General features: G+C 73.3%; 32 protein-coding genes and 5 pseudogenes (1 of these 37 cut by a window edge). 23 read left to right on the forward strand and 14 right to left on the reverse strand.

All coding sequences use genetic code 11. The features are described 5' to 3' along the window. On the forward strand, positions 1 to 379 hold the 3' portion of the coding sequence (locus ACFYR0_RS27170; protein ID WP_389333351.1) for a peptidoglycan-binding domain-containing protein. 35 nt of this gene lie to the left of the window's left edge; the window shows 379 of its 414 coding nt (coding positions 36-414); the start codon falls outside the window, past its left edge; the stop codon is at positions 377 to 379. An 81-nt stretch (positions 380 to 460) separates the two neighbouring features. Here ACFYR0_RS27170 and ACFYR0_RS27175 read toward each other — a convergent pair whose 3' ends face one another. After that, entirely contained in the window at positions 461 to 1,441 is a 981-nt protein-coding gene (locus tag ACFYR0_RS27175) for an ArsR/SmtB family transcription factor (protein WP_389333354.1), read from the reverse strand. 209 nt (positions 1,442 to 1,650) lie between these two features. Between ACFYR0_RS27175 and ACFYR0_RS27180 the strand changes: the two genes are divergently transcribed. Further along, positions 1,651 to 2,469 (forward strand): M23 family metallopeptidase, encoded by an 819-nt coding sequence (locus tag ACFYR0_RS27180; protein ID WP_389333357.1) that lies wholly within the window; start codon positions 1,651 to 1,653, stop codon positions 2,467 to 2,469. A 99-nt stretch (positions 2,470 to 2,568) separates the two neighbouring features. Here the strand turns inward: ACFYR0_RS27180 and ACFYR0_RS27185 are convergent, their stop codons facing one another. The 5 genes and pseudogenes from ACFYR0_RS27185 to ACFYR0_RS27205 form a co-directional block, all read right to left on the reverse strand. Then, the gene (locus ACFYR0_RS27185; protein WP_389333360.1) at positions 2,569 to 3,675 is read right to left on the reverse strand and encodes a hypothetical protein; all 1,107 of its coding nucleotides are present in this window, start codon (positions 3,673 to 3,675) and stop codon (positions 2,569 to 2,571) included. A 119-nt stretch (positions 3,676 to 3,794) separates the two neighbouring features. Then, a complete protein-coding gene (locus ACFYR0_RS27190; RefSeq protein WP_389333363.1) occupies positions 3,795 to 4,616 on the reverse strand; it encodes a dienelactone hydrolase family protein in 822 nt (273 codons plus the stop codon). Between the two features lie 112 nt (positions 4,617 to 4,728). Then, entirely contained in the window at positions 4,729 to 6,075 is a 1,347-nt protein-coding gene (locus tag ACFYR0_RS27195; RefSeq protein ID WP_389333440.1) for a diaminopimelate decarboxylase, read from the reverse strand. 213 nt (positions 6,076 to 6,288) lie between these two features. Next, positions 6,289 to 8,046 carry a PucR family transcriptional regulator gene (locus ACFYR0_RS27200; protein ID WP_389333367.1) on the reverse strand — a complete coding sequence of 586 codons (1,758 nt, stop codon included), beginning with the start codon at positions 8,044 to 8,046 and terminating at the stop codon, positions 6,289 to 6,291. 1,424 nt (positions 8,047 to 9,470) lie between these two features. Next, positions 9,471 to 9,695 (reverse strand): annotated as a pseudogene (locus tag ACFYR0_RS27205) (beta-galactosidase); the annotation flags it as partial. 328 nt (positions 9,696 to 10,023) lie between these two features. On the opposite strand from ACFYR0_RS27205, the gene ACFYR0_RS27210 reads away from it, so the two are divergent. Then, complete coding sequence (locus tag ACFYR0_RS27210; protein ID WP_389333370.1) at positions 10,024 to 10,548, forward strand: SRPBCC family protein; 525 nt, start codon at positions 10,024 to 10,026, stop codon at positions 10,546 to 10,548. Here ACFYR0_RS27210 and ACFYR0_RS27215 read toward each other — a convergent pair. After that, positions 10,499 to 10,887, reverse strand: a pseudogene (locus ACFYR0_RS27215) (hypothetical protein); the annotation flags it as partial. The gene ACFYR0_RS27210 and the pseudogene ACFYR0_RS27215 sit on opposite strands and share 50 nt — an antisense overlap. 305 nt (positions 10,888 to 11,192) lie before the next feature. Between ACFYR0_RS27215 and ACFYR0_RS27220 the strand changes: the two are divergent. Together ACFYR0_RS27220 and ACFYR0_RS27225 are read left to right on the forward strand one after the other, a co-directional pair. Further along, a pseudogene (locus ACFYR0_RS27220) lies at positions 11,193 to 13,487 on the forward strand (AbfB domain-containing protein); the annotation flags it as partial. A gap of 60 nt (positions 13,488 to 13,547) precedes the next feature. Continuing rightward, positions 13,548 to 13,982 (forward strand): annotated as a pseudogene (locus tag ACFYR0_RS27225) (AbfB domain-containing protein); the annotation flags it as partial. Positions 13,983 to 14,076: 94 nt separating this feature from the next. Here ACFYR0_RS27225 and ACFYR0_RS27230 read toward each other — a convergent pair. Both ACFYR0_RS27230 and ACFYR0_RS27235 read right to left on the reverse strand, forming a co-directional pair. Further along, positions 14,077 to 15,231 (reverse strand): S1 family peptidase, encoded by a 1,155-nt coding sequence (locus tag ACFYR0_RS27230; protein ID WP_389333373.1) that lies wholly within the window; start codon positions 15,229 to 15,231, stop codon positions 14,077 to 14,079. Positions 15,232 to 15,464: 233 nt separating this feature from the next. After that, on the reverse strand, positions 15,465 to 18,743 hold the full coding sequence (locus tag ACFYR0_RS27235; protein ID WP_389333376.1) for a LamG-like jellyroll fold domain-containing protein: 3,279 nt from the start codon (positions 18,741 to 18,743) through the stop codon (positions 15,465 to 15,467). 753 nt (positions 18,744 to 19,496) lie between these two features. On the opposite strand from ACFYR0_RS27235, the gene ACFYR0_RS27240 reads away from it, so the two are divergent. From ACFYR0_RS27240 to ACFYR0_RS27295, 12 genes are all read left to right on the forward strand, one after another. Continuing rightward, on the forward strand, positions 19,497 to 20,582 hold the full coding sequence (locus tag ACFYR0_RS27240) for an ABC transporter substrate-binding protein (RefSeq protein ID WP_389333379.1): 1,086 nt from the start codon (positions 19,497 to 19,499) through the stop codon (positions 20,580 to 20,582). A gap of 731 nt (positions 20,583 to 21,313) precedes the next feature. Continuing rightward, positions 21,314 to 22,978 carry a sugar ABC transporter ATP-binding protein gene (locus tag ACFYR0_RS27245; RefSeq protein WP_389333382.1) on the forward strand — a complete coding sequence of 555 codons (1,665 nt, stop codon included), beginning with the start codon at positions 21,314 to 21,316 and terminating at the stop codon, positions 22,976 to 22,978. Beyond that, the gene (locus ACFYR0_RS27250) at positions 22,975 to 23,949 is read left to right on the forward strand and encodes an ABC transporter permease (protein ID WP_389333385.1); all 975 of its coding nucleotides are present in this window, start codon (positions 22,975 to 22,977) and stop codon (positions 23,947 to 23,949) included. Before ACFYR0_RS27245 ends, ACFYR0_RS27250 begins: the two co-directional genes overlap by 4 nt. Then, the gene (locus ACFYR0_RS27255) at positions 23,946 to 25,001 is read left to right on the forward strand and encodes an ABC transporter permease (RefSeq protein ID WP_389333388.1); all 1,056 of its coding nucleotides are present in this window, start codon (positions 23,946 to 23,948) and stop codon (positions 24,999 to 25,001) included. The genes ACFYR0_RS27250 and ACFYR0_RS27255 overlap by 4 nt, the downstream gene beginning before the upstream one ends. Before the next feature lie 105 nt (positions 25,002 to 25,106). Then, positions 25,107 to 26,168, forward strand: coding sequence for a LacI family DNA-binding transcriptional regulator (locus ACFYR0_RS27260; protein WP_389333391.1), 1,062 nt, complete (start codon positions 25,107 to 25,109; stop codon positions 26,166 to 26,168). 91 nt (positions 26,169 to 26,259) lie between these two features. Further along, complete coding sequence (locus ACFYR0_RS27265) at positions 26,260 to 27,399, forward strand: aldose epimerase family protein (protein ID WP_389333394.1); 1,140 nt, start codon at positions 26,260 to 26,262, stop codon at positions 27,397 to 27,399. 11 nt (positions 27,400 to 27,410) lie between these two features. Continuing rightward, entirely contained in the window at positions 27,411 to 27,725 is a 315-nt protein-coding gene (locus ACFYR0_RS27270) for a hypothetical protein (RefSeq protein WP_389333397.1), read from the forward strand. Between the two features lie 107 nt (positions 27,726 to 27,832). After that, on the forward strand, positions 27,833 to 29,029 hold the full coding sequence (locus tag ACFYR0_RS27275; RefSeq protein WP_389333400.1) for a lipid II:glycine glycyltransferase FemX: 1,197 nt from the start codon (positions 27,833 to 27,835) through the stop codon (positions 29,027 to 29,029). Positions 29,030 to 29,166: 137 nt separating this feature from the next. Continuing rightward, positions 29,167 to 30,720: a murein biosynthesis integral membrane protein MurJ gene (murJ, locus tag ACFYR0_RS27280; RefSeq protein WP_389333443.1), complete on the forward strand. Its 1,554-nt coding sequence runs from the start codon at positions 29,167 to 29,169 to the stop codon at positions 30,718 to 30,720. A 23-nt stretch (positions 30,721 to 30,743) separates the two neighbouring features. Continuing rightward, the gene (locus ACFYR0_RS27285) at positions 30,744 to 31,427 is read left to right on the forward strand and encodes a response regulator (RefSeq protein WP_389333402.1); all 684 of its coding nucleotides are present in this window, start codon (positions 30,744 to 30,746) and stop codon (positions 31,425 to 31,427) included. A 74-nt stretch (positions 31,428 to 31,501) separates the two neighbouring features. Then, positions 31,502 to 32,953, forward strand: coding sequence for an ATP-binding protein (locus tag ACFYR0_RS27290; RefSeq protein ID WP_389333446.1), 1,452 nt, complete (start codon positions 31,502 to 31,504; stop codon positions 32,951 to 32,953). Further along, on the forward strand, positions 32,950 to 33,540 hold the full coding sequence (locus ACFYR0_RS27295) for a hypothetical protein (protein WP_389333405.1): 591 nt from the start codon (positions 32,950 to 32,952) through the stop codon (positions 33,538 to 33,540). Before ACFYR0_RS27290 ends, ACFYR0_RS27295 begins: the two co-directional genes overlap by 4 nt. Before the next feature lie 289 nt (positions 33,541 to 33,829). On the opposite strand, the gene ACFYR0_RS27300 is transcribed toward ACFYR0_RS27295, so the two are convergent. Beyond that, complete coding sequence (locus ACFYR0_RS27300; RefSeq protein ID WP_389333408.1) at positions 33,830 to 35,074, reverse strand: MFS transporter; 1,245 nt, start codon at positions 35,072 to 35,074, stop codon at positions 33,830 to 33,832. Positions 35,075 to 35,291: 217 nt separating this feature from the next. Continuing rightward, positions 35,292 to 36,377 carry a DUF5937 family protein gene (locus ACFYR0_RS27305; RefSeq protein WP_389333411.1) on the reverse strand — a complete coding sequence of 362 codons (1,086 nt, stop codon included), beginning with the start codon at positions 36,375 to 36,377 and terminating at the stop codon, positions 35,292 to 35,294. A 100-nt stretch (positions 36,378 to 36,477) separates the two neighbouring features. On the opposite strand from ACFYR0_RS27305, the gene ACFYR0_RS27310 reads away from it, so the two are divergent. After that, positions 36,478 to 37,680 (forward strand): MFS transporter, encoded by a 1,203-nt coding sequence (locus ACFYR0_RS27310; RefSeq protein ID WP_389333414.1) that lies wholly within the window; start codon positions 36,478 to 36,480, stop codon positions 37,678 to 37,680. A gap of 215 nt (positions 37,681 to 37,895) precedes the next feature. Here ACFYR0_RS27310 and ACFYR0_RS27315 read toward each other — a convergent pair whose 3' ends face one another. Further along, positions 37,896 to 38,585 carry a GAF and ANTAR domain-containing protein gene (locus ACFYR0_RS27315; RefSeq protein WP_389333417.1) on the reverse strand — a complete coding sequence of 230 codons (690 nt, stop codon included), beginning with the start codon at positions 38,583 to 38,585 and terminating at the stop codon, positions 37,896 to 37,898. A gap of 357 nt (positions 38,586 to 38,942) precedes the next feature. On the opposite strand from ACFYR0_RS27315, the pseudogene ACFYR0_RS27320 reads away from it, so the two are divergent. Next, positions 38,943 to 39,379: pseudogene (locus ACFYR0_RS27320) on the forward strand (hypothetical protein). A gap of 405 nt (positions 39,380 to 39,784) precedes the next feature. Continuing rightward, positions 39,785 to 40,513: a GNAT family N-acetyltransferase gene (locus tag ACFYR0_RS27325; RefSeq protein ID WP_389333420.1), complete on the forward strand. Its 729-nt coding sequence runs from the start codon at positions 39,785 to 39,787 to the stop codon at positions 40,511 to 40,513. A gap of 156 nt (positions 40,514 to 40,669) precedes the next feature. On the opposite strand, the gene snpA is transcribed toward ACFYR0_RS27325, so the two are convergent. Continuing rightward, positions 40,670 to 41,329 (reverse strand): snapalysin, encoded by a 660-nt coding sequence (snpA, locus tag ACFYR0_RS27330; RefSeq protein ID WP_389333423.1) that lies wholly within the window; start codon positions 41,327 to 41,329, stop codon positions 40,670 to 40,672. A gap of 182 nt (positions 41,330 to 41,511) precedes the next feature. Here snpA and ACFYR0_RS27335 point away from each other — a divergent pair, with 182 nt between their 5' ends. Then, on the forward strand, positions 41,512 to 42,600 hold the full coding sequence (locus ACFYR0_RS27335) for a LysR family transcriptional regulator (RefSeq protein WP_389333426.1): 1,089 nt from the start codon (positions 41,512 to 41,514) through the stop codon (positions 42,598 to 42,600). A 231-nt stretch (positions 42,601 to 42,831) separates the two neighbouring features. Beyond that, entirely contained in the window at positions 42,832 to 43,188 is a 357-nt protein-coding gene (locus ACFYR0_RS27340) for a PRC-barrel domain-containing protein (RefSeq protein ID WP_389333429.1), read from the forward strand. 9 nt (positions 43,189 to 43,197) lie between these two features. Here ACFYR0_RS27340 and ACFYR0_RS27345 read toward each other — a convergent pair whose 3' ends face one another. Next, a complete protein-coding gene (locus ACFYR0_RS27345) occupies positions 43,198 to 44,565 on the reverse strand; it encodes a pyridoxal phosphate-dependent decarboxylase family protein (protein WP_389333432.1) in 1,368 nt (455 codons plus the stop codon). 283 nt (positions 44,566 to 44,848) lie between these two features. Here ACFYR0_RS27345 and ACFYR0_RS27350 point away from each other — a divergent pair, with 283 nt between their 5' ends. After that, complete coding sequence (locus ACFYR0_RS27350; RefSeq protein ID WP_389333435.1) at positions 44,849 to 45,409, forward strand: snapalysin family zinc-dependent metalloprotease; 561 nt, start codon at positions 44,849 to 44,851, stop codon at positions 45,407 to 45,409. Positions 45,410 to 45,534 lie beyond the last annotated feature (125 nt).

Genomic DNA, 45,534 nt, shown 5'->3' on the forward strand with positions numbered 1-45,534 from the left:
CGTGGCCGCGGCGGGTGTCCTGGGGGTTACCGGTCTCGCCGGCACGGCGGAGGCCAACCCCTATGCCCCGAACGTCGGTTACGGGTACGCGAACGTCCCCGCGGCCGTGACCTGTGTGCAGCAGTTCTACAACCACTTCACCCCGAGCCCGCCGATCGCCGTGGACGGCCGCTTCGGCCCGGAGACCTACGCGGCCGTGAAGCGGCTGCAGTCCTGGGTCAACGTGAGCTACGCCGGGCAGTTCCAGCTCCAGGTCGACGGGATCTTCGGGAAGCGGTCGGGGGACGCGCTGATCAGCATCGCCCGGGGCGACTGGAGGCTGGCGGAGCACTACGTCTCGCAGTGCGCGTACGCCCTTCCCACGACGCGGAACCTCTGACCGCCCGGGGAACCTCCCGCGCACGCCCGGTGCTCCGGGAGGCTCCTCGGTTCGCGATCCCGCTGTCGGCCCACGGGCTTTTCACCCCTCCAGCAACAGCCGTCCGCGCGGCGTCAGCCGGTGGATCACATGGAGCCCCGCGCGTTCGCTCGTGAGGAGCCCCGCGTTCCTCAGGACGGTCAGATGGCCGCTGACCGAGGAGGGCGGCAGGGCCAGGCGCGCGGCGACGTCACCGGTGGTGCGGGTGGCCTCGAGGGCCGACAGCACTCGTGCCCGGTTCGCGCCCAGCAGCGCGGCCAGGGCCGCCTCCTGGCGCGGGCCGTGGTCCTGGTCGTGGGGGTGGAGGGGGTAGACCACGACGGGTGGCAGTTCGGGGTCGGCGATGGCCACGGGCGTGGTGTGGCAGAAGAAGGACGGGATCAGCCGCAGGCCGCGGCCCTTCGGATGGATGCTGCGGTCCATGGGGTACGGGGCGCTGAGGACGGGGTCCTGCCACACGAAGGGCGCCAGGGACGCGAGCAGCGCGCCGATTCCGCCTTCCAGCGCCTCCGTCCGTCGCGCGTGATGGCCGGCGACGGTGGCCTCGACCTCGCTCCAGTCGGACACGAGCAGACGGTCGTGGAACTGGCCGAGGGCGTGCGCGACCTCGTCGAGCAGGGCGCGGTCGCCGTCGGCCAGGCGGTGGGTCCATGTCGGCAGCGGCCGGTGCCGGGACGCCTCGCGCAGTTCTCGGGCGAGCCTGGCCCGCGGGGTCTCCCGCAGCACGCGCAGGCCCGCCGACAGCCCCTCTTCGGACTCGACGGGCGTGAGGAAGTCGGGCCAGTACGAGGCGTCGGCCGGGGCGAGGGCGGTGAGCAGACGGCAGGTTCCGCGCAGGTCCTCGTCCTGAAGTCGCCTGCGCGCGCCGCGACGCCACAGGCGCAGGCGGGCGGGCAGCCGGTGGGGCGGCGTGGTCAGTACGTGCAGGCCGAGGATCGCCTCCCACATCGGGTCCGGGGAGCGCGCGAACCGCAGATGGCGGAAGTCGGCGTCACTGAGGTGGATGCGCAGGGTCCCGGGCATGCCCGCGATGAAACAACGTCCCCGCGTGGCACGGAAGTCCCCCGTCCGGGGTTTCGCGCCCGTCCGGTGGCCTGGGGTTTTCGGCGGAGCCGGAAAGCCGTCCCCGTAGGGTCATGAACATGCCCATACGATCCGTCCGACGCGTTCGTCCCGCGCGTGCGCCCCCATCACCGGTGCCGACCGCACCTCCTGCCGAAGGAGTCCGCGCCATGTTCCTCAGACGCCTCCTGTCCGTTCTCGTCGCCGGCGTCCTCGGCGCGACCGGGCTGATCGGCCTGGCCGCCGCCCCCGCCCAGGCCGCACCGACGTTCAAGGCCCCCTACCCCTGCGGGCAGCAGTGGACGTACAGCCACCATTCCGCGGAGGTCCGCCAGGCCCTGGACTTCGTGCGCTCGGACGGCGGTGCCACCGCGGGCACGCCCGTACTGGCCTCCGCCTCCGGGACCGCGTACCGCTACTACGAGGCGGGCGGCGCCGGGAACTACGTGGTCGTCGACCACGGCGGCGGCTGGAAGACCTACTACTTCCATCTGTCGGCCTTCTCCGTCAGCCACGGCCAGGGCGTCTCCCAGGGCCAGCGGATCGGCACCACCGGCTCCACCGGCAACAGCTCCGGCGCCCACATCCACTACGAGCAGCTCTACAACGGCGTGGGCCAGACCATCCGCATCAACGGCGTCTCCCTGGCGCCCTATCCCGGCTCCTACCACCAGAAGTACCTGACGAGCGACAACGGTTGCTCCGGCGGCGCGGGCAAGTACTGGGTCGACACGTTCGCCAACGCCCCCGGCTACGCCTCCGCGACCGGCACCACGCAGACGGGCACGCTCTACGCGGGCACCAACTATGTCTTCTGCAAGGTCTGGGGACGTGAGATCCGGGACGCCTCCGGCAACTACAACCACTGGTGGCTGCGCACCGACCTCGACGTCGGCCCGGCGAACCAGTACGTCTCCGCGTACTACCTCTCCCGCTGGGGCAACGACGAGGCCCGTGACAACGGCGGGACCGTCATCCCCGACTGCTGACGCCACGGCGGCCGGTACACCCGGGATCGCGTCCGGCGGCCCGGGGACCGGCCCCGACGGCCGTGCCCTCGCACACGCCCGTCAGGGCACCCCGCGCCGTCAGTCGCCGCCTCCGCCGCCTCCGCCGTCGCCTCCGCCTCCGTCGCCTCCACCGCCGTCGCCCCCGCCGGAGTCACCGCCGTCCCCGCCGTCGGAACCCCAGCCGTCCCCGCCTCCGGACTCGTTGTCCTCGCTGCCGCTGCCGAGGTTGCTGAACCAGGGCCGGTCCCACCAGATGTCGACCGCGACCGGCTCACCCGACCGCGACCGGCGCCGTGCCGCGCGGAAGCGGGCCGCGCCCGTGGTGTCGCCGAGCCCGAAGGCGACCGAGAACACCTGCGCCATCACGGCGTCCAGCGGGTCGGAACCGGCGTACTGCACCGGGGCCAGTGGCAGCAGGACCGTGCCCGGCGCGACCTGCTGTCCGCGCGGCGGACGGGACAGCAGGGCGACGGGCCGGCCGTCGCGCAGCAGCCATGAACTCCTCGCGTTCTCCCGGCGCAGCAGCCAGTGCTGTCCCGGCAGCCGGATCTCCGCGCTGCTGCGCGACTTGCGCAGCTTCTTCGTCAGGGTCAGCCGGGCCTCCTGGCCCCCGACGGTCACCCGCAGTCCCTTGGTCGGGTCGTAGGCGGCCGCGTGGAAGCCGTAGGGCGCCCTGATCCGTACGACGGGCGCCTGCGGTCCCCATACGTCGACGCGCACCAGGTTCCGGTCCACCGCGACGGCCACCGCCCCGGCGGGGCCGGGCGCGTACCGCCGCGCGATCCACAGCGGTACGCCCTCGGCGCCGGCGCGGGCCGCCTGGGCGGCGACCTGTTCCGGACCGCCGCACAACCGCACGGCCAACTCGCCCAGTTCGCGGGCGAACGCGGCGGCCTGCCGCACCCGTACCGGCCTGGAGGTGCCGGTGGCACGGGTCACCGGGACGACGCCCGGGCCCTCCGGCAGCCGCTCCAGGGGCCGTTCGGTCCCGCCTCCGCCCAGCCAGTGGCCGCGCAGGTACGCGTCGGCCATGGCCATCAGGTTGAGTTCGCTCAGCGGTGTGGTCCTGAACCCTCTGCGCAGTCCGCCGTCGGTCAGCTCCACGGTCCGCGCCAGCGGGTTCCACGACCGCTCGCCGTACAGCACCTCGCTCACATCTGCCCCCGTTTCCTGTGGCTCGCTCATGTTCTCGGCCATGGTGCCTGTGAACGGCCCGTCGGGGCACGGCGGAAACGCGGGACCGGGCGGCCGTCAGTCCGCCGACGTGCCCTGCGGGACGCCCTCGCGAGGGGTGCGCTCCGGGACTACCCGGACACCAGCAGTCGGGTCCGGAAGTGCTCCAGCACCTGGTCGAGGGCCTTGCGGGTGGGCTGGCCGGGCTCGTCGACGAGATGCTCGGTCAGCACGGAGTGCGGGGGCATCAGTCCGTCGGGGTTCGCGGCGCTGTCGTCGAGTTCGACCCCGACGAAGGCCTCGCCGAGCTTCTCCCGCAGCATCGCGAAACGCTCGCCGGGGGCCAGCCGGTCGCCCCGGAAACGCAGCCCGAGCACGGTCAGACCCGCCTCGCAGCGCTGCTGGACCGTGCGCAGGTCGGCGTCCGAGATGTCGAGGGAACGGCGGTTGCGGTCCGTCACGGCGAGCGGCAGGGACGGCTGGCAGAGCACCGGCGCGAGCAGGCGTTCGTCGGTGGCCATGGCGAGGGCGTAGCCGCCGGTGAAGCACATGCCGACGGCGCCGACGCCTGGCCCGCCGCAGCGCTCGTGCTCCCGCACCGCGAGGGCGCGCAGCCAGGTGACGACGGGTGAGGTGCGGCCGGCCGCGAGGACGGTGAACTCCCGGCTGACACAGACCCGGGCGAGGGCCCGCGCTCCCGTCACGGCGGCGCCGGTCCGTCCGTGGGCCGCCGGATCGGGGTCCCGTCCGGCCACGCCGAACAGGTCGGGCAGGACCACCGTGCAGCCCAGTGCGCGCACCTCGCGGGCGAACCGGGCCACCTTCGGGGTGATGCCGGGTATCTCGGCCATGACGATCACGGCCGGGCCCTCCCCGGAACGCAGCACTCTGTGCGAGCGGCCCCCGTGCGTGAAGCGTTCCCACGTGAAGTCGGCCAGCGCGTCGTCGGCCACGCGTCCCCCTGAAGTCGGCACCGCTCCCTGACAGCGGGCCGCATCCTACTGGCAAGTAGCCTGGCGCGCACCGCCTTCTGGCCAGGCCGTCTGCGGGTGGTCGGAGCAGCGCTCAGCGGCCGGGCCGGGCGAGGGCGAGCAGCCGGTCCGCGTGCCGGGCACCGCTCTCGGCGGCGATCTCGTCGAGCGTCTGCGCGTCCCGCACGGGAGCCAGGCGTACGGCGTCCTCGTCCAGGGTGTAGCCGTGCACGGCCGGGCGGGGCAGACTGTTGTACGCCCAGGGCGTGGAGAAGTAGTAGGCGCCCGTGTCGTACAGGACGACCCAGTCGCCCTCGGTGAGCAGGGGCAGTTCGCGGCCCTCGGCCACCATGTCGCCGGCGAAGCAGCAGGGTCCGGCGATGTCCTGGGGCTCGGCCGGTCCTGTCCGGGGCCGCCCCTGCGGGTCGAAGGCGCCGACGCGCAGCGGCCAGGCGCCCGGCATCAGGACGGTGCGGGTCGCGGTCTGCGCTCCCGCGTGGGTCACGGCGATACGCCGTCCTCCGGCCTGCTTGGCGTACTCGACGCGGGCCGCGATGAAGCCGTTCTTGGCCAGCAGCGACCGGCCGAACTCGGTCACCAGCGCGTAGCGCCCCGCGAACAGGCCGGGCGCCGCGGCCCGCAGGGCGCGTACGTGGTCGTCGAAGGTGGGGCGCACCTCGTCGTCGTCGAAGTTGACGGGCAGTCCGCCGCCGATGTCGAGGCTGGTGATCTGCCGCCTGCCGACCACGGCGTTGATCTCCTCCGCGAGGCGGTACGTCTCCGCGATGCCCTCGGCGATGAGTCCGAGCGGGCAGCCCTGGGAGCCGACGTGGGCGTGCAGCCGGGTCAGCCAGGGCCGCCGGACGAAGGCGTCGACGACCCGCTCACGGCCGCCCGGGTCGCGCAGCGCCACGCCGAACTTGGAGGTCGCGGTGGCGGTGCTCATCGCGCCGATGCTGCCGCCGCCGACCTGCGGGTTGACGCGCAGTCCGACGACGGACGCGCAGCCGGCGGGCCGCAGCGCGTCGATACGGGTGAGTTCGTCGAGGTTGTCGGCGTTGAGGGCGACTCCCAGGTCGAGTGCCTCGGCGATCTCCTCGTGGGTCTTGGCGGGTGAGTCGAGGACGATGCGGGACGGCGGGAATCCGGCGTCCCGGGCGAGCCGCAGCTCGCCGGGGCTGGCCACCTCGCAGCCCATGCCCAGCCCGGCGAGGAGCCGCAGCACCGGGACGAGGGAGGCGGCCTTGGCGGCGAAGGTGTGCAGCACCTCGGGGACGGTGTCGAAGGCGGCGTGCAGGGAGGCCACCGAGGTCTCGATCCCGTCGGTGTCGAGGAAACCGGCGACGGGCTGCCCCGGGCCGAGCAGGCCGTGCTCGAGGGCGTGACGCAGCACGCTGCCGGCGCGCCCCGCGCTGCGGGCGGCGGACCGCGGGCCGAGGATCGCGGAGGTGTCGGGAGGCGGGCTGAGCTGCGCGGGGGCGTCGGAACGCGTGGTCACGGATGGCCCTTCGTCGGTGTCGAGGGAGTGACACGAGCGTCGTCCGCGGGCCCGCGCCCGTCTTCGTGAGGCAGGACAAAGAAACGGGGATTCCTTGTCCCCCGCTCCGAATAACGCCACAAGAAGGGCGAAAACGACCAGAGAGTCACCGACCCCTCAGGGTCGCTCCAGCCCCTCACGGGCCGGCGGGTCCGTCTCCGCCAGCCGGAGGGCGAGCGTGACGACGAGCCGTGTGTCGGGGTCGTCGAGGTCGATGCCGAAGCGTTCACGGACCCGGCGCAGCCGGTAGCGCAGGGTGTTGGGGTGCAGGACGAGTCGCCGCGCGGCACGGGACATGTCGCCCGCGGCGTCGAGGTACGCGGTGAGCGAGCGCACCAGCTCGCCTCCGGCGGCGAGGTCGGTGGCGATCATGTCGTGGACCGGGCCGCCGTGGCGATCCCAGAGCGGCCGGATCGCGTCGAGCACCCGCAGGACGGCCACGGTGGACGACAGGTCTCCCGGACCGGCGTGCCGGACGGGCCCCTGCCGGTCGTCGGGCCCTCGAAGGTCCACGGACCCGCTCCGGTCCGCCGGCGCCCCCGGGTGGCCCGGCCCGGTTGCGCGGGCCTCCCGTTCCCGCAGGGCCCGCACGACGAGCAGGGCCTCCTCGTAGGAGTCGGCGGCGCCGGACGGCGTGGCGGCCGGTGACCCGGCACCGGCCCACACGGCCGGGGCGTCGGGCATGTCGGCGGCGAGGGAGGCTAGCTCGCGTGCGAGGTTCGGCGCGTCCCGCTCGTCGCCGTCCGGGACCGGCAGCAGTACGGTCAGCCGGTCGCTCTCGCGCCAGACCCGCGCGGTGGCGCGGTACGCGGAGGCCTGGAGCGCGAGGGCCCGGAGGCCGCGTTCGGCGGTGGATCCCGAGGCGCGGTCCCGTTCGGCCACGACGACGGCACAGGGCACGTCCGGGGCCAGCTCGAGCGACCACATGTGGGAGTGGTGGTCGCCCTCGCCGAGCAGCAGGCCCCGCAGGGCGTGGGCCTGGCGCCGTCGTCCGGTGCTGCCGCGCAGCCGGTGCTGGAGCAGATAGGGCACCGCGACCTCCGCCGCCCGCCGCAGCGCCTGCGCCGCGTCCGGGGACAGCCGGTCGCCGTCCGCCGCGGCCCAGATGGACCCGAGGACCTCGCCGCCGCTGCGGATGGCGACGACCAGCCGCTCGGGATCGTCCCCGTCGGCGGCGCGGTGGATGACGTCGTGGGAGGTCCACAGGGTGCGCAGCAGTCCGCTGCGGCGCAGTTCGGCGACCCGCCACTCGGGAACCCGGCCGCCCAGGATCGTCGACAGCCGCAGCCCGTCGGCGTCGGCGCTGGTCGCGGAGTGCGCCAGTACGCGGAACTGGGTGTCCTCCACGGTGATCGACGCCCGGCAGGCGCGGGCGGCCATCGAGGCGAGCATGCCGAGGCCGCCGCCCGCGGCGCCCTGTGCCAGGCTGTCCCGGCTGCCGACCGCGCCGAGCGCGAGCGCGAACCGCACCAGTTCCAGGGTGTCGCCCCACTCGGCCCACCGGGCGCGCGACAGCAGGGCGATCCCGGCCCGCCGCGCGGCGTCGAGGACCGGGGCGGGGGCGCCGCCGTCGCCGCCTTCGCCGTCGCCACTCAGGACGACCGCGACGGCACCCCGTCGCGCCGCCTCCCGCACGACGTCCGCGGCGCGCACGTCGTCCAACCGCGCCCCCACGGCGAGCACCATGTGGCCGTCGTACGGCCCCGCCGAGTCCTCCACCCCGATGATCACGCCCTGAACGACGACGTCGTCCTGTCCGGCCGGGGCCAGCAGGAGCCGCAGCACGCCGTCCTCGTCCTGGGCCAGGACCTCACGCAGGGTCGTACCGGACGGCACCTCGCCGCCGAGCTCCTCCCCGGGTCGTCCGGCGGTCACGGCCGGTGGGTGCGGGCGGGGGCGAGTGGATGCATCGGGCCAGGATACGAGGGGATGCGACGAGGGCGGTGCCGACCGCGGAGGGGTGGAGCACGACCCGCGTCGGGTGTGGAACCGGGCTCGGCCCGCGTCGCTGTGAGGGGCAGGGCACGGTCCGGGGACGAGATGGACGCGGGGGACGGCGTTCGCGGGGTGTGAGCAGGCACGGTCCGCGCCGCCGTGGGCCCGGGGACGGCGTTCGCGGGGTGTGAGCAGGCACGGTCCGGGGACGAGATGGACGCCGGGTACGGTCCGCGCGCCCGGCCGGGGCAGTGTCGGCGCCGCCCCACTTCCGCGGGCGGGCCGCCCTACTTCCGCGAGCGCGACGCTTTGGACGGCGGCCGGGCTTCGGCCAGTCGGCCCAGCTCTCCGTCGGCCTCCTCGGCGCGCCCCCGGGCCTTGCGGATCCGGGGCGCCAGGGCCCTCGCGTGCTCGCGCGCCCGCCGCTCGGCCTTCCGCGCCCGGCTCTGCTCCTCCTCGACCCGCCGCAGCTCGTCCGTCAGCTCACGCCCGCGGTGCCCGAGCAGCTCGGCGCGGCGGCCGGCCTCGCGGGCCTCGTCGGCGGCCCGGGACGCCTCCTCCTCCAGGGCCCGCAGGGCCTCCGCGGCGGCCTCGGCCTCCCGGCGCGCGCGAGCCAGGTTCCGGCGGCGCTCCGCGTCGGCCTTCCTGGCCTGGTCGGCCGACTGGCCCGGACCGGATCCCGGGCCGGCTCCCGGGCCGACTCCGGGCTTCGGGCCCCGTCCGGCCGTCGGGCCCTTGCGCGGGGCCGCCTGCGCGGGGCGCGCGGTGGCCGGGGTGCGGGCGGCGCCGGGTGCCGGGGTGGGGAGGTGACCGGTGGGGAGGAGCGGCCGGGCCAGGTTGCCGGAGGCCCACTGCTGGGCGGCCTCCGGGTCGGAGAGGACCGCGCGCAGGGTGTTCTCGATCTCCCGCTGGGCGTCCTCGCTGATCGGGTGCCCGGCCTGGGCGGCCAGCCTGCGCGCCTGCCCCGCCAGCACCCCGATCAGGGCGTACTGGCGGCGGCCGAGCTCACGCAGCCGGCGGCCGTCGAGCGAGCGGTGGGCCTCGCGCAGCCCCTCCCCCAGCCGCAGCAGCGGTTCCACCTGCTCTGGCTCCTGGCGGACGAGGAGATTGCTCGCCCAGGCGGAGAGGCTCGGGCGGCGCAGTTGGCCGATCCGCTGGGCCAGGGGCCGGTCACCCGCGCGCCGGGCGTCTCCCGCGTGGGCGTCGCGGGCGGCGGTGAATTCCTCCGGCCGCAGCCCGTACAGCTCACGGACGACGGTGTCGTAGTCCATGCGGATTCCCGCCTTTCCCGCCGGACGGCTGGATCCCATTGTCCTCCGCACGACCGCGGGCGGCTCGCGCGGAGGACTCCCGGTGCCGGCACTCCCCCCGGCCCGCGCCTCGACCGCCGCCGGCCGCCGCCGCGCGGCGCGGATGCGCTCGATGCCGAGCTTGACGCAGCGGTCGAAGCGGTAGACGCCGTTCTGTTCCTGGAAGGCGTCCGTCAGCCGGGTGTACCAGTAGCCGAACATGTTCGGGTCGTCCAGCAGGACCGCCGTGAATCCGGCGAACCGCGCGTGGAACTCGTCCTCGTCACGGACCCGCTCCCCGGGCGGCCTTGCGGGGCCTCGTCGCGCAGAGCCGCGCAGCCGCCCCGGCGCGGGCATGCGTGCCGCCCGGGGCGGCACGGGTGGGCGCGGCGGCACCTCGCTGACGCCGAGCCGCGTAACTGCCCACGCCTCGACCCATGGGGTACGGGTGGTGTCTGGGCGCGCGGTCCCCCGCGCCCCTTCAGGGCGGCATCGCCAGGCCCCGTGGCGACGAGCCGACAGCCGCCCCCGCCTCGGGGCGTCGAGGACCCCCTGTTAGGCGTGTAGGGGCGCGTGGCATTATCGCTACTCGACAGTAGCTTGGGGTTTCCGGTCGGGAGGCAACACCGTGGCCCGTGTGTTCAGCGTGAGTGACAGCATCGTCATCGACGTCGCGCCCGCGGTCGCTTACCGCGCGGTGAGCCGCCCTTCCGACATGGGCCGCTGGAGTCCGGAGAACCTGGGGACGGCTCCCGGAACCGCGCCGGGGCCCGTCGCGGCGGGGGAGACGTTCGTCGGCCGGAACAAGCGCGGGAAGTTCCGCTGGGTGACGCGGTGCACGGTCACCGCGGCGGACCCGGAGCGGACCTTCGCCTTCCGGGTGCACGAGATCGGGCTGACCCGGCCGCGCCTACGGGCTCCGATCGCCACCTGGGAGTACCGCTTCGAGCCCGCCGGTGACGGCACCCGCGTGACCGAGACCTGGACGGACGACCGCCGGCGGTGGCCGACGTTCGCGGCGAACCTCTTCGACCGGATCGCCACCGCGGGCAGCACCTTCGCCGACTTCCAGGCCCGCAACATCGCCAGGACCCTGCGCAATCTCAAGCGAGAGCTGGAGCAGGAGCAGGAGAGCGCCGGGAAGAGCGTCTAGGAGTAGCCTTCGTACCGCTCTCCGCCTCCTGGGCGGCCGGGCCGGTGGCGCAGGCAGGCGGAGGTGCGATCGCCCGCACGTCCGCCCCTTCGCCGACCCGCAGCCCGACGAACAGCGCGGCGGCCTCCAGGAGTCCCGCCCGCCCGAGGCCGCCGCCGGACACCGGTCGGCGGCCCACGTCCCGCACCAGCCGCCGTACCCGCGCGAGAGCCGACGCGTCGTCCCCGCCACCGGCACGGCCGGCGGACGCCCGTCGAAGTCCGGTGGCCGCGTCCGCCACACGTCCTCGTGGCAGAGGTTGAACGCCTTGACGACGTGAACTCCCGGTGCCGTCGAGGCAGTTGCCGCACACGGCCGAGGGGCCCGCCCCCCGGGAGCGGGCAGTCGGGATTGTTCGATCGCTTTGGTTCCTGAGTGATTCCGTTGATGAATGTTTCATGTTAGGTTCCCCAGCACCCGGCCCCCACCGGGCCCACGGGGCGCCCCCACGCCCGCTTTCGCACCGCTCGCTCGCCAACTCCGCACGGATTCCCGCTCGTCGACCGGCCGCAGGGCCGCGAAAACGGGCGGGACTCCGGTGCGCCATCCTGCCCAGGAGGAGTTCGATGCGACGCATCGTCGCCTGCCTGGCGGCCCTGTTGGCGATGGCCGGAGGCCTCTTCTTCACCGGAACCACCCCCGCCTCCGCCGCCATCGCGCCCAAGGCGCCGCCGCTGACCACCCCGTGGACCGACCAGGTGTCCACCACCAACCCCCTGCCCGAGTACCCGAGACCGCAGATGACGCGGCCCGACTGGCAGTCGCTGAACGGAGAGTGGGAGTTCCTCAACCCGCCGGCCGACGGCGCCGGCAACGTCAACCGCAACGCGGCCCCACCGCTGGGCCGGACCCTCCCCGAACGCGTCCTCGTGCCCTACCCGGTGGAATCCGCGCTGTCCGGCATCATGCGCAACGACAACCGCGACCTGATGTTCTACCGCCGCACCTTCACCGTCCCCCAGCACTGGTCCGGTCGGCGCGTCCAGCTGCACTTCGGCGCCGTCGACCACGAGGCCACCGTATGGGTCAACGGCACCCAGGTCACCACCCACCGGGGCGGCTACGACCGCTTCGAGGTCGACATCACTCCCCAACTCCGCGGTGGCGGAAACGAGTTGGTCGTACGTGTCTACGACCCGACCGACGGCCGGGGCGAGAAGCAGCCGATGGGCAAGCAGACCGACAAGCCCGGCGGCATCTTCTACACACCCACCTCCGGCATCTGGCAGACCGTCTGGCTGGAGCCCACCCCCGTGTCCTCGGTCTACTCCGTCGACATCAGGCCCGACCTGGCCACCAACACCGCGCGGGTCAGGGTCTTCACCCGGGGTGACGTCGGCGGTCACACCGTCCTGGCCGAGGCGATGAACGGCTCCCAGGTGGTCGGCCGCGCCACCGGCGGATTCACCGAGTTCGCCGTCCCGGTGCCCGACGCCCGGCGCTGGTCGCCCGACGATCCGTTCCTCTACGACCTGCGCGTCACCCTGCGCAACGCCTCCGGGGCCGCCGTCGACGCCGTCACCAGCTACTTCGGCATGCGCGAGATCGGGACCAAACTGGTCAACGGTGTGCTGCGGCCCACCCTGAACGGTGAGTTCGTCTTCCAGGTCGGCACCCTGGACCAGGGCTTCTGGCCCGACGGCCTCTACACCGCGCCCACCGACGCCGCCCTCGCCTTCGACCTCCAGAAGCACAAGGACCTGGGCTTCAACATGGTGCGCAAGCACATCAAGGTCGAGCCCGCGCGCTGGTACTACCACGCCGACCGGCTGGGGCTGCTGGTCTGGCAGGACATCCCCTCCACGCTGCCCTTCGACGCGAACCGCACCCCGGCGCAGACCTCCCAGTTCGAGACCGAGGCCCGCGAGATCATCGACGAGCACCGCTTCTCCCCCGCCGTCGTCACCTATGTGCCCTTCAACGAGGGCTGGGGCGAGTGGAACCTGGCCGACACCCGGCGGGTCACCACCGAGCTGGAGAACTACGACCCGGGCCGGCTGATGAATCCGCACAGCGGCTACAACTGCTGTGCCTCCAAGGGCGATCCGGGCACCGGAGACATGATCGACTGGCATGTCTACACCGGCCCCGACGGGCCGCGTCCGTCGGCGAACCGGATCTCGGTGCTGGGCGAGTTCGGCGGCATCGGGCTGCGCACCCCCGGCCACGAGTACAGCCCCGACGGGCAGTTCTTCGCCTACGAGCAGGTGTCCAGCGCGGCCCAGCTCAACGACCGCTACACCGGCATGGTCCGGGACGTGCAGCAGCTCATGACGACCAAGGGGCTGTCCGCATACGTCTACACCGAGATCACGGACGTCGAGGGCGAGTACAACGGACTGCTGACCTACGACCGCCGGGTGCAGAAGGTCGACACCGCCCGGCTGCGGGCGGCGCACGGCGCGCTCGTCGCCGCCTCCCGCAACCTCAACGCGGCACCGCCGCTCACCCTGGGGCATGTCCGGTCCTTCCGGGTCACCACCCCGGGTTACACCGACCGCTATCTGCGGCACGCCGACTCGGCCGCCCGTACCGACGTCCTGACCGGTTCCTCCGCCGACGGTCCCCGTCAGGACGCCTCGTTCCGGACCGTCGCCGGGCTCGGGGACGCGCGCTGCTACTCCTTCGAGGCGGTGAACCAGCCGGGCCGGTACCTGCGGCACGCCTCGGGCCGGGTCCGGATCGACGCCGACACGGGCGGTTCGTTCGCCGCCGACGCGACCTGGTGCTCCCGAGGCGGCCTCGTGGCCGGCGGTATTTCCTTCGAGTCGCTGAACTTCCCCGGCTCCTATCTGCGGCACTACGCGGACCAGGTGTACCTCGCCCGCAGCGGCGGGCCCAACCCGTGGGACACGGCGTCGTCGTTCGCCGCCGACGCCACCTGGAACACGGCCGACCCGGCCCTGTGGCGCAGTTCGGTGACCCTGCCGACGGACGTACGGCGTTCGCTGCGGGTGACGACCTGGGGTCACACCGACCGCTATCTGCGCCACGCCGACAGCCTGGGCTGGACCGAGATCGTGAACTCCGGCAGCAGCGCGCTGCTGAAGCAGGACGCCACGTTCACCGTCCGGCGCGGTCTCGCCGATTCGTCCTGCTACTCCTTCGAGTCGGTGAACCACCCCGGCCGCTATCTGCGGCACTCGGCGAGCAGGGTGCGCACCGACGTGGACGACGGCACGGCGCTCCTGCGTCAGGACGCCACGTTCTGCGCCCGGCCGGGTGCCGGCGGGACGGGGGTCACCTTCGAGTCGCTGAACTACCCGGGCTCGTATCTGCGGCACTTCGAGTCGGCGGTGTACACCGCCTCGGGGAACGGGTCGGGCGGGTTCGACCGGCCGCAGACCCTGACCGCCGACAGCAGCTGGTCGCTGGAGGCGCCCTGGGCCCCCTGACCGGGTCCCGCCCTCACCGAGAGACGGCACAGGCCTGCCGGGAACGGTGTCACCGTTCCCGGCAGGCCTTCTTCGTGTGGGGGCGGGTCGTGTGTCAGGCGGTGTGCAGGGTCAGGCCGTAGCGGCCGAGGATCTCGTTGACCGGCTGGAACCAGGTCTCGCCGCCGCTGGAGCAGTTGCCCCAGCCGCCGGAGGTGACGCCCTGCGCCTGGTCCCCGCTGATGAACGACCCGCCGGAGTCACCGCCCTCCGCGCAGACGCTGGTCTTGGTCATCTGGTACACCGCGCCCTGGCTGTAGTTGACCGTCTGGTTCTTCCCCAGGACGGTGCCGCAGCGCCAGTGGGTCGTGGAGCCCGAGCGGCAGATCGAGGTGCCCACCGGGGCCTCCGCGGAGCCGCGGACCAGACGGTCGGGGATCGTTCCCCAGCCGAGCACCACCGGCACGGTCCACCAGCCGCTGTGGATGCTGACGTAGGCGTAGTCGTCGCCGGGGAACGAGGAGCCCTGGAAGGTGCCCATCGCCGACCCATCCCAGCCGCGTACGGCCGCTCCGGCCCGCCCGCAGTGGCCGGCCGTGACGAAGCCGCCGTGCACGGAGAAGCCGATCGAGCAGCGGACGTTGCCGGTGTAGTAGGGGTCGCCGCCGACCGTGCCCGCCGCGTAGGTGCGCGGCGCCGCGGCCGTCGTCGCGACGGTGACCGGGCCGGTGGCGCGGGCCCGCTCGACGAAGGCACGCACGGCGGGCGCGGTCCGCTCGGCGCGCACGACGTCGACGACGACGCTGTTGGTGCGCGCGTCGACGTGCCAGCCCGCGACCCCGGCCGGGGCGGTGAGGGAGTCCAGCCGTGACTTGGCCCGATCCAGGGCGGCGGCGCTGTGCCGCACGAGCCGGGTGTCCGCGCCGAGGGCGCGGATCTCCGGGGCCCTGGCGGAGTCGGTGACGGCGACGACGAGCCGGCCCGTCGCCGCGTCGAACCACGATCCGCCGTACGCGCCCGCGGCAGCCGAACGGGCGGCCTGCTCGATGCCCATGGCGGCCCGCTCGGCGCGCAGGCGCTCGGTCGCCTCCCGTGTCGAGAGCCCGAGGTCGCGGCGCATGGCGTCGAGCAGACCGGGCGAGACGGAGAAGGCGTCCTCGGCCGGGGCGGCGGTGGGGGCGGCGCTGGCCGCGCCCGCGTGGGCGGTGCCGAGCCCGGCCGCGAGCAGCAGGGCCGCGACGACGGCGCGCAGGGTGACGGTGCGTTTCACGAGGCCTCCTGGTGGGGGGAGTTGGCGGGGAGCCACCTGAGAGCGCTCTCAGAGCGCCTGCCGGAACGCTAGACCCTTCACCCTTGTCAGGTCCATACCAAGTTTTGGCCGTAATGCGACCACCGGCCCGGCCGGTCGTCGGGCATGCCGATGCCCCGGTCCGCCACAGGGTGTGCGCGGACCGGGGCGGCCCTGGGGTGCGCGGCCCCCACCGCTCGCCCCAGGAGTCGTGGCTACCGCTTCTCGGCGGTGTACAGGGCACTCACCTCCTCGGTGGAAAGTGCCTTGTCATAGGCGTGGACCTGGTCGACCGAGCCGTTCCAGAAGTCGACGTTCCCGCCACCCCACTTGGCCCGGCCGACCGCGAGCGGGCCGGTGCCGACGTCGGCCGGCCCGGGCGCGGCCGTGGCCACGAGGGTGCCGTCGACATACAGCCGGATCTCGTTGTTCTCGGTGTCCCGCACGCCCACCAGGTGGTACCAGCGGCCGAGTTCGGGGGTCGTGACGAACCGGGCGCGGTTGGCGCCGGGGGTGCTGAAGGCGAACGCGCCCTGTCCGTACTGGAGGTAGAAGGGGTTCTCCTGGCGGCGGCCGTCCTGGCTGACCACGGTCGCGTAGTTGCCGGGCAGGGAGTCGAGGGTGGCCCAGGCGGAGACCGTGTAGCTGGTGGTGGTGTCGAGGACGGGGCCCTCGGTCTGGGCGAAGTGGCCCTGGCCGTCGAACTTCAGGGCACCTCCCCGCACTCCGTCGGTCCAGGTCGTGCCCGGGTTCAGCCTGAGGGGAAGGGAGTTGGGGCCGGAGTCGGCGGCGGTGGTGCCGCTGCCCTCGTCGAGGGACCAGGAACCGCCGCCCTTCAGCGGGGCACGGTCGCCGGCCGCGGCGCCCGCCGCGATGACCTTGAGGTTGATCTCCCTGACCCGGACCGGGTCGACCTTGATCTCCCGCCGGTCGTAGGTGTAGAGCCCGTTCAGCTCGTTCTCCAGGTCCGAGATCTGGGTGTAGACCGAGCCGGAGAGTTCGGCGCCGGCCGCCTCCAGGTAGTACCGCCCGGTGTTCTCCACGTACTTGCGGGTCAGCGCCTCCTTGTCCGCGACGCCGCTGTAGATCACGGTCGGGGCACCCGGCCACATGTGGCCCGGGGTGCGCAGGGTGAAGCCGCCGTGCTCGCCGTCCATGGCCGCCCGCCGGGCGTCGGGGTAGGCCGGGTCGGTGTTGTTGTAGTCGTGGTGGTCGATGATGCCGCCCTTGCCCGAGTCACCCTTGGAGTTGCAGCAGTTGACCCCGCTGTGGGCGTTCACGACACGGGACGGGTCGGCCGCCTCGACCTGCTCGGTGATGCGCCCGGTCTCCTCGCGGTCCCACTCGCCCCAGCCCTCGTTGAAGACGATCCAGCCGATGACGGACGGGGAGTTGTGGTGCTGGCGCATCATCTCGCGCCCCTGGTCGACGAACGCCTTCTGTCCGGTGGCGTCGGTGATGTTCCCGGAGACGAAGTCCTGCCAGACGAGCAGACCCAGCCGGTCGGCGTGGTGGAACCAGCGCGGCGACTCCACCTTGATGTGCTTGCGCACGGCGTTGAAGCCGAGCTTCTTGTGCGCCTCGAGGTCGAAGGCGAGGGCCTGGTCGCTGGGCTGGGTGTACAGCCCGTCGGGCCAGAAGCCCTGGTCGAGGGTGGCCAGGGAGAACACCGGCTTGCCGTTGAGCACGAGCTTCTGGAAGCCGCCGACCTTCTCGACGCCGATCTTCCGCATGCCGAAGTAGCCGTCGACCCGGTCGGCCGACCTCCCGTCGGTCAGGCGTACTTCGAGGTCGTAGAGGTAGGGGTCGTCCGGGCTCCAGAGGTGCTGCTTGGCCACCGGCAGTCGCAGCTCCGCGTTGGCGGGACCGGTGACCCGGCCGACGACGCGGCCGCCGGTGTCACGGGCCACGGCCTCCACCCGCGCGCGGTCCGAGGCCGTGCCGGACTCGACGGTCAGCGCCAGGCTGCTCGAATCGATGTCGGGGGTCGTGACAAGGTTGTCGACCGACACGGGAGCGACCGGCTCCATCCACACCGTCTGCCAGATACCGGAGGACTGGGTGTAGAAGATGCCGCCCGGGTTGGTGGACTGCTTGCCCGTCGGCTGGTTCGCGCCGCCGGTGTCGGTGACCGCGACGACGACCTCCTGCTTGCCGGTGCCCTTCAGCGCGTCGGTGACGTCGGCGCTGAACGCGTTGTAGCCGCCGGTGTGTTCCGCCACCTTCCTGCCGTTCACCCAGACGGTGGCCCGGTAGTCGACCGCGCCGAAGTTCAGCTTCAGGCGGTTGCCGGCGGCGCCCGGGGCGACCTTCCAGTCCTTGGGCACCTCGATCAGACGGCGGTAGAACATGTGGTCCTCGTGCCGCTCGAGGCCCGAGAGCTGCGACTCCACCGGGTAGGGCACGACGATCTTCTCGTCCAGGTCCTTGCCGAAGACCGGCTGTTCACCCGCCTCGGCGCCGGTGAACTGCCAGGGCCCGTTCAGATTGCGCCACTTGCCGCGCACCTGCTGGGGGCGCGGGTACTCCGGCAGCGGGTGCCGCTTGTCCACCTTGTCGCCCCACGCGGTGGTGAGCCGGTGGGTGGAGGAGTTCTGGGCGAAGCGCAGGATGCGCGGGACGGTCTCGTCGCCGTTCTTCAGGCCGCCCTGTCCGTCGTAGTCCATCCGGACCTGCTGTCCGCGCTGGATCGGCTCGGAGAGTTCCACCAATGCGGTGGTGGGGTCTCCGGACACGGCCCGGACCGAGCTGATGGGCATCGGCGTGGTGTCGGCCTCCACCGTGAGGTGCTCCTTCACGGTGGACAGCCCGCTCACCGGATGCTCGAACCGCAGCCGCAGCTGCCGTCCGTCCGCCGGGACCGTCGGCTCCACCGGGTAGACCTCGAAGCCGTCCGGCGGGGTGAACGCCGAGTCCGGCACCAGTTGCTTGGGCAGGTTCGGCGTCGACCAGCGCAGGAACATGTTCGCGCCGCCGACGTCCTGGAACATCTCGAGACGGAACTCGTGCTTCTCACCGGCCGTCAGCCGCACCGGGGCGCTGGTCTGCTCCCGGTCCCAGTCGGGCACCCAGTGGTCGATGACCGGCTCGCCGTCGATGAACAGACGGAAGCCGTTGTCCCCGATCGCGTGGAACGTGTAGTCGCCGGTCTCGGGGGCCTCGATCCGGCCGGTCCAGCGCGCCGTGGTGTGCTCGGTGCGCCCCGTGAGGGACTGGAACGTGCCGGTGAGACCGGAGAAGTTGATCTGCGGGTCGAGGGTGGTGCCGCCGAGGGTGGCGAAGTCCCGTGCGCCGGGCGCCGACATGCTGAAGTACTCGCCCTTCAGGCCGTGCACCTCGATGTCCGCGGCGGCGGCGCTCTCGGAGGCGGCTGTGCCGGCGGGCTCGGCGGCGGAAGCGGCGGCGGGGACCAGGGCGGCGGAGGACAGCAGCAGGGCCAGCGCGGCGGGCAGCGCCCATCTTCCGTACCGGGGACGGGTGTTACGTCGTGTCATCGGGTCCTTCCTCGTGGAGAAGGGGATCGGAGCCGGAACCCCGAGGAGCTGAGGCGTGCTGAACCGCGCACTGGCAGGCACCACGTCCGCCTCCGGGTGGCAGGCACCATGTCCGCCTCCGGGTGGCAGGCACCATGTCCGCCTCCGGGTGGCAGGCACCATGTCCGCCTCCGGGTGGCGCGGGCGTCCGGCGGGTGCCGACGGTGCCTTCGGCGTACCGGCCGACGGCACCTTCGGTGTACCGGCGTACCAGCCGACGGCGCCTTCGGTGTAACCGCCGCACCGGCCGACGGCGTCGGCTCACGGCCCGTACACCCTCACCGGCGGCTACCGACGGGCGACGGGCGACGGGCGACGGGCGACCAAGATTCCAACGTTGGAAATCTGTCCGCAGCGGAATGACAGCATGCCGCCGGGAGGCTGTCCAGACCCCGTGCTCCCACTGCGCTGAGTGACCGTCACACGGCGGGCGGGGCTTGCCGATCGTTCACGGCCAAAGGTTCGGGAAACGTGGCGCCAGCGTCTTGCCGAGCTCCCCACGGCGTGGTTATAACGTTGTAAAGCCGGAGTCGCCGACCGCCAGGAAAGCGGCTGGTGTCCTTCGTCCTCCCAGGTCAGCGACCGGTCCTGGCCGGTCCGGCCTGCTCGCAGCCGGTTCTCCCCGGCCTTTTCGCACCAGACCGGCTCCGTCTTCCCACCCAGCGCGACCGCACGCCGCTCGGCGGTGCTGTCCCCCGCCAAGGAGTGTCCTCGATGACCCTTCCGCTCGGATCCCGCACGTTCTCCGTCGCCTGCGTCGTCGCCGCCACCGCCGCCCTGGCCCTGACCGGCTGCTCCAAGTCGGAGACCACGGACAACGCGAGCGGTGACAGCAGCCAGGGCGCGCAGAGCGTCAAGACGCCGTCCGCGCCGGCCGGCGAAGGCTGCACCCTGAGCACCTACGGCGCCCCGAAGCTCGACCTCGAGAACGCCGTCGTCGGCTTCTCCCAGTCGGAGAAGGAGGCCAACCCCTTCCGTATCGCGGAGACCCAGTCCATCAAGGACGAGGCCGCGAAGATCGGCGTCAGGAAGCTGCTGACGACCAACGCGCAGTCCCAGCTGTCCAAGCAGATCAGCGACATCCAGGACATGCTGGCGCAGGGGGCGCAGTTCCTGATCGTGGCGCCGCTCAACTCCGACGGTCTGGAGCCCGCGTTCCAGGCCGCCGCGGCCAAGAAGGTGCCCGTCCTCACCATCGACCGCAAGGTCAACGCGGCCGCCTGTAAGGACTATCTGGCCTTCCTGGGCTCGGACTTCGTCGAGCAGGGCAAGCGCGCCGCCGACGCGATGATCAAGGCGACGGGCGGCAAGGGCAAGGTGGCGATCCTGCTCGGCTCCTCGGGCAACAGTGTCACCACCGACCGGACCAAGGGCTTCGTGGACCAGGTCGGGGCCGAGGCGCCCGGACTGGAGATCGTGGCCCAGCAGACCGGCGAGTTCGCCCGCGACAAGGGCCAGCAGGTCATGGAGCAGCTCATCCAGTCGAAGCCCGACATCACCGCCGTCTACGCGGAGAACGACGAGATGGCCCTCGGCGCCGTCACCGCCCTCAAGGCAGCGGGCAGGACCCCGGGCAAGGACGTCAAGATCGTCTCCATCGACGGCACCCGCAACGCCGTACAGGCCCTGGCCAACGGCGAGTTGAACGCGGTCATCGAGTCCAACCCGCGCTTCGGACCGCTCGCCTTCGCCACCGCCCAGAAGTTCTACTCCGGCGAGGGCGTCCCCGAGGACGTCATCATCTCGGACCGCGAGTACGACCCGTCCAACGCCAAGGACTCGCTCGGCGGGGCGTACTGAGCGAGCACCGGGCGGACGTGAGCGACGCGGTGCCCGGTGTCCGGCTCCCCGGGGCACCCCGTCACGGCACTGTCGGCAGGCCGGGGCAGGCCGACGTGGCGGTACGGGCGGTCCGCGCGGGACGAAGCCGCCCCGGCGGGACCTTCCGGCCGGGCTCCGGGACCGGCTCGACATACCTCCGGCCGGGCTGGACCGGCTCGGCCACGTCCGAGGTCCGTCCCGGGAGCCCTGCCGGGGTCTCACCTTCGCGGCCCCGGCACCTGTTCCGCGCAACTCCCCCGCCCGGCAAGGCACTTCGCCGGACCGTTCCGGACGGGTGCGCGCGCCGGCCGAGGTGTCGACTTGCAGGGCGCGGCGACCGAGCGGACGGTGCCGGCGGAAGTCGGCGACGGCCGACGGGACGGGCCTGGCGGAAGTCGGCGCCGACCGAGCGGGCGACCCGGCGGAGGTCGGGCGTCGGCCGAACGGAGTGGTCCGGTGAAGTGCCGGCCCAGCGGACGGCCCCGGGAGAAGTCGACGGCGACCGAGCGGCTCCCGGCCGGCGGTGGTCACCGCCCCTCGGCGGGGGCTGACCCAGCGGAAGTCGGCGACGGCCGAGCGGACGAACCCGGCCGAAGCCGGCCTGGGCGGGAGTCGGCGGGGGCCGGCCGTCAGCCCGGCCCCGCCCGCCCGGAACCCCTCATCCCTCCCACCCACCCCTCCCCCAAACCCCTCTCCGGAAGGCCCATTTCATGGCATCCCCCGAAGCGGCAGCGGCAGCCGCAGCGGCCGCGGCGCGCGGCGACGATCCGTCGGTCGCCCCGACGGTGCTGGAGGCCCGCGGTGTCGGGAAACGCTTCCCCGGCGTGATCGCCCTCGACGACGTCTCGTTCACCCTGCGCGCCGGGGAGACCCACGCGCTCGTCGGGGAGAACGGCGCCGGGAAGTCCACCCTGATCAAGGTGCTCACCGGTGTGCACCGGCCCGACAGCGGTGAACTGCTGCTGTCCGGGCGCCCGGTGCGGTTCACGCACCCGGCCGAGGCACAGACGGCCGGCATCTCCACGATCTACCAGGAGGTGAACCTCGTACCGCTGATGAGCGTGGCCCGCAACATCTTCCTCGGGCGCGAGCCCAAGAACCGCTTCGGGCTGATCGACTTCCCGCGGATGCACGCCGAGGCCGCCGAACTGCTGGGCGGGTTCGGCGTCGGGGTCGACCCGCGCCTGCCGCTGCACACGCTCGGCATTGGAACGCAGCAGATGGTCGCGCTCGCCCGCGCGGTGTCGGTCGAGGCACAGGTGGTCGTCATGGACGAACCCACCTCGTCGCTCGAACCCCGCGAGGTGGATACGCTGTTCCGGGTCATCGGCGACCTGCGCCGCCGGGACATCGCGGTCGTGTACGTCAGTCACCGCATGGACGAGCTGTACCGGATCTGCGACCGCGCCACCGTCCTGCGCGACGGCAGGCACATCCACACCGGCGACCTGGCCGAACTGGACCGTGTGCGGCTGGTGTCCATGATGCTGGGCCGGGAGATCTCCGAGGTGCGCCGGCACGGCGTGACGAGCTTCGGCGACGAGGGCCACGACATCGCCCGCGACCCCGTCCTCACCGCCACCGGACTGACCCGCCGGCACCAACTCGACGGTGTGTCACTGGAACTGCGCCCCGGCGAGGTCCTCGGTCTGGGCGGGCTGCTCGGTTCCGGCCGCAGCGAGACCGCGAAGGCCCTGGCGGGCGCCCTGCCGCTGGACTCCGGGGAGGTCCGGGTCGCCGGGACCGCCGGGGCCGGCCGGTTCACCTCGGCGAGCGCCATCCGGGCGGGCATCAGCCTGCTGCCGGAGGACCGCAAGGCCGAGGGCATCGTGCCGGGTCTCTCGGTCCGGGAGAACATCGTGCTCGCCGCCCTGCCCCGGCTCTCCCGTGCCGGGATCGTCTCACGAGCTCAACAGGACCGGGTCGTCGACATCTTCATGAAGCGGCTGCGGATCAAGGCGTCCAGTCCCGAGCAGAAGGTCGGCGAACTCTCCGGCGGCAACCAGCAGAAGGTGCTCCTGGCCCGCTGGCTCTGTCTGGAACCGAAGGTGCTGCTGCTCGACGAACCGACCCGAGGCATCGACGTGGGCGCGAAGGCCGAGGTCCAGGCCCTGGTCGACGAACTCGCGCAGGAGGGTCTCGCCGTGCTGCTGATCTCCTCCGACATCGAGGAGCTCGTCGAGGGCGCCGACCGGATCGTGGTCCTCAGGAACGGCGCCACCGTGGGCGAACTCGTCGGCGAGCAGGTGTCCGAGGACGCGCTGCTCGCCGCCCTCGCCGACCACGGGCCGCCCGCCGACGCGTCCCCGAACACCTCTCTCACCACGTCCCGGGACAAGGCCCCGCGACCGGGCGCCGAGGAGAACCCCCGATGACCACCCAGGCCCCCGCGGCACCGGCCCGCGGACCCGTCATGCGGCCGACCACCGCCGCGTGGTTCCAGGCGTACGGCGTGTACGCGGCCGTGGCCGCGCTGCTGCTGTTCAACGCGTTCTTCACCGAGCACTTCCTCACCGTCGACAACCTCCGCACCCAGCTCGTCCAGGTCGCCCCGATCGTCATCGTCGCCCTCGGCATGGCGCTGGTGATCGGCACCGAGGGCGTCGACCTGTCGGTGGGCTCCGCGATGGCCCTGGCGGCCGCGCTGCTGCCGCTCTACCTCGGCTACGGCCTGGTGCCCGCCCTGGTCGTGGCGCTGCTGGCGGGCGCGGTGGTCGGCGCGGTCAACGGCACGCTGGTGTCGGTGGTGGGGCTGCAACCCATCGTGGCGACACTCGCGCTGTTCGTCGGCGGCCGGGGCCTGGCCCTGGTGCTCGCGGACGGGCAGCTGAAGCAGATCTCCAACCCCGACCTGCTGGCCCTCGGCACGAACAGTGTGCTCGGCATCCCGCTGGTCGTCGTGATCGCGGGCCTGCTCGCGCTCGCCGTCGCGTTCCTGGTGCACCGGACCACGTTCGGCCGCCAGGTCGTCGCGATCGGCGGCAACCGCAAGGCCGCCGCCCTCGCCGGACTGCCCGTCAAGCGCGTGCTGACCGGCGTCTACGTCCTGTGCGGGGTGCTCGCCGCCCTGGCCGGTGTGCTCGCCACCGCGCGGCTGACCGCCAGCGACCCCTCCTCGCTCGGCACCCTGATGGAACTCTCCGCCATCACCGCCGTGGTGGTGGGCGGCACCCCGCTCAGCGGCGGTTCCGTCCGGGTGCTGGGCACGGTGGCCGGCGCCCTGCTGATGCAGTTGCTGCGCGCCACGCTGGTCAAGCACGACCTGCCCGACTCCACCGCCCAGATCGCCCAGGCGGCCATCATCGTGGCCGCCGTCTACGTCGCACGGGAGCGCCGATCCCGATGAACCCCATGTCATCCGTCACGGCCCCGGGGCCGGCCTCCTCCCCGGCGCCCGAGGCCGGGGGCAAGCCCGCCAAGGACCGTTCCGGGGCCGAGGGCTCCGGGCGGGGACGCCTCGCGGCCCTGGTCCAGCGGCAGGGTGTGCTCGCCGTCCTGCTCCTCGTCGTCGTGATCGCCTCGTTCACGTATCCGGCCTTCGCCACCCTCGACAACGCCCGGGGCGTGCTCGTCCAGGCCTCGTTCCTGGCGATCGTGGCGCTCGGCATGACCCTGGTCATCGTCACCGGCGGCATCGACCTGTCCGTCGGGTCGGTGTTCGCCCTGGGCGGGGTGCTCGCCGCCTGGGCGTCCCAGTGGGGTCTGCTGCCCGCCCTGCTGCTGCCGCTCGTGGTGTGCGGGGCGATCGGCACGCTGAACGGTCTGCTCATCGCCCGCGCCGGGATGGCGCCCTTCATCGTCACCCTGGCCTCCCTGCTGGGGGCGCGCGGTCTGCTGCTCGCGATCACCGACGAGGGCGCCACGACCTATCTGGTCCCCAAGGGGTCCGCGTTCGCGGAGTTCGGGCAGGGCGGCGTCGGCGGGTTCGGCTATCCGATCCTGGTCGCGCTCGTCCTGTTCGGTGCCGGCGGTCTGCTGCTCCAGCGCACCTCCTTCGGACAGACGCTGTTCGCCGTCGGCGGCAGCAACGACGCCGCGACCCTCATGGGGCTGCCGGTCGCCCGCGCCAAGGTGATGGTCTACGTGCTGAGCGGGCTGCTCGCCGGGTTCGCGGGCGCCGTCAACGCGGCCCGGCTGTCCTCCGGGGTGACCATCATCGGCACCGGCATGGAGCTCGACGCGATCGCCGCGGTCGTCATCGGCGGCACCCTGCTCGTCGGCGGGGCCGGCTCGGTCAGCGGAACCCTGTGGGGCGTGCTGCTGCTGGCCGTCATCCAGAACCTGATCAACCAGATCGGCTCGCTGAACTCCTCCTACCAGTCGGTGGTCAGCGGCGGCTTCCTGATTCTGGTGGTCGTCACACAGCGGTACATTTCACGCAGCAGAAGAACGCTCTGACGCAGGCGGGACCCAGCCGACGCCCGGAACCCGGGCCGGTGCGGCCCCCGCCAAGGGCCAGGGCCGCACCGGCCCGGCCGATCAGAGCCGAACCGGAGGAGTTCCGTGGGGGTCAGCCTCAAGGACGTCGCGCAGCGGGCAGGCGTGTCGGTCAAGACCGTCTCGAACGTGGTGAACAACTATCCCCACGTCACGCCCCAGATGCGCGCCAAGGTGCAGCAGGCCATCGACGAGCTCGGCTACCGTCCGAACCTCACCGCCCGCCACCTGCGCAAGGGCCGTACCGGCATCATCGCCCTCGCGGTGCCGGAGCTCGGCAACCCCTACTTCGCCGAGCTGGCGGGCGCCGTGATCGACGCGGCCGCCCAGCACGACTACACCGTGCTGGTCGACCACACCGCCGGGCTGCGCGAGCGGGAGCTGCTGGTCAGCCAGGAGTTCCGGTCCCATGTCATCGACGGGCTGATCCTCAGCCCCATCCATCTGGAGAACGAGGATCTGCTCGCCCGGCAGGAGACCTCACCGCTGGTGCTGCTGGGCGAGCGCGAGTACGACGCCCCGTACGACCAGATCGCCATCGACAACGTGGCGGCCGCCCGCAGCGCCGTGCGGCATCTGCTGGACCTGGGCCGGCGGCGGATCGCCTTCCTGGGCTCGCGCACCGGCCGCGAGCGCCAGCCCGCGCATCTGCGGCTGCGGGGCTGGCGGGAGGAACTGCTCGCCGCCGGCCTGGAGCCGGACGAGTCGCTGGTCGTCGCGACCGACGGCTACGGCCGCGGCGACGGCGCCTCGGCCATGGCCACGCTCCTGGACCGGGGGGCCCGGCCCGACGCGGTGTTCGCCTACAACGACCTCATCGCCCTGGGGGCCCTGCGCACCCTCATGGAACGCGGCCTCGGGGTCCCCGGGGACGTGGCCGTGGTCGGCTTCGACGACATCGAGGAGAGCCGCTACAACGCGACCAGCCTCACCACCGTCTCCCCCGACAAGCAGGCCATCGCCCGCCACGCGGTCGACCGGCTCGTGGCGCGGCTGGCCGGCGGTCCCGTGTCGGAGCCCCGGCGCATCCGCCCCGGCTACCGGCTCGTCGTCCGGGAGTCCACCGGCGGCGCCCACAGCGTGACCGCCGCGCCGCGGGACGACGCCGCGCCCACCGGCGGCGGCTGACCCGCACCGCACCGCCGCCCCACACCGCGCGCGCAGGACGCACGACCGCCGCGGCCCCCACCACCGCCTGAAGCCGTCCCGAGGACTCACCATGCCCCGACCCAGCCTGCGCCACCGGCCGTTCGGCACCGCCCCCGACGGGGAGGCCGTCGAGCTGTGGCGTCTGGAATCCCCCTCCGGCTCCTACGCCGAGATCCTCACCTACGGAGGTGTCCTGCACGCCCTCGGTGTCCCCGGCGCCGACGGCCGCGCGCGCAACGTGGTCCTCTCGCTGCCCTCGCTCGACCAGTACGCGGAGAAGAGCCCGTACCTCGGGGCGGTGGTCGGCCGTTTCGCCAACCGCATCGCGCACGGCCGTTTCGTGCTCGACGGCACCACGCACCGCGTCCCCGTCAACGACCGCGGCCACGCCCTGCACGGGGGACCGGGCGGCTTCGACACCAAGGTCTGGCGGGCGGACCCCGTCGTGGACGGCGACACGGCCGCGCTGCGGCTGACCCTGCGCAGTCCGGACGGCGACATGGGCTTCCCCGGCACGCTCGACGTCACGGCCACCTACTCCCTCGACGCCGCCGGCACGCTCGCGCTGGAGTTCACCGCGGTCACCGACCGCCCGACCGTCGTCAGTCTGAGCAACCACGCCTACTTCAACCTCGCGGACGACGGGGAGGACGTCCTCGGCCACACCCTCCAGGTGGACGGCACCCGCTTCCTCCCCGTCGACGCCGACGGCATCCCGCTCGGCCCGCTGCGGGACGTCACGGGCACCCCGTTCGACCTGACGAACCCTCAACTGCTATGCAAGCGGCTGGAGTCGGACGACGACCAGCTTCGCGAGGCCGGCGGTTACGACCACTGCTGGGTCCTGGCCGAGGGCGAGGCCGGGCCGCTGCGCCGCGCCGCACGTCTGGCGGCGCCGGGCCGGGCCCGGGTGATGGAGGTGTGGACCACGGCCCCGGGCCTCCAGGTGTACACCGCCAACCTGCTCGACGGCTCGCTCCGCGACGCCGACGGCCGCCCGCTGCGCCGCCACGGCGCGGTCTGCCTGGAGACCCAGCATCTGCCCGACGCCCCCAACCGGCCCGCGTTCCCCAGCGCCGTGCTGCTCCCCGGCACGACGGGCCGTCGCCGCACGGAGTTCCGCTTCCCGCGCGGGCCGGAGCACTGGGGGCCGGGGCCGGCGCAGGGCGCTCCTGTCCCGCCAGCCGGCCCACGACGGTCACGGAGGTGAGCCGGCCGCCCGTGGCTCTGACCGTCACGGGCACGCACGGCGCGGCGTCGCGCCCCTGCGGGGTGACCGTGACTGGGCGGTTGCCGGCGTTCTTCGTGCCCTTCGGGCCCGGGCCGACGGGAGTGCCGCCCGAGGAGCAGGCGGCGAGCGGCGCCGGCAGGGCCGCCGCGACGGCGGCGCGTACCGGGGCGTGGGCGAACGCGGATGTGCGGTGCAACGGAACCTCCATGACGAACGACAACATGCCGAAGCGGAGGATGTTCGTGACCGCAGGCCCGGAAACCACCAGGTCATCCGTTGTGGAGCAGTGTGACGGCCATGGGTGAGGAACGGTCATGCTCCCATCACATTCGCCACGCGGAGCGGTCATGGGCCGCTGTGAGCATCCTCTGCGTCCCCGCTGTGGATCCGGGGAGAAGGAGAGGCTCACACCGTGTCAGCGCTGCTCGTACCGCCCGGCCGTGTCCCCCGGGCGGAAAACGCGGACGTCGTCCTCGGACCTGTCACCACCGAGGTCTACCGCGCCTTCCTCGCGTCCTCGGCCGGTGCCTCGCTCGGCGCCGGTTTCCTCCAGTGCCCGTCCTGGGCCGAGGTAAAGGAGGGCTGGCGGGCGCAGCTCCTCGGCTGGGGTCCGGATCCGGCGTCGGGTCGGCTGACGGGTGTGGCCCTGGTGCTGCTGCGGCAGTTCCCGGGCACCCGCAAGTACTTCGCCTACCTTCCCGAGGGCCCGGTCGCCGACTGGAGCGATCCCCGTATCGACGGCTGGCTGACGCCGTTGCTGGACCATCTGCGCCGTGCGGGCGCCTTCGCCGTCCGCATGGGCCCCTCCCCCGCCTACCGGCGCTGGGACGCCGCACTGCTCAAGTCCCGTACGGGTGCGGGGCGTCGGCTGGCGGACGTCCTCGCGAGCGAGGTCGACCCGCTCGGCACCGCGGTCGCCGAGCGGCTGCGGGCCAGGGACTGGCGGCGCTGCGGCGGTGACGGCACCGGGGACGACGGCGACGCGCAGCCCCGCCATGTCTTCCAGGTGCCGCTCGCCGGACGCTCCACCGAGGACCTGTGGTCCGGACTCAGCCAGGAGTGGCGCCGCAACATCCGCCGCGCGCAGAAGGAGGGCGTGGAGGTGGTGGTGGGCAGCGCCGCCGAACTCCCGGAGTTCTACCGTCTGCTGGGCGTCACCGAGCGGCGCGACGGCTTCCGGCTCGGCCGCTCGCTCGCCTACTACGAGCGTCAGTACGCGGCGCTCAACGCCGAGGAGCCCGGCCGGATGAAGCTCTACCTCGCCCGGCACCACGGCGAGATCCTGGCCGCGCACACGATGATCGGGGTCGGCCGCCGGGTGTGGTACCAGACCGGCGCCTCGGCCGACCACCGCCGTGAGGTGCGGCCCTCCAACGCCCTTCAGTGGCGCATGCTGCTGGACGCCCACGCCCTCGGCGCCGATGTGTACGACATGCGCGGGGTACCCTCCACTCTCGACCCTGACGAACGTGCGTACGGATTGCTGCGGTGGAAGCTCGGCACCGGCGGACAGGTCGTCGAGACGCTGGGGGAATGGGAGAGACCGTTGGGCGGCACCGCCAACCAGGCGCTCTACCGCGCCTTCCAGGCGTACTTGAACCGCCGGTGAAGCCGGTGAAGCCGACCACGGACACCGGCCCGGACGGTTCCCCCGCCGGAACCGCCCCCGCGGACACGGTCGTTCGCCCCCGGGCACGGCACGCCGCCGCGAAGAAGGCGGCCTCCGCGGCACGCGGCAGCGCCGTGATGGCGGCCGGGTCGGTCGTCTCCCGCGCCACCGGATTCGCCCGGTCGGCCGTGGTCGCGGCGGCGCTGGGCACGATCGGACCGACCGCCGACGGCTACGCGGTGGGCAACTCCCTGCCCACCATCGTCTACATGCTGCTTCTGGGCGGCGCGCTGAACGCGGTCTTCGTGCCCGAGCTGGTCAAGGCGGCCAAGGAGCACGCCGACGGGGGTGTCGCCTACACCGACCGGCTCGTCACGGTGTGCGTCGTCGTCCTGCTGGCGATCACCGCGACCGCGGTGTGGGCGGCCCCGCTGATCGTCGACGGGTACACCGACTACACCGGCGAGCAGGCGGCCATGACCACCGCGTTCGCCCGCTACTGCCTGCCGCAGATCTTCTTCCTCGGGCTGTTCACCCTGCTCGGCCAGGTCCTCAACGCGCGCGGACGGTTCGGCGCGATGATGTGGGCGCCCGTCCTCAACAACCTGGTGGTCATCACGGTGTTCGGCCTGTATCTGGCCCTGGCGGCGAGCGGCGGGGACACGCTCGGCGCCGGTGAGACGGCCGTGCTCGGCTGGGGCACCACCGCAGGGATCGCCGTACAGGCACTGGCCCTGCTCCCCGCGCTGCGCGCGGCCCGGTTCCGCTGGCGGCCCCGGTTCGACTGGCGCGGCAGCGGGCTGACCCGCCCGCTGCGGTCGGCCTTCTGGCTGGTGCTGCTGGTCCTCGCCAACCAGGCCGCCTACTGGGTCACCACCCGGCTGGCCACGACCGCGGGCCTGGACGGCGGGCCGGGATACAGCGCCTACAACAACGCGTACGCGCTGTGGGCCGTACCGCACGGCATCATCACCGTCTCGCTGGTGACCGCGCTGATGCCCAGGATGAGCGCGGCCGCCGTCGACGGAGACACCGCGACGCTGCGGCGGGACGTCTCCCAGGCCCTGCGCACCTCGGCGTCCGCGGTCGTGCCCGCCGCCTGCATGCTGTTCGCCCTCGCGCACCCGGTGACGGCCCTGGTCTTCGGCTACGGCAGGACCGGTGACGGCGACACGGCGGCCATGGCCGGCATCCTGATGGCCTTCGCGCCCGGACTCGTCGCCATGTCGGGCCAGTACGTGCTCTCCCGCACCTTCTACGCGCTCTCCGACACCCGTACGCCGTTCCTGCTCAACCTCGTGATCGTCACGCTCAACGCGGGCCTGTCCGTGACGGCCGCCCAACTGCTGCCCGCCCGCTGGGCCGTGACCGGGATGGCGGCGGCGTACTCGCTGGCCCTGTGCGCGGGCTGGGCGGTGACGGCGTGGGTGCTCGGCCGCCGTCTCGCGGTCGCCCGGCCGCTGCGGTCCTCCGCCGCCGGCGCGCACGCCCGGCTGCTCGTCGCCGCCGTACCCGCCACCGCGCTGGGGCACCGGGCGGCGTCGGAGGCGACGGGGGCGGGTTCCGCGGCCGCCGCAACCGCCGGAGGGGTCGTCGTCGTGCTCACCTTCGCCCTGCTCGCCCGTCCGCTGCGCCTGACCGAACTCGACGCACTGATCTCCGGTGTCCGCCGCAGAGCCGCCCGGACCTGACCACCACCTAGGGAGAACCATCCATGCCCCGCGTGCTCCTCGTCGAGGACGACCCTTCGGTACGCGAAGGGGTCGAGCTCGGTCTGCGCCGCCGTGGCCACGAGGTACGGACGGCCGCGACCGGCGAGGCGGGACTCGCCGCGCTGGTCGAGTTCCGCCCCGACCTGCTGCTGCTGGACCTGATGCTGCCCGGCATGAACGGCGTCCAGGTCTGCCGGCGGGTCCGTGAGCAGAGCCAGCTGCCGATCATCATGCTCACCGCGCGCGGAGACGACTTCGACGTGGTGATCGGCCTGGAGGCCGGTGCCGACGACTACATCGTCAAACCCGCCCGCACCGAGGTGATCGAGGCCCGTATCCGCGCCGTGCTGCGCCGCATCGAGGACACCGACCCGGGCCGGCCGGCCGTCGAGTTCCACGGCGAACTCGCCATCGACCGCGTCGGGCTGACCGTGACCAAGTCGGGCAGGCGGCTCACGCTCGCGCCGTCCGAGCTCAAGCTCCTGCTGCACCTCTCCTCGGCCCCTGAACAGGTGTTCAGCAGGCAGCAGTTGCTGGAGCACGTGTGGGACCACAGCTACCACGCGGACGCGCGCCTGGTCGACGCGTGCGTGGCACGGCTGCGCGGCAAGATAGAGGACGAGGCGGGCAGCCCCCGTTACGTCCAGACTCTGCGGGGCTTCGGCTACCGCTTCGGACCGCTGTGATCCTCGGCCCCGCCCGGAAACGGCCCCGCCGCCGCGCGCGCGGTCCGGCCGACGGCTCCCGTGGACCGGTGCGGATGCGGGCCCGGGCGTTCGGGCTGCGCACCCGGCTGGTGCTCGCCTTCCTGGTGGTCGCCGCCGTCAGCGCGGGCACCACGGCCGCCCTGACCTACCGCGAGGCCCGTAACGCGCTGCTGGAGACGGCCCAGGACACCGCGGTCTCCTCGTTCCGCGAGCAGGTCCAGCAGACGGGCTGGCGCCTGCCGGTGGGCGAGGAGGGCATGGAGCTGGTCCTCCGCGACATCGCCCGCAGGGGAAAGCCGCACCCCTGGGTGGTGTTCGCCGAGTACGGCTCGATGCGCGTCTCCTCCGGCGAGAACCCCGTCTCGACCGTCATCACGCCCGGACTGCGACGTGCCGCGCGGGCCAACCCCAACGGTTCCTTCGAGCGGGTCGTCAAGGACGGTGTGCCCTACCTGACGATCGCCATGCCCACCGTCTTCAGGACCGGCCCCGACACCCTGCTGCCCAGCGGACTCGTCGTCTACGCCGTCATGCGGATGACCGACGAGCAGATCAACATCGACGCGATGCTCACGGCCGCCCGTGACGGCGCCCTGCCCGGCCTCGTCATCGCGCTGGTCCCCGGGCTGTTCGCGGCGCGCAGTGTGCTGCGTCCGGTCCGGGAACTGCGCCGCGCCGCCCAGAGCATGGGCAGCGGACAGCTCGACACCCGCATCCCCGTCCGGGGCGGCGACGAACTGGCCGAACTGGCCCGCACCTTCAACGAGACCGCCGGCAAACTGGAGCTGTCGGTGGCGGAGTTGCGGGAGGCGGAGGCCCGGGCCCGCCGCTTCGCGTCCGACGTCTCGCACGAACTGCGCACCCCGCTCGCTGGCATGCTCGCCGTCACCGAGGTCCTCGACGAGGACGCCGACCGGCTGGACGCCGACACCGCCCGGGCGGTCCGGCTGGTCAGCGCCGAGACCGGCAAGCTCGCCGTGCTCGTCGAGGACCTGATGGAGATCTCCCGCTTCGACGCCCGGGCGGCCGAACTCAACGCCGACGAGGTCGATGTCGCGGAGACCATCGCCAAGAGCCTGGCCAACCGCCACTGGACCGACGGCCGGGTCCGCGCCGAGCTGCCCGACGGCATCCGCGCCCGGCTCGACCCGCGCCGCTTCGACCTCGTGATCGCCAACCTCGTCGGCAACGCCCTGCGGCACGGCGGCGCGCCGGTCACCGTGCGTCTGCGCGTGGAGGCCCGCTCCCCCGGCGCGCCCGTGCTGGTCACCGAGGTCGTCGACAGCGGCCCCGGTATCCGGCCCGACGTGCTGCCGCACATCTTCGACCGCTTCTACAAGGCCGACGCGGCGCGTACCCGGTCGGCGGGCAGCGGCCTGGGCCTGGCGATCACCCTGGAGAACGTGCGGCTGCACGGCGGCACGATCCGCGCCGGGAACCTGCCGGAGGGTGGGGCCGTCTTCACCGTCGAGATACCGCTGTACGCGGAGGAGGCGGGGGAATGAGGCGTGCGCGCACGCGCCGGCGCGGGGGCGTGGTCGCCGTCGTGGCGGCTGTGCTGCCGCTCGGCGGCTGCGGCATCCCGGAGACCGATGTCATCGAGGCGGGCGCTCCGGCGAGCGTCCAGGCCTTCGTCGACCGGGACTACGACGTGCTGCTGTTCTTCCGCTCTCCCGACGGCGGCCTCAATCCGGTGGTCCGGTCCACCTTCTCCTCGGGCGGGATCGGCCCGGACGGCGGCACCTGGGCGGGCTCCGTGGGCCAGGACCCCGACGGGACGCCGGTCGCGGCCGAGAAGGTGGTCACCCTGCTGCTGCTCGGTCCCGACGAGAGGGACCGGGCCGCGGGTCTCGACACCGCGCTGCCCACCGCCCAGGTCAAGGATCGCGTCCAGGTGGAGGTCGCGCGGACCGGGGCGATCAGGGCCGAGCTGCCGATCGCGCTGGAGGGGCTGGACAGCACGGCCCTACGCCAGCTGATCTGCACGATCGCCTACAGCGAGCGCGGCAGCGGACTGGCCACGGTGCGGCTCAGCGGTACGGACGGGGTGTCGAGGTCGGGCACGTGCGGCCTCGACCCGACCGGGGGCTGAGGGCGGCGAGCGGCCCCGTCCCGGCACCCGGCCCGGTCCCGTGGAGCGGCGGCCACCGAGTCGCCCGGGAAAGCCCCGGCGTGCGGTGCGGAGGGCCATGTGGCGGAGCCACCCGTCTCTCCGCACCGTACGGCTTGGGGGTACCTCCCACGCCCTTGAGGCGGTGGGGGAGGGCGTGCCGGGCGTCGCGAGGCCGCGGAGATCCATCAGAAGGGCCCGGCCGCCGCTCGTGGTGCCGGAGCGCCCCACGCCGTGTTCGGGCGGCGGGGCGCCGCGGCGGGCCGTGGGCTCAGTCCTCGGACGGCAGATGGTCGCGCATGCCGAGGTGGGCGCAGAGCGCGGCGACGGCGCCCACGGCACCGCACAGCAGCCAGACGGTGTTGCCGAGCGTGGCCCAGGCGAGGACGCCGAGGGTGGGTCCCAGTGCCATGCCGAGGCCGAACGTGGCCTGGTGGGCGGCGATGTAGCGGGCCTTGAACGGGTCCGGGTAGGTGGAAGGGTGGGCGAACATGGTCGGCCCGCTGACCATCACGCCGGCGACGAACACGGCCGTGCTGAGGATGAGCAGGACGGCGGGTTCCAGGATGTACCCGGTCACCCCGAGCGCCATCAGCGCGGTGCCGACGCCACCGGCCACGTGGGGCTGCCAGCGCTTGACGTAGCTGGTGATCTTCAGTTCGCAGAGGATGAGGATCACGGAGGAGGCGGTGAGCACCGCGCTGTACATTCCGGCGGACCCGCCGTCGGCGGTGATCTTCAGGGGCAGGGCGACCGTGTACTGGACGTAGATCAGCGAGCCGAGCAGGACCGAGGCCAGGAAGAGAAGGTACTTGGTGTCGCGCAGCAGCACGGCGTACACGGAACGCCGGTGCGCGGCGGGTTCCGCGTCGCCCGCGGCAGCCGCCGGGGGTCTGTCGGAGAGCAGGTTCGGCAGCAGGGTGTAGGAGACGACCGCGCAGGCGAGCGCGGTGAGGGCGTCGAGCCAGAACAGCAGGTTCCAGTCGATCAGGATCAGGCCGGCCGCGATGAGGGGGCTGACGGCCGCACCGGCGTTCATCGCGATCCGCATCATGGAGAAGGCCATCACGCGGTGCTCGGCGGGCATCAGTTCGCTGAGCATCAGCGCCGCGGCGGGGCGGTAGGACTGGGTGACCAGGCCCGCCGCGGTGACCGCGACCAGCAGATAGGCGAAGTGCGAGGGTCTGCTCAGCCAGGGCACGAGGGCCAGGACCGACGCCGAGGACGCCATCGCCGTGACGATGGTGGCGCGGGCCCCGACGCGGTGGATCAGCTCACCGCCGACCAGCGTGCCGAGTACGGCGCCCGCGCTGTACGCGGTCAGGGCGAGGCCCGCGTGGCCCAGGGTCATCCCGCGTGCCGTCAGATACAGCACCAGGAAGGTCTGGACGAAGGCGCCCATCTGGTTGACGAGCACTCCGCCCAGCAGATACCGCACGGAGACCGGTGTCGCGCGGACCACGGCGAAGACGCCCGGCGCGCGTTCTGTTTTCTGTACCGCCTGCGTGACACTCACTGTCCTCGTCCTCGATTCGGTGTTCTGCCGGACCCGCCGCGCGGTCCGGAGGGCTGGTGATGAGACAGCGCGGGGCGCCTGCAAGGCGCCCCGCACAGCTGTGTCGTCACATTTCAGCCAAACACCGGATTGATCGACACCGATGGGCTCCACTGACAATCAATCAGCTGAGGCCGGTGCACGCCCGGTTGGGATGGCGGTGGCCGGGCACGGCGGTTCAGCGCAGTACGGCCGCCAGCAGGTCGGTGCCCAGGGCCGTCAGATCGGGCACGTTGAGGGTGTGACGGATGTAGCGCCCGTGGCGTCGGGCGGTGAGCAGGCCCGCGCGGCGCAGCACGGCGAGGTGGCGGGAGACCTCCGGCGGCGAGAGCTCCCAGGCGTGGGCGAGTTCGCCGGTGGTGTGCGGGCCGCGGGCCAGGGTGCGCAGCAGCCGCAGCCGTACCGGATGGGCGAGGGCCTCGAGCCGCAGGGTGACCGTCTCCAGCGGCACCGGCTCCGACGGGCTCGGCTCGGCCACGGGGTACTGCACCACCGGCTGCCAGCCGGGCGCGTGCACCACCGCCAGGTGCGGGCGGCCGAAGACGCTGGGGACGAAGGTGACGCCGGTGCCCTGGGCGGAGGTCGCCTTGTCCTGGAGCTTGTCCACGACGATGCAGTCGCCGTCCGGCGTCAGGGTGACCGCGCCCGACACCGACGCGAGCGCCGCGGCGACGCCCTGGTGTCTGAGCAGGTCGTTCTTCAGGCGCAGATCGGTGGCGAGGCGCACGGCCACGCCCGCCCAGGCGGCGTCGAAGAACGCCTCGGCACACTGTTCGAGGGTCCGGCGCACCCGTGCCCGCACGGCGGCGGGGTCCGTGAGCAGGCGCTCCGCGAAGGCCTCCTGACGCGGGCCGCGGGCCTGGGCCAGGTCCAGGGCCCGCTCGCGCGCTTCGGCGTCGGTGAGCGGTGACGGAACGGCGAGGTGCGCCCGGCTGCCGCCGCAGGTGATGACGAGCGCCGCGGTCACGTACCGCTCGTCGTCGATCCGGTCCACGTCGTCGAGTTCCTCGGCGAGGGTCGGCCGCGGCCGGGCGGGGATCAGGAAGTCGGCCTGCGAGGAACGCCAGAGGAACTCGGCCTCCCGCAGCCGCTCGGCGAGCTCCGGCGACAGCGCGGCCCACACGTCCGCTGCCCAGTCGGCGAGCTGCGGATGGTGCCCTGGTTCGGCGAGCACATGCAGCATCGCGGTGAGCTCCGCCAGCGGGGACGCGGCGAACAGCAGCCGCTCGGACGGCAGTCCGCCGATGTCGATCCTCAACGTCATCCCCCGATCATCACGGTCGCGGCGGCCGGCGGCGGTGTCGATTGACGGTCTCCGTCAACCGACGTGCCCGGCACGGCCGCCCCGCGCACCGTGTGACGCCATGGCAACCCTGACCAAGACCGGCCCCCGCGCACTCGTCCGCGCCTCCGGAGGCCCCCGCTACGCCGTCGCCCTGGCCGTCGACGCCCTGGGCACCGGACTGCTGCGGCCCTTCCTCCTGCTCTACGGCGTGACGGTGCTGAAGCTGTCCGCGCCGGTCACGGGCCTCGCCATGACGGCCGGTGTGGTCGCGGGCCTGGTGTGCATGCCCGCGGTGGGCCACTGGCTGGACCGGGGCGCGCGCAGCACGGTCGTGGCGGCGTCGATGCTGGTGCGGGTGCTGGGTGTGGCGCTGCTGCTGGCGACCCCCGCCGGGCATGCCGGGCTATTCGCGACGGCGGCGCTGTTCCTCGGGATCGGCAACCAGGCCTGGCCTGCCGCCCACGCGGCGCTCGTGGCCACCGTCGCCCGGGGCCGGGAACGCGACACCGCCCTCGCGGCGGGCCGCGCCCTGCGCAACGCCGCCCTGGGCGTGGGCGCTCTGCTCGCCATGGTGTGCCTGGCGGGCGGCACGACGGCGCTGCGGGCGCTGGCGGCCGTCACCGGTGTCGCCTACCTCGCCGCCGCGGCGCTGGCCGGGTCGGTCCGTCTGCGGGCGCACCCGGCCGCGGACGGACCGGCCGAGGGCGAGGGGCCCGCGCCGCGGATGCGCGCGCTGCTGGCCGCCAACGTGGTCTACGTCTTCTGCCTCAACGTCCCCGAGATCGCGCTGCCCCTGATCCTGGTCACGCAGCTGGACGCGTCCCCGGTGTGGTCGGCGGCCGTCTTCGTCACCAACACCGTGCTGGTGGTCACCCTCCAGGTCCCGGTGACCGTCGCGCTGTCCCGCTTCCCCCGGCGGACGGTGCTGGCCTTCGCCGGTGCCGTACTCGCCGTGTCCTATCTGGGGTTCCTCGGGGCCGCCTCGCTGGGACCCGGCTGGGGTGCCCCGGCCGTCGCCGCCGTGTCCGTGGTCTGCACCCTCGGCGAGATCGTCTACGCCGGGAGCGCCACCGCCCTCGTCACCGTCCTGGCCCCGGCCCGGGTCCTCGGACGCACCCTCGCCCGCTTCGAACTCTCCACGGGCCTCGGTCTCGCGGTGTCCCCCGCGGTCATCACGGCACTCGCCCCGCACGGCCCGGCCGCCCTGTGGGGCAGCCTGGCCGCCGCGACACTGGTCTCGGCCTCGGCGGTGGCCGCCGAGAAGGGCCCGGAGACCCGCTGACGCGCTCCACGCGCGGGACCGCGCCCCGACGGCGTCCGCCGGGGCGCGGTCCCCGCTCGTGACGGGGGACGCGATCCGTCTCTACGAGGTCCGTCTCTGACGGGAGTCGCGGTCGAACAGTGACTTCAGGGGCACCACCTGACACCTGATGGCGCCATCGGACGCCATCGCGACGTCATGCCACGCCACACCGTCACCGAGCCCCCGCGACACCGTCAGGACAGGCCGCCCTGCTCACAGATCAGCCGGGCGACCTCGCGGAGCTTCACGTTCCGTTCCTGGGAGTAGCGCCGCAGCACGTCGAAGGCCTGCTCCTCGGTGAGGTCGTGACTGCCCATGAGGATGCCCATGGCCTCACCGATGTTGTGGCGGGTCGCGAGGGCGTGCTCCATCTGGGCGTGTGTGCGGGCGGCGGAGAAGGAGACCGCGGCGTGGGAGGCGAGCAGCCAGCCCACCAGCTCGCTGGCCTCGGTGAACGCACCGGGCTTGCGGGAGTAGACGTTCAGCGCGCCCAGTTCCTCGTCCTCGGTGTACAGCAGGAAGCCCATCATGCTGCCGATGCCGAGCTCCCGGGCCCGGGGGGTGAAGGAGGGCCAGAACGGCTGCCCCTGGGTGAAGTCCTTGATGCGGAACACCCGCTCGCCCTGCCGGGTGCGGGCGGCGTCGAAACAGGGACCCTCGCCGAGCCGTTCCTGAAGCCGGTCGCTGTCGACGACCATCTGCTCCGAGGGCGCCAGCGACTCCACCCTCGTGCCGTGCAGGACCAGGATGCCGGCGGCGTCGCAGCCCTCCACGAGTTCGGTGGCGGAGCCGGTGATCCGTTCCAGCGTGGCGTCGACCGAGGTCTGCGCCAGCAGGTCCCGGGCCATCGACGCCATCTGCTGCGCGAAGCGAGCCCAGTCCATCGCGTTCCACCCCTCGTCCCGAGTCCGGACCGGCGAAGCCGTAAGCCCAGCATTCCACGTGAGCCCCCGCACAGTGGAGTCGAACGCTCCGGCCCGGGAGGCGGGCGGGGCCGGCGTACGGCCCGTCCGCCTGGGCGGCTCGGTCGGCGCGTCGGGTGTCTGCCGTTCGGCCTCCGGGGCCGGGCCGGTCTCAGGCGCCGGACCGGGACCGGTCTCCGGCGGCCGGGCCTCGTCGGGGTCGCGGTGTCCGTGAGGAAGACGCAGTCTGGCCATGGTCGCCAAGGAACCCGCAGGGCATCCGTCACGCTGCCGGGATGTCCCGGGGGCGCGGGGACGACGACCGGAGAGGGGAGCGGCATGAGCGACCACCAGGACGGCCCCGACCGCGCCGCCGGCGGCCCGACGGCGTCGACGACGGGACCGTCGAGGCCCTCGGCTCGCCGTCGAAGGCGCTGGAGACCACCGAACGCGCGCGTGGCCGTCTCTACGACTTCCACCAGCTCACCGGCGGCGCGGACGCCGAGCCGGACGGCGCGGTGCGCCTGTTGCGGGAGGCGGGGCATCCGGAGTGGGCGGACAGGGTCGAGGAGGAGATCCTGGGGCGCAACGTCATCCCCGGGCACTGGACCTTCCAGATCGTCGAGGCCTACGACGAGACGTACTACGGGCCGTTCCGGCGGCTGGAGCGGGGCGCGGTGGGGGAGCTCACGGGCGGGCGCGAACATCTGTACGAGGCGGAGATGAAGGAGTCACGCCGCACCCGTGGCCACCCCGATCACACGGCACGCCCCTGAGCGTGGCGCACCGCGCCCCGAGGTCCGCGGGGGCCACGGGGAGGCCGGGTGCCAGGGCGATCGCGCCGTGCCGTCCGGGGCGTCGGACGGCCTGCCGTACGTGTGCCCGAAATCCGACCGGGAACGCGAGGAGGGGGCGCCGGAAGGTGCGGTTCGCGGCCGTCGTCGGCGGGACGGAGGCGCAGGTGAGCGGGGGGACACGACCATCCTCCGACGGCCGGGTGAATTCTGTGGTCGACAACGGGGCGTGGGGCTTGTGGAGGGGTGCCCTGTGGCCTTCTACTGTCCTTCACGTCCTCGTTCCTCGTGCAACGGGACGTCGAGCACATCCCTTTTTCCTTTTCCCTCTCACCGGGGCGCCGGTGAGTTGCAGCGTTCCCCTCCCCCAGAAAGACCGAAGGCCCCGTGCCCGTATCCGTCGTACTCAGCGGCCGCCTGGCGCGGCTGGAGCCCCTCGCTCCGCATCACGTGGAAGGCCTCGTCCAGGCTGCGGCCGAGGACCGGACCTCGTATGCGTTCACGCCCGTGCCGCACGGCCTGGACGCGACTCTCGGTTACGTGGATCAGGCGCTGGCCGATCAGGCGGCGGGCCGGGCGGTGCCCTATGCCGTGCTCCGGGCGGACGACGGACGCGTCGTCGGCTCGACCCGCTTCCTCCGGCTGCACTACTGGCAGGGCCCCCTGGTGTGGCCCGCCGTGCCGGACGCCCCTCCCGGCAACCCGCTCTCCGCCGTCCCCGACGCCGCCGAGATCGGCAACACCTGGCTCTCCTCCCAGGCCCAGGGCACCGGCATCAACACCGAGGCCAAGCTCCTCATGCTGCGGCACGCCTTCGAGACCTGGCACGTCCGCCGGATCTCCCTGCGCGCCGACGCCCGCAACCTCCGCTCCCGCGCCGCGATCGAACGGCTCGGCGCGACCTGCGAGGGCGTGCGCCGCGCCCACTCCCGGGGCCTCGACGGCGTCGTGCGCAACACCGCCTTCTACTCGATCCTCGACGAGGAGTGGCCGGCGGTCCGGGGCATCATCGAACTCCGTCTGGCCGCGGCGGGAGCGGCGGCGAGCTGTCCGCGAACCCCGGCCGGGCCCACCTCCCGGCAGAGCGGTCTGGGAGAGCGGCTCGTCCCGGCCTAGGACCCGCCCCGCCGGACCGGGCCCGGGGCCCCGGAAGACGCGCCGGTACGGACCGCGGTCGGCGCCGCGGTCCGTACCGGAGGTGGCCGGGGTGCGGGAGCCGGCCGGGTCCGGCTGCTGTGGGGTCAGCCGGGGTCAGGACCCTTCTGCGAGGGGTCAGCGCGCGGTTCGGGCGAGGGCCTTGGCGAGACCGTTGGCCCAGAGCTGGTTGACCCGGGCGCGCTCGGTGGCGTTCGGGTAGCGGTTGGTACAGGACGTGCCGGGGCCGCCGCCCGACATCAGTTCGCTGCACGGGCCGCTGTAGTGGTCGGGCAGACCCAGGACGTGGCCGGTCTCGTGCGCGGTGACGCGGATGGAGTCGTACTGCCGGTTCTGGGCGTAGTCGAGGAAGATGTAGCCGCGGCCGTGGCCGTTGGTGGAGGCGTACGAGCCGCGCGAGTCGTTGCCCTCGTAGAAGGCGAAGTCGCCGCTGCCCGAGGTCGCCTGGAGCTTCACGTTCGACACCGAGCTGTTCCAGATGGAGGCGGCGCTCGATATCTGGTTGCGGAAGCTCGGGGCGTTGGTGGCGTTGTAGTAGACGGTCACCGCGAGCAGGGAGGGCTGGGCGGCCTGCCGCTTGGCGACCGAGTTCACCACGGCCTCGAAGAACGCCTTATTGGCGGCGTTCTCGGCGGTGCCGGCATAGCCGGCGGCGGTGTGGGCCGGGGCCTCCACGGGGGTCCGGGCGCTCGCCGGGCTCGCGGTGCCGAGGGCGGCGGACGCCAGGCCGAGCGCGAGGACCAGAAGTCTCGTGGAGTGCTTCGAGCTGATGTGCATGCGGGGGGCTCCTACTCGTCCTGTGGGGTTGAACGATCGGTTGCCAGAGATTCTCAGGCAGTCAACCCGGCCGCGGATGATGGCACTTGGGGATAGAGCGGAGCTATCGGTGGCCGACTCGTCCACTTTCGTTGGAACTTGAACATCTGGTGCCGCACCCCGCCTCGCCCTACGCTCCCTGCATGGAGCTCGAGGTGAGGCACCTGCGCGTTCTCTGCGCCATCGCCGACACCGGCAGTCTGCACAAAGCGGCCCGTGAACTCGGTATGACCCAGCCCTCGTTGAGCACCCAGCTGCGGCGGATCGAGAGCACGCTCGGCGCCCAGCTCTTCGTCCGTGCCCGCACCGGCTGCCGGCCCACTCCGCTGGGTCTGGTCGTCCTGAGCCGGGCCAGGCCGCTGGTCGCGGAGTTCGCGGCGATCGTGACCGAGGCCAGGGCCGCGGCCGCGCGGTCCGCCGGTGGGTTCCGGCTGCGCATCGGCGCCACGGCCAGCCGGGCGGTCCCGGGCTGGCTGAGCCGGCTGCGCTCGCGCTCGCCCCGGCTCGAACCGGCCCTGCAGATGAACGTGTCCGCCAACTCCCTGCTGGCCATGGTCGCCTCGAGCCGGCTGGACATGGCGTTCGTCCACGAGGTGGAGGGCAGCCCGCTGCGCATCCCGCCGGGTCTCGCCATGCGAGTGCTCGTCGAGCGTGAACCGCAGTTCGTGACGCTCTCGGCGGACCACCCGGCCGCGTCGCGACGGCAGGTGCGGCTCGCCGAGCTGGCCGGGGACCGGTGGATGGTCGACTCCACGGTCGACGGCGAGTGGGACGGCCTGTCCCGGGTGCTGCGGGCCGCCGGGCTGGAGCCCGAGCTGCTGCACGGCGACTACCTCAGCGCGTACTCCCTGGCCGCCATCGGCGAGGTGGTCACCGTCAGCCAGCCCACCGCGCATCCCCGCCCCGAGCTGGCGATCCGTCCTCTGGAGGGCGACCCGATCGGTGTACGGCTGCTGCTGGCCGCCCGCTCGGAGGCCGAACTGGACGAGGTGTACCCGGCCTTGGAGGAGGCGTACTGGGACGTGGCCCGGCAGGCGCCCGCCTATCTGGAGTGGCTGGAGCGGACGGGCTCACCGCTCGCCCGGACCGCCCCCGGCACGCCGGGCACCTGGGTGGGCCTCGGCCCGGGTCCCACCCCGCACGGCCACGGGCCGCTCCCGGACCGCTCACCGGTGACCTGCGGCCCTCCGCCGGCCAGACCCGACCGGCCAGGTTCCCGCGGACGCCGGTGAGGCCACGGGCACGGCACCGCGTCCGTGTGTCACGGCACGGCCCGCCGCCGCGTCCGTGTGCCCCGGCCCCCGGCCACGACGGGCCCAGGGCAGGCCCCCGCTCCCTCGGATCGTTCCGTCGCGCGGGGCGCGGGCTTTCCCCGCACCCTGGGATGCATGGGCCGCCGTATCGCGGTCACCCGGCCGACAGGGACCGCGGACGGCGGGCGCACTGGACACGGAGGCCAGAGGATGATCCAGAATGCCGACATCCGGGAGTGGCGCAACCACGACGTCGTCGACCAGCGGGGCAAGAAGATCGGCACGCTCGAATCGGTCTACGTGGACACCGCCACGGACGAGCCGTCGTTCGCCACCGTCACCGTCGGGCTGCTGACCCGGCACCGGCTGGTCTTCGTCCCCCTCACCGACGCGACCGTGGGACCCGGCTATGTGAAGGTCGCCTACGACAGGGCCCTCGTGAGGGAGGCCCCCTCCATCGGCACCGACGGGGTCCTGCCGGCCGAGGAGGAACCCCCGGTGTTCGCCCACTACAAGCTCGACTACGCCACCGGATCGCACGGCGAACGCCGACTGGCCCGCCGCTGACGTACGGGGCTACGCACCGGCCGCCGCGCGCCGCAGGGCGTCGAGCGACCGTACGACGTCGTCGTCGCCGGTGGACCAGTTGCTGACGGAGATGCGCAGCACCCGGCGGCCCCGCCAGGTGGAACCGCTGATCCAGGCCGTGCCGTCGTCGAGGAGCCGCCGGATGACCCGGTCGGTGCGCGCGTCGTCCTCGAAGGCGGCGCAGAGCTGGGTGAACACCACGTCGTTCAGCACGGTCGCCCCGTCGATGGCGTCGATGCCGCGGGCGAACGCCTCCGCGTGCCGGCACAGTCCGTCGACCAGGTCGGCGACCCCCGAACGGCCGAGGGAGCGCAGGGCCGCCCAGACGGGGAAGGCGCGGCCGCGGCGGGAGAGTTCGGGGACGGTGTCGATGGGGTCGCCGCGGGTGTCGTGGATCAGATAGGCGCCCTGGTGCCCCATCGCCTCGCGCAGCGCCGCGGGGTCGCGGACCATCGCCAGTCCGCAGTCGTAGGGGACGTTGAGGGTCTTGTGGGCGTCGGTCGCCCAGGAGTCGGCGTCCGCGCAGCCGACGGTCAGCGAGGCGTGGCGCGGTCCGGCGGCGGCCCAGAGCCCGAAGGCGCCGTCGACGTGCACCCAGGCGTCCGCCTCGCGCGCGTGGTGGACGGCGGGCTCGAAGGGATCGAAGGCGCCGGTGTGGATGTCGCCGGCCTGGAGGACCACGATGGTGGGCCCCGGCGGGCCCGAGGCCAGCGCCTCGCGCAGGGCGTCGGGGCGGATGCGCCCCTGGGCGTCGGCGGGGACTGTTTCCGGGGTGCCGAGGCCGAGGTAGCGCAGGGCAAGGTCGACGGAGATGTGCCGGTCCTCGCCGACGACCACCCGCACCGGCGGCCCGCCGGCCAGCCCGTCACGGACGACGCTCCAGCCGACCCGGCGCAGCACGGTGTCCCGCGCCGCGGCGAGGCAGGTGAAGTTGGCCATGGTGGCACCGGTCGTGAAGCCGACCCCGCTGTCCGGGGGCAGCCCCAGCAGATCGAGCAGCCAGGCGGCGGCGATGTCCTCCACCGCCGAGTAGGTGGGGGTCACGGCGCGCATCACGCAGTTCTGGTCCCAGGCGCTGACCAGCCAGTCGGCGGCGAGCGCGGCGGGGTGGGTGCCGCCGACCACGAAGCCGTAGAAGCGGCCGCCGGGGAAGCCGGCGAGACCCGGTTCACCGGCCGTGGCCAGCAGGTCGATCACCTCGGCGGCGGGCGTGGGCCCGGCGGGCAGATCCGTGCCGAGCGCGCGCACGATGTCCTCGACCTGTGCACGCGGGGGGACCGGCCGGTCGGACAGGCCCGCCAGCCAGCGTTCTGCGTGGCGGTGGGCCCGGGAGAGCGCCGCGTCGCGCGCGTCCATACCTCGCACTATCGGACGGCGCCCGTCGGGGTGCAAGCGGGGCGGTGACGCCCCGACGGGGGCTGGCCGCGAGGACGGCGGCGTTTCGGCAGTACCGCATCCGGCACCCGTCGCGCGTGGCGGCCGCCCGGACCGCCGCTCACGGCCGCGGTCCGCCCCGCCCGCCCGGTGCCGACGCACGGCCCGGGCCGATTACCGGATTGGGGCGCGTCGAGCACGGGCAGAGAGCCCCGCAGAACGTGGCATGAGCACGCCCACCTTCCTTCCCCACAGGAGGTCGACCTTGCAAGCACGCACGTTCGTCCCCATCCTCGCCGCGACCCTGGCGGCAGGCCTGAGCACCGCGGGCCAGGCCCACGCCGCGCCCGCCGAGGCCGACGCCCGCCCCCTCGCAGCCCGGGTCGTCACCTACGACGCGAGCGCGTCGGCGGAGTTCCGGGCAGCCGTCGACCGCGGCGCGGCCATCTGGAACGAGAGCGTCGACAACGTCGAGCTGCGTCCCGTCGCGGCCGGACAGCGGGCCAACATCCGCGTCCTGGCCGACAACGGCTGGCCCAGGGCGCTGACCACCTCGCTCGGCAACGGCACCGTCTACATCGGCCGGCAGGCGGTCGGCCAGGGTTACAACACGGTCCGGATCTCGTCCCACGAGCTCGGGCACATCCTGGGGCTCCCCGACCGCAAGCCCGGCCCGTGCTCCAGCCTGATGTCGGGCTCGAGCGCGGGAGTGCCGTGCACGAACCCGTACCCCGACGCGGCCGAGAGGGCGCAGGTCGAGGGCAACTTCGGTCTGGCGTCCGCGCGGCCGGCGGGTGTGCGGCACGGCGTGGTGATGGTGGACTGACCCACCGGGGCGGGGGGGGGGGGGGGGGCGCCCCCCCCCCCCCCCCCCCCCCCCCCCCCCCCCCCCCCCCCCCCCCCCCCCCCCCCCCCCCCCCCCCCCCCCCCCCCCCCCCCCCCCCCCCCCCC

The sequence above is a fragment of the Streptomyces sp. NPDC005017 genome (assembly GCF_042873115.1).
GTDB lineage: Bacteria > Actinomycetota > Actinomycetes > Streptomycetales > Streptomycetaceae > Streptomyces.

Excerpts from the sequence above, each read along its gene's own strand:
- ACFYR0_RS27345 (WP_389333432.1), bottom strand. The coding sequence starts at position 44,565 with ATGGACGCGCGCGACGCGGCGCTCTCCCGGGCCCACCGCCACGCAGAA.
- ACFYR0_RS27290 (WP_389333446.1), top strand. The coding sequence starts at position 31,502 with ATGCGGGCCCGGGCGTTCGGGCTGCGCACCCGGCTGGTGCTCGCCTTC.
- ACFYR0_RS27245 (WP_389333382.1), top strand. The coding sequence starts at position 21,314 with ATGGCATCCCCCGAAGCGGCAGCGGCAGCCGCAGCGGCCGCGGCGCGC.
- ACFYR0_RS27340 (WP_389333429.1), top strand. The coding sequence starts at position 42,832 with ATGATCCAGAATGCCGACATCCGGGAGTGGCGCAACCACGACGTCGTC.
- murJ (WP_389333443.1), top strand. The coding sequence starts at position 29,167 with ATGGCGGCCGGGTCGGTCGTCTCCCGCGCCACCGGATTCGCCCGGTCG.
- ACFYR0_RS27335 (WP_389333426.1), top strand. The coding sequence starts at position 41,512 with ATGGAGCTCGAGGTGAGGCACCTGCGCGTTCTCTGCGCCATCGCCGAC.
- ACFYR0_RS27240 (WP_389333379.1), top strand. The coding sequence starts at position 19,497 with ATGACCCTTCCGCTCGGATCCCGCACGTTCTCCGTCGCCTGCGTCGTC.
- ACFYR0_RS27310 (WP_389333414.1), top strand. The coding sequence starts at position 36,478 with ATGGCAACCCTGACCAAGACCGGCCCCCGCGCACTCGTCCGCGCCTCC.
- ACFYR0_RS27315 (WP_389333417.1), bottom strand. The coding sequence starts at position 38,585 with ATGGACTGGGCTCGCTTCGCGCAGCAGATGGCGTCGATGGCCCGGGAC.
- ACFYR0_RS27265 (WP_389333394.1), top strand. The coding sequence starts at position 26,260 with ATGCCCCGACCCAGCCTGCGCCACCGGCCGTTCGGCACCGCCCCCGAC.
- ACFYR0_RS27295 (WP_389333405.1), top strand. The coding sequence starts at position 32,950 with ATGAGGCGTGCGCGCACGCGCCGGCGCGGGGGCGTGGTCGCCGTCGTG.
- ACFYR0_RS27285 (WP_389333402.1), top strand. The coding sequence starts at position 30,744 with ATGCCCCGCGTGCTCCTCGTCGAGGACGACCCTTCGGTACGCGAAGGG.
- ACFYR0_RS27255 (WP_389333388.1), top strand. The coding sequence starts at position 23,946 with ATGAACCCCATGTCATCCGTCACGGCCCCGGGGCCGGCCTCCTCCCCG.
- ACFYR0_RS27185 (WP_389333360.1), bottom strand. The coding sequence starts at position 3,675 with ATGAGCGAGCCACAGGAAACGGGGGCAGATGTGAGCGAGGTGCTGTAC.
- ACFYR0_RS27180 (WP_389333357.1), top strand. The coding sequence starts at position 1,651 with ATGTTCCTCAGACGCCTCCTGTCCGTTCTCGTCGCCGGCGTCCTCGGC.
- ACFYR0_RS27250 (WP_389333385.1), top strand. The coding sequence starts at position 22,975 with ATGACCACCCAGGCCCCCGCGGCACCGGCCCGCGGACCCGTCATGCGG.
- snpA (WP_389333423.1), bottom strand. The coding sequence starts at position 41,329 with ATGCACATCAGCTCGAAGCACTCCACGAGACTTCTGGTCCTCGCGCTC.
- ACFYR0_RS27235 (WP_389333376.1), bottom strand. The coding sequence starts at position 18,743 with ATGACACGACGTAACACCCGTCCCCGGTACGGAAGATGGGCGCTGCCC.
- ACFYR0_RS27175 (WP_389333354.1), bottom strand. The coding sequence starts at position 1,441 with ATGCCCGGGACCCTGCGCATCCACCTCAGTGACGCCGACTTCCGCCAT.
- ACFYR0_RS27305 (WP_389333411.1), bottom strand. The coding sequence starts at position 36,377 with ATGACGTTGAGGATCGACATCGGCGGACTGCCGTCCGAGCGGCTGCTG.